The organism is Rheinheimera sp. KL1 (assembly GCF_001275035.1).
GTDB lineage: Bacteria > Pseudomonadota > Gammaproteobacteria > Enterobacterales > Alteromonadaceae > Pararheinheimera > Pararheinheimera tangshanensis.
Genome location: NZ_LAMX01000021.1, coordinates 1 through 56,979 on the forward strand (window position 1 = coordinate 1; position 56,979 = coordinate 56,979).

Genomic DNA, 56,979 nt, shown 5'->3' on the forward strand with positions numbered 1-56,979 from the left:
CCTGCTACATCTCTGTTGCAGGCCTTTATACATCAACCACTGGATCGGTCAACCGATCTGAAAAATGCTTATCTGATCGGCATTAGCCTACTTGGCCCTTTTTTTATTTGCAGCTACAGCACAGGGCAAGCTTTTGCCACGCTGCCTGACAGACTTTTCCCCCGCCTTATCATTTGAAGGTTGCTTATATCTCTCGAGTCAAAACTTGCTTTATTGTTTCTTTGGGCATCTGGATGTTTACATGTCCAGTTTCTGTAGTTATGCTAAAGCAAGTACAATGAGTTCATTGCATGATGCGTATGCAGATGACTCAAGTGAGGTATGAGGCATGATAGATTTAAAATTGCTGCGAACTTTACAGGCACTGCAACAGACCGGTACTTTGGTGGCCGCGGCTGAACAACTGTGTTTGACCCAGTCGGCGTTGTCGCATCAGCTCAAAGAAGCAGAGTCTTCGCTCGGGACGACGCTTTATCTGCGTAAAAGCCAGCCGGTGAGTTTTAGCGCACAAGGCCAGTTGTTGTTGGATTTAGCCGCACGAGTATTGCCTTTGGTCGCACAGACAGAAGCACAACTTAAAAGGAAGAGTTTAAGTGGTATTCGACTGGCTGTGGAGTGCCACGCTTGTTTTCACTGGTTAATGCCTGCTGTTAAAGCTTTTGGACTGATAGAACCGAACTGCCCAATAGAGTTTTCTGCAGAGATAGAGCACAACGCGCTGGATGCTTTATTAAGTGATGAACTGGATTTGGTGCTGACGACAGATCAACGTGATCTTCAGGGCGTTTTTTTCGAAGCTTTATTTGAAATGCAGCTTTGTCTGGGGGTGAGCACCGATCATCCGCTGGCACAGCAGGCTTTTGTAGTAGCGCAGCAGCTCAGACAAGAGACTTTATTAGGCTATCCTTTACCTCTGGAGCGACAGGATTTATATCGGTACGTGTTCGCTCCAGCAGGTTTGGAAGCCAAATTCAGAACCGTAGCTCAAAGTAGCCAGATCCTGCAGTTAATTGCCGCAGGGCAGGGGGTGGCCTTGTTGCCGCGGTGGCTGATGGAGCCTTATCGAGCTCAGGGCTTGCTGGCGGTTTTACCCATAGGTGAGCAGGGCTTGTTTCGAACTATGTATGCGGCGTGTCGACAGGGGCAGCAAGAGGCGACCCCATTACGACAGTTATTGGAACAAATCAGCCAGCATCAGCCTTCGTAGGCCAGCGGGTCTGTCGCTTGGTTTAGCTCAAAAGCTTCCAGACGTTCCTGACAAGAGCCACATTTGCCGCAGGCTTTTTCGCGGCCGTTGTAACAAGTCCAGGTTTTGCTGTAATCCAGCCCCATGGCTAAACCATCACGCAAAATCTCAATTTTGGTCTGGCTTAAATAAGGGCTGACAATGTCCACAGGTTCGTAGTTAGCCACCTGGCAGACATCGTTCATTTTGTGCACAAATTCAGGACGGCAATCCGGATAGATAAAATGATCGCCAGAGTGTGCGCCGTAATATACAGCGCGGGCATTCAGTGAGACGGCATAACCCACAGCGAGAGACAATAAAATCATATTGCGGTTGGGCACCACTGTTGATTTCATCGTATCTGCAGCGTAATGCCCCTCGGGAATTTGGATATCTTCATGTGTACTGTCTGGCGCCATCAGGCTGGAACCTGCCAGGAGCTGATTAATGGCAGAAATATCCACCACCTTATGAGGCACGCCTAATTCTTCACAGACGTTTTTAGCACAGAGCAGTTCTTTGACATGGCGCTGACCATAGTTAAAAGACAGGGCATAGACTTCATGTCCATCAGCTATGGCTTTGTGCAACACGGTAAATGAATCCATACCGCCGGAATAAATCACAACAACTTTTTGCGGCATCTGTTCGGCTCTCTCGCTATAATGGGCAAAATTTCGGGCGCGCATTGTACTGTATCTGAGCCCGTAGCTAAAGGAAAACCCCATAAAGTGTATAAAGTAAACGAGATTTTCGAGACCATTCAGGGTGAAGGTAGTTACACCGGTACTCCAGCTATTTTTCTGCGTTTACAAGGTTGTCCTGTAGGCTGCTCCTGGTGTGATACCAAACAGACCTGGGAAATCGATCCCGAGTTGCAATTAAGTCCTGCCGCAATTTTAGAGAAAAAAGCCGATTCTGATCATTGGTGCAGTTTAACCTCAGAGCAAATAGTGCAACTCTTTGCCGACAAAGGCTACCGTGCTAAACATGTGGTGATCACAGGTGGCGAGCCTTGTATGTATGATTTACGACCTTTGTGTGAGCTGTTGCATGCACGGGGGGTTTCAACACAGATTGAAACCAGTGGTACCTTTGAAATTCTGGCGCCTGTCAGTACCTGGGTGACTGTTTCACCTAAAGTAAATATGAAAGGCGGCTACGAAGTGCTACGCACGGCACTGGAGCGTGCCAACGAGATTAAGCACCCTGTAGCTATGGAAAAGCATATTGACGAGCTACTGGAGCTGATACAGGGGCTGGATTTAAGCACTACACTAGTGTATCTGCAGCCTATCAGTCAAAAAGCCAAAGCCACTCAGCTGGCTATTGAATTTTGTAAACAATACAACTGGCGCTTAAGTGTGCAGGTCCATAAGTATCTGGGTATTAACTGATTTCTTCCAGACTATCTTCCAGCCATATCTCAAGGTCTTTGGCTGTGGTAGTTAAATCCTGCTTTAACCACTGACGTTTTAAGTGGGGAGTCAGGGGAAGAAGTTCCATCCAGCGCGACACCAGCCAACATAAATTCTGATGCTCAGGCTCAGGATAAAGTCTGGCCAGTTCAGGGTATTGTTTAAATACCAGTTGCAGTTTATGCCAGAGTGGCTGGTGTTCTATTGTGGTGTTCTCTGCAGTCCAGAAGCGGATAGGTTCAAGCTCAGCGACATGCAGTTGATCCTGCTCTTGCCATCTTTTTATAATTTGATAACGGCCCAGCCCTTCGACAGTGATACCCAGCAAACCATCGGGTAATTGTTCAAAGTCAATAATAGAGACTAGGGTCACCTCAGGACAGATGCGATCAGCATGATGCTGACTAACAAGCGGATTGATGCTTGCCATCGCAAAAGGGCGTTGACCACTACTGGCTTCTTTCATCATGCGTAGATAGCGCGGTTCAAACAAACGCAGACGCATTTTGCCTTCAGGCAGTAATAAGGTATTTAGTGGAAATAAAGCTATTATAGGGTTCATAACCGCAAGTCGTTAACTACTCTGCGGTTATGTACGCTGTGGCTGGGCTTTCAGATTAGTCTTTTGCAGTTCTTATCGGATCGTCTTTCAATTTAGGGATTTTTAAGCCCAATTCTTTGCCTCTGTTGCGGGCGTAGTAAGTGCAGCCAACAAACATGAGGCCAGAAAACAGTAGCTCAAGCAGAGCCAGAAAAAACTCAGTACCTACGCTGACCCATAAATGTGTCAGGCTGTGGACCATGTACAGCATTACAATAAAGTTAGCCCAGGCAAAGGTATAAGCTTTACCTGTGATCATGCCCCAAAGTGGGAACCACAAAGGCGTCCACAGCAAGGCAAGCAGAACCTTAGCACTGCCCAGTTCTGGTGGTGCTAACCATAAAACCCAGACAGGGATCAGCATAAAAAGCCCGACAAAACCAATACGGCCAAGCCATAGATAAAGACGGGTGGAAGGAGCCATGGCCACAGATAGATCGTTCATAAGGTACTGAATCCGGATGTTTTTAACGCAATAGCGGCTAAAGCAAGCCGTTTGCCAAATTGAATAGCCAGTTGATGTTCATCTTTACTCAAATGGCTTGCACCTGATAAGCCACTGACATGGCTTGGGCCATAAGGTGTGCCGCCTGTTTGAGTATGATGCAGTTCTGGTTCCAGATAAGGCAGGCCTATCACCAGCATGCCGTGGTGCAACAACGGTAACATCATACTGAGTAAATTAGCTTCATTACCGCCATGCATACTGCCAGATGATGTAAATACTCCAGCTGGTTTATCCATCAAAGCGCCTTTAAGCCAGAGACTACTAGTGTTATCCCAAAAGGCTTTTAATGGGGCCGCCATATTGCCAAAACGCACAGGACTGCCAAAAGCAAAGCCATCGGCGTCGAGCAAGTCTTGTTCTGTAACTTGCGGATGTAGACCAACGGCTGAGCCATCCAGAGCGGGCACTGTACGCAACATGACTTCTGCACCCGCTTGCTGAACACCAATAGCAATTTTTTCCGCTAAGGCGGCAACAGAGCCATGGCGGGAATAATATAAAATTAATAGCTGAATACTCATGCAAGTAGCGCCAGCATTTTATCGGCAGGCCTTGCTATCACTGCGTTGTCACCCACCTGAAGCACTGGTCTTTCCATCAGCTTAGGGTGTTGTACCAAGGCAGAAATTAATTGCTGTTCGGACAGAGCAGGATCAGCCAGGCCTAACGTCTTGTATTCATCTTCCTTACTGCGTAATAAATCGCGTGCTGGCAGTTGCAGCGCTTTGAGTAAGGCGGTCAGTTCAGCAACAGACAAAGGCTGCTCGAGATAGTAACGTACAGAAAAAGTCTTGCCGCTTTGTTCTAATAAGGCCAAAGCTTCCCGACTTTTTGAACAGCGATTGTTATGGTAGAGCGTAATCATAAAAAAATTATACCTTGATGTTACAAACGTTTCAGACGATTGAGTTCGGTTTGCCATTGTTTTTTCTTAGCTTCAAGACGTCTGTTTTCTAAGGTGTTATTTTTGCCTACATGGTTTAATGCTTCGTTTAAATCGTCAATAGCTTTAGGGTAAACCGCCATTTGATAATATAAGTCGGCTCTTGCCTCGTAATAACGGGCATAATCTTCCATGGCTTTGTACGTGTCGGCCAACATTTCATAAGCCAAAAAAATGTCATTTTTGTAATAGAGTAAATTTCTTAGTAAATGGACCGCTAATCTGTACGCTTTCCCCTGAAGAGCGGCATTGGCATAGTTGAGCGTAATGACCTGATTATTAGGTTTGAGTAAGTAGTGCTGTTCTAGCATCGACATAGCCTGTTCAGCCTTACCTTGTGCCAGCAGAATATCGGTATAGGCGTCTATATAAAACAAGTTATCCGGCTCTTGCTGTCGTAATTTACTGATAATCTGGTCGGCTTTCTCTACTTGCTTGTCATCAAAATAAGTCAAAGCTAAACCATATTGGTTGGCTTTGGTATTGCCACCAGGCTCTGCCAGTTTACGTAAAAAGTAACTTTGTGCATCTTTTGTCTGGTAATGATAACGCGCCATGACTCTGGCTTTTATCAGGGTATAGTCCTGACTGTCTGCAACAAAACGCTTTGGAAATTGTTCAGCCCTTAAGCGTGAATCCGCGACCCGGGATTGTGACAAGGGGTGAGTGTACAAGAAGGCCAATTGAGTATTGGCAAAGCGGCTTTTTTCAGCCAGTTTATTAAAAAACTCCGGCACAGCATAAGGGTTATAGCCTGCATCCGCCATCAGTTGAATACCAATACGGTCGGCTTCCTGCTCGTTACTGCGGGTAAAGTTAATAGCGCTTTGTTGTGCCAGCCCCTGAGAGGCCATAATACCGGCCATACCCGCTTCCGGATTGACTGTAGCAAGCAAAATTGACCCTAATATTCCCGCCAGAGTGAGAGGGCCGTTTTCAGACCGAGCTTCTACAGACCGTGCAATATGGCGCTGTGTAACGTGGGAGATTTCGTGCGCTATGACAGAGGCAAATTCACTTTCACTGTCTGACACAGCCAGAGTACCAGTGTGGGAGACAATATTGCCGCCCAAGGTCGCGAATGCGTTAATATTTTTATCGTTCACCCAATAAAAGCGGAATGGAAATTTAACATCCTGAGCTTTGGCGACCATTTGATTGCCCATTGAGTTCAGGTATTCATCCATCAGCGGGTCATACACCATAGGCAACTGGCCCTTGGTTTGCCGCATCATTACGTCACCCAACTGCTTTTCTTTGTCTGGTGTTAAGGTTGAGAAAGCGTTCCCGCCAATATCAGGTAAGGCATTATTGGCTTGAACTGAGGTACTACTCAAAGCCAAACCAATACTGAACAAACTCATTTTGATGAGTTGTTTTTTTACTGCAAATCGCTTCATTTATTTTTTGAACTCAGTCATACCGGCTTTAAACACGGATAATTTTAATTCACTTGGTCCGCTTACCCCAGCTTTTTTTGACAAAGCTGCAACAGTCGCGACATCTTTAGATGTGCACTGTTGAGACTCTCAAAGCCAGAATAAGACAGAGTGTACAGTGGTTCAGTTGAAAGTTGTTAAACCACTGATTAATTTCACTGTATTTGGCAAAAAAAAAGCTGCGAAGTTCAACTTAATATAAGCTTTAGCTTCAGTCAGAGCTTATTGTTCAGGCAATAAGCTCAGTTCCGGCATTAAAAGCTAAGATTTAATCCCAAAGAAACAGACCGTGGCAATGCTGGTTCAAAAGCACGGCCATTGGCCTGATTGACCACTACAGCCCCGACATAATTTTTATCGGTCAGATTATCTACACCTAGCCAGTAGCGCAGCTGCAGATTGGATAATGCAGTTTCGGTCACTAGTTTCAGATGATAGACAGTAGCTGAAGGGGCAAATAACAGGTTTTGATCGCTGGTAGCTATTTTGCCGCGATACAAGGTATCAAACTGCAACATCCACTCGCTGCTTTGTAGCGGCATCCAACTGATTTGCCATTGAGCCTGTTGTTTGGCTACTCCAGGTAGTAACTTGCCATCCAGAGCTCCCTGGGTGAAACGTGCATTGAGCTGAGTGAGCGTCCATTGATGTTGCCAGGATGCAGAGGCAAACCATAAGGTCGACAGTTCAACACCGGTACGTTTAGTTTCACTGGCATTGCGATAACTGGTACGACCGCCACTGGACTGATCGACCACTAACTCATTTTCACTTTCAACCAAAAATACCGCCAGACTGGAGCGCCAGTTGCCCTGCTGCCATTTATTACCCAGTTCCCATTGCTGGTTGGTACTCTCTTTTAATCCTAAATTTAAACCTTCGCCACTGCTCTGGTACGCCATTTCGGTAAAGGTGGGGGTTTCAAAACCGCGGCCTGCGCTGATATACCAGGAGACATGCTCAGACTGAGCAAAGTTGAGCGCCAGTGCGGCTGAGGTTCTTGCAAAAGCAGTAGATCCGCTGTCATCAGGGTTTTGTGCTGTGATATAAAAATCAGTCACATCAAAATCCAGATCAGAGTGGCGAACACCACCACTTAATTGCCAGGCCGGGTCCAGATCCCAAACAAAGCGGCTGTATAAATCAGCAGATTGTACTTCGCCTTCCTCATTGCGGCGCAAATCACCCTGAGCACCCTGGTTATTGACATAACCGCGGCGTTCATCGGTACTTTGTTCAAGCGCACCACCTACACTCAGGCGCACCTTGTCAAATTGCCAGCTGTAGGATGCATCCAACCCTTGATAAGGCCGGCTCAAATCAACCACACCTCCGGCTGAGGTTGGCGCAGAACCATCAAAGCCCAAATACTGACCTACATCACGTTGACCAAACCAGGCCGCCACACGCCAGCTTTGATCTGCAAATTGCTGTGACAGGTTTATGCTCCATTGCTGTTGTTTGGTAAATTTACGGGTATCAAAAGTGAGGGCATTGGCCGCGGTTTGACGCGGATCCTCCTGCCATTCCTGTGCTGTTAAACCTAATGGGTCTTGCAGCAGTGGATCATAAGACCAGTCGTATCTTAGTTGGAGTGTTAGCTCGTTCTCAAAAGCGCTTTGCCACAACCATTGTGCTTGTTGTTTTTTGGCATCACTGTGTGCACGTTGACTTTGCAACTCTGCGTTTTTTAAGCTCAGGGAACTTGCATGCTTACCTTTTACCATAGCCGCTGAGAGCAGTTGCTGACGGGCGAACTGACTGTGACTGAGTTGCACTGAGGCTGAGTTTTCTGTCGGCCAGCGGCTTTGCAGTGCAACCACACCACCTGCGGCATTGCCATACAACACAGCAAGCGGGCCTGTCAGAACTTCAACAGAGGCCAGTTGGTCCAGTAATACTGAACTGAATTGGCCCTGGCCGTCCGGGCTCGACAACGGAATTCCGTCCTGTAATAAACGTATGCCGCGGATGCCAAAACTACTTCTGCTGCCAAAACCTCGGGCACTTAAACGGCTGTCCTGAGCATAATTGGCTCTGCTGTCGGCCTGAATGCCCGGAATATGCTGCAGTAAACTGGCTGCGTCTGTTTGTAAGGGTTGTCGTTCAAAGCTTTTACGAAAGCTGCTGGCTGCGCTGCCAATCCAAGGAGACTGCTGACCCTGAGCTGTCACTACAATGATTTCATCCGGTAGTTCATCTGGATTAGTATTCTCCACCGCGATAACAGCGGCAGAAAAAAAACTGAGCGCTAAAGCGCTCAGTTGAAAAGGTAAATAGTTCATGGAGACTGGTTACTCTTTATTGTGGGGATAAACGCAATAACTTACCGTCATCTTCGTCGGTTAGCAGATACACTGCACCGTCAGGGCCTGCCTGCACATCACGGATACGTGCGCCGATACGGATGCGCTCTTCGTGGCTGACTTTGTCGCCTGTCAGTTCCAAACGTACGAGCTGACCGAATTTTAAAGAACCCACTAACAGGTTATTTTGCCAGCCATTGATTTGAGTACCAGTGTAAAAACTCATGCCGCTTGGCGCAATAGAAGGTACCCAGTAGTGCAAGGGTTGCTCTAAACCAGCTTTGGTTTTTACGCCTATCACACCGCCACCGTACTCTTCACCATAAGTGATCACTGGCCAGCCATAGTTTTTACCTGCAGTGGCAATATTGATTTCATCGCCGCCCTGAGGACCGTGTTCGTGAGTCCATAAAGCACCGGTTTGCGGATGAATAGCAGCACCTTGCAAATTACGGTGACCATAAGACCAGATATCGGCTTTGGCATCGCTCTGATTTGCAAAAGGATTTCCAGCTGCTGGCGAACCATCCTTGTTTACTTTGACTATTTTACCAAAGTGACCAGATAGTTTCTGTGCGTCGTCACGACGAGAACCTCGATCGCCCATGGTGATAAAAAGTTCGCCTGCCGGAGTAAAAGCCAGACGACCACCATAGTGATAGTTGCTGTCTATAGCTTCTGCCTGCCGGAAAATCACTTTAACATTTTTTAATGTCTGACCATCCAGAGTGGCACTGGCCACTGCGGTGGCATTGACCCCACCTTCACGAGGTTCGCTGAAACTGAAATAAATAGTGCTGTTTTTTGCAAAGTCAGGGTCTAGAACCAAACCTAATAAACCACCCTGGCCCTTAGCATGCACCGCGGGCAATCCGGTAATGGCTTCACTTTTTTCGCCAGTTTTGCTGATGTAACGCATATAGCCTGCACGTTCGGTCACCAGCAAGGAGCCATCAGGTAAAAATTGCATAGCCCAAGGGTGATTGAGACCCGATGACAGTGTTTGCATGTCCAAGGTAGCTTTTTCGGTTTTCAGAGTTTCAGCCACCAGAGGCTGAGTCACCAGACTAAGGCCAGCGACCAGACTGAGCAGGGATAGTTTATGCATACAACAGATCCTTTTTTAAGCGTTTATAAATAAACCTGAGCATAATGGATAGCAGAAAAAAGTACTAAAAATGCGGCTGGTATCCATTCTCACAGGATTAATGGAAGTTAATCAGGGTTTTTCAGATAAGCCAGCACCACGTCATGGTGATTGCTGGTTTTAAAGTCATCAAAGACTTTACTGATCCTGCCATCCTGCTCAATCAGAAAACTAATCCGATGAATACCATCATACACTTTGCCCATAAACTTCTTTTCGCCCCAAACGCCAAAGGCTTCTGCTGCTTGATGGTCCTCATCACCTAACAAGGTGAAATTAAGCTGCTCTTTTTGTTCAAACTTTGCCAGCCTTGCAGGGGCGTCGATGCTGATCCCCACCACCTGTACATTAAAATCAGCCAGTTGTGTTTTGCTGTCGCGTAAACCACAGGCCTGCACTGTGCAGCCAGGAGTCATAGCTTTTGGGTAAAAATACACCAATACCCGACTTTTTTTCAATAAGTCATTTAACTGCACAAGCTGTCCGCTTTGATCGGGCAAACTAAAATTTGGTGCCTGTTGTCCTGCTGTTAATCTGTTCATCATTTTCCCTTTTATTTACAGCTGAGCTTCGAAACGCCCCGTTAACTGAAGCTGTTCAAGCAAAGCAAAAAGCTCTTGTTTGATTTGAGCCACCTGCGTGCCTTGCGGCAACTGGACAGTCATAGTGCAGTGGTTTAAGAGCTGCTGGGTTTGGGCGTCAATCAGAGTTTCAGTACGCAGAGCGCCAATGTAAATCTGATGATTCGCCAACAAGGTCGCTATAGCACCTAAGGTGCCTACTTTATCTGTTCCGGTATACTCCAGCACATAATGCGCACTGACCTCTGCAGTAGGCTGAGCAGATGTACGTTTGGTCATGGTCAGTAGATCAAGTTCATAACCTAAACCAGGCAATAAATGTTCAATTCGGCTAATAGCCACAGCATCGCCGGATAACAACATAATAAAAGTGAACTCGTTGCCAAAAATAGCCATGCGGCTATCCACTATATTGCAATTACAGTCGGTAACCAGACGCGCCAGACGGCTGACCAGCCCTGTTCTGTCTGCACCTATTGCAGTGACGACCAATTGTTGTGGCATGCTAAGTTGATGTCTCTGAATGAAAAACGGCTGCGAAGTTTAGCATATTTAGCGTAAATTTCACCTGTGTGACAGTCCCTTTGCTTGTGTTTGTTGTCGTGCGTCATTACCATAGGCAGCCTGAAAATTTTGGAGCCTTGAGCATGTTTAGCGGAAGTATTGTTGCTTTAATCACCCCTATGGATCCTGTCGGTGCTGTGGACTATGACAGCCTGAAGCGATTGGTGGATTTTCATTTAAGCAATCAGACCGACGCTTTGGTGATCATGGGAACGACGGGGGAGTCTGTTACCTTAAGTTTCGCTGAGCAACTGCAAGTACTCAAGGCTGTATTAGCGCAGGTGGACGGACGTATTCCCGTTATTGCTGGTAATGGCTCAAATTCAACTGCGGACGCAGTTGAAAAGACTAAAACGTTATCTGCTTTGCCTGTTGCAGGTTTTTTAACGGTAACGCCTTATTACAATAAGCCAATGCAAAAAGGCATGTTGGCGCATTACCAGGCCGTAGCCGCAGCCACAGACAAGCCCGTCATTTTGTACAATGTACCAGGGCGCACCGGTGTGGATTTGCAGCCTGAGACAGTAGCCGAACTGGCGAACGTTCCAAACATTATTGGAATCAAAGAGGCCACTGGTTCGATGGAGCGACTGGCACAATTGCAGGCGTTATGTCCGGCAGATTTTTTATTATTCAGCGGTGACGATGCCACTTGCTGTGAATTTATGTTAAAAGGTGGCCACGGCGTGATCTCTGTGACGACCAACGTTGCGCCTGCGTTGATGTCACAAATGTCAAAAGCAGCCTTAGAAAAAAATACAGAATTGGCAAAGCAGCTGGATCAGAAGTTACAAGGTTTGCATCATCAGTTGTTTATCGAAGCCAATCCTATTCCGAGTAAGTGGGCACTGCTGAAGATGGGGTTAATTGCTGATGATATGGCAAGATTACCTTTGACCCGGTTGGAACCAATTCATCAAAGCGTAATCGAACAAGCGCTGAAACAAGCCCAGATTAATGTGTAGGAGTTTTATAGTGCAGTATTGGATCCCGGCAAGCTTAGTTGCCTCGTTATTTATCTCTGGTTGTTCTTTGTTCCCTGAAGAAGTAACAGAACAAAGCGCGGTTGAGGCAAAGCCTGTCGCTGAACTAAAAGTGCCCGCCGGATTAACCGCAGCGAAAAAACCTGCACAGTATGATATTCCGCCAGCGCCTAATGCACCAGTGACTGAAGTTGAATTGAAGTCGCCAATGCAGGTGTTAGCTCTGGCCACCAATAGCAGGGTGGAAGAGGAAGAAAAAGAAGCCCGGATTTGGTTCGAGCGTTCAGAGTTCACAGGTGAATTGTTACCTTACCTGAAAAAAAATGTGCTGGATTTTGGTAAAGAAAAGCAAATAGAGATCACACAAAAAGATCAGGAAGGTTTGGTATTTGAAACCGGCTGGGTGAGTCGTTTTGAAGAAGAGGGCTTTTGGCTGTGGAAAGACATGGTCGAAAAGGAGCAAAGCCGTTTTCTGATCGTATTGGAACCTAAGCCTCATCGCCGTACTGTTGGGGTAAGAGTGCAGTTGCTTGAGCATCGTTTTATCGAAAACGATACCAAGCTATCAGCTATAGCGCAGAAGCGTGAAGAAGTGTATTTCCTGAACCGTTTGGTAGACAAAGTCGCTACTGTGGAATTGGTTCAGATTAATCTGAAAAAAGCTCAGTCCCGTCAAATTACTCTGACCACAGGTTTTGACGCACAAGGTGATGCTGCCATGATCACAGGACAGTCTTTAGATGCATCCTGGGCACAGCTGGAATTGTTGTTTGAGCAAAACGGCTTTGTGGTTAATGATCTGGATCGAACGAAATACAGTTTTTTCCTCACCTATACCAAGCCTGAAACAGGTTTTTGGGATTCATTGTGGAGTGATGAAGAGACTATCGATGTGCCTTTAACCGAGGGCGATTATCAGGTGGTGTTAACTAAAGCTGAAGTTGGAACCCTTATAAGCTGGCGTGACAGTGAAGGAAAAGTCTTGTCTGCGGAACAAGTCAGTGCCTTACACCAGGCTTTAGTGAAGATTATTAAGAAAGGCAACATAGAGCTGTAACAGCTTTTGTCTGACTCGGTGTCCCTTCATTGAAGTAGTGTTGTCTTATAGAAAAAACCACCTACGGGTGGTTTTTTGCATTTTTATAAAATCAGTTGTGTCATATGGCGCAGTGATGGAAAACGCTGCAGCAGAGTTGAAATAAGGCTATGATTAGCCTCACTTTAATAAGAGAATCAAGGACAGCAGATGCTGGATGTGCAGGATTATCTGAAGATTTTTATCGGTATCATTGCGATCTTAAATCCGTTGGGAGCTTTGCCTATGTACTTATCGCTCACTGCTGATCACAGCGAGCAGGACAAAAAGCAAGTGGCGATCACCTCAGCCAAAGCCGCCAGTGTGATCCTATTGGTAACATTATTTTTTGGTGAGTTTATTCTTAGTTTCTTTGGTATTTCAGTCAATTCGTTCCGGGTCGGTGGCGGTATTTTAATTTTGTTGATGGCCATTTCGATGTTAAATGCTCAAACCAGTGGCGCTAAAAGTACCGAAGCGGAGCGGTTAGAGGCCACTCAGAAATCTTCTATTGCGGTGGTACCGCTGGCTATGCCTATGCTGGCAGGACCTGGAGCCATTAGTTCTGTTATTTTGTATGCCAACAGAGCTGAAGGCTGGTTGCATTATTTAATTATTTCGGCAGAAATTGTACTTGTTGGCATTCTTCTGGCGATCCTGATGCGCTTATCAGGTAAAATAGCTAATAGATTAGGGCAAACCGGCATGAATATTATTACCCGGGTGATGGGACTTATTCTGGCGGCAATTGCCATTGAATTTATTAGTTTGGGCATAAAGGGAATTTTCCCTGTGTTGGCAGGTTAAGGGCTAAAGATGCGATTACTTATTGCGGCACTAAGTTTTTTCTTAGCTGCCAGTACTGCACAAGCAAAACAACTGACGGACTTGTATCAGGCGGTAGTTCCTGCAGGTCAAAGCCAAAGTCTTTGGCAACAACAGGCCTTGGCGCAGGTGTTGGTGAAAGTTGCAGTCAATCCGGCTGTGATTGAACAATCTGCCATCAAAGCTGAGCTGAAAAATGCCGGTAATTATATAAAGACCTTTGCTGCTGTTAGTTCAGAACAGGGGCCTGCATTAAAAGTAGGGCTGGATGAGCAAAAAGTGCAGCAGTTACTGAGTCAGCATCAGATTGCCATTTGGGGCGCCAGACGACCTGCGATAGTGCTGTGGCTTGTCGAACAAACTGCTGAAAGTCGAACCTTTATGCAAGGCGCGGCTCATCCTGTATTGACTCAGTTGCAACAGCAGGCGAAAGCTATAGGTCTGCCTCTGGAGCTACCCACTGCAAATGACAGTTATGTGCCAACCTTATCGCAGGATGACGTCTGGGCCGGTAATTGGTTGTTGATTGAACAAGCCAGTTTGCCCTTTAGTGCCGATCAAAGCTTAATTTTGCTTTTTGACCAGCCTGCCACTGGTCAATACCGACTCACCTGGCAGGGGTATGAACAAGATCAGTTAATCAGCAATGAATTGTTAGCCAATTCCCAACAGGAATTAGCTGCACAGTTTCTGACTAACCTGACCACGCAACTGGCCAGCAAATTTGCGGTGCAGCTTGGCAGCCAACAAGACCAGACTGAACTGGAATTGGATATTGAAGGACTGACGAATTTTGTGGATCAGGTCAAAGTACAACAAATGCTTAGTGCTATGTTGTCAGTCAAGCAAGTGACAGTAAAAGAGCGTAAAGCCGATTTACTCAAATTTAAAGTGCAACTGGCAGCTGACCGTGGCGCCTTTATTAATTCCCTGTCACTGGAACGCCGGTTGCAGTCGTTGCAAACAACAGAACAAACCGGCGCTGTCACTAATGGTATAGCAACGGCAGGTACCGAAACTACAGAAGTCACAGATGAACTTTTTGCAGAGATGGCGGCTGAAATGGCAACAGAGCCTTCCGCTGCGCCAACGGGGACAGAGTCTGCCGTACTGCGTTACAGGTATATTCCAAACTAATGACGCCGGTGCAATATACGCTGGCAGTCACACTGCCAGAAGACGAAACCCTTGATACCTTTTATGGGGCTGAGACCAGCCCTGTGGTGAGCTATATCAAACATTTTCTGACCAGGCCCTCTGAACATCGCCTGCCTTTGTATTTATTCGGCGCTAGTGGCAGTGGCAAATCGCATTTGTTGTACGCCGCTTGTGTTCAGGCGCAGGAACTGGGTTTAACCAGTCAACTCTTGAGTCTGGAAGATTTTAAAGCCTGGAGCCCACGAATATTGGACCAACTCGAAGAGTTGGATCTGGTGTGTCTGGATAATATTCAGGCCGTAGCTGGCGATGTCAGTTGGCAGGTGGCGGTGTTTGATTTGTACAATCGCATGACGGAGCAGGGCAAAGCGCTGATTATTGTTGCAGATCAGGCTCCAACCGAACTGGGTATTACCTTGCCGGATTTAGTTTCACGTTTGCAGGCCTGCACCAGTTTTCAACTGAGGTTATTGGCTGATGAAGACAAACAAAAACTGTTGCAACAAAAAGCCCGTTTACGTGGCATGGAACTGCCGGATGAAGTGGCGAGATTTTTGTTAAACCGTCAGCAACGTGACATCCGGGAGCTGGTGCAAATTCTCGATTTACTGGATAAAGCCTCGATAGTGCATCAGCGTAAGCTGACCATTCCTTTTGTCAAAGATATGCTGAGCTTATCTCACTGATTTTCAGCTGTTCTTTCCTGCTCAAACAGAAAAAAAGCCTTATTTTACGCAAGCTCTGAGCGTAAATCTGGTGTATTATTGCCACCTTTTTATACGACTTATCACCCCGAAGTCATTGATGCTACAGCTGACCAAGCTGCAGTGTTCGTTTCGATAGGGATTAACGCTGGTCTGAGGATAGCGATGAACTTAACCGCCATTTTAGAAGAAGCCTTACAGGCAGTCGCTGTAGCGAACGATATCAACGCACTGGAAGATGTGCGTGTGGCCTTTATGGGCAAAAAAGGCAGCATCACTGAGCTGCTGAAGTCTTTAGGTGCCATGGATCCAGAGACCCGCAAAACTGCAGGTCAACAGATCAATGAGTTAAAACAGCAAGTACAGGATGCGTTAAACACTAAACGTGATCAGATGCAGCAGGCTGAACTGGCAGAAAAACTGTCTAAAGAACAGATTGATGTGACTTTGCCTGGCCGTACTTTAGAAGCCGGTGGCCTGCACCCCGTCACCCGCACCATTCGCCGTATTGAAAGCTTTTTTGGTGAATTAGGGTTTGAAGTCAAACATGGCCCGGAAATCGAAGATGATTTCCATAATTTTGATGCATTGAATATTCCTGCGCATCACCCGGCCCGCGCTGACCACGATACGTTTTACTTTAATCCTAAGCTGATGCTGCGTACTCAGACCTCTGGTGTGCAAATTCGTACTATGGAAACAGAACAGCCACCGCTGCGCATCATTTCCCCTGGCCGTGTGTATCGTAACGATTACGATCAAACCCATACGCCGATGTTCCATCAGGTGGAAGGGTTGATGGTCGATAAAAATGTCAGCTTTACTGAGCTCAAAGGTATTTTGCACGATTTTTTGAATAACTATTTTGAAGAAGACTTGCAAATACGTTTCCGTCCGTCCTTTTTCCCTTTTACTGAGCCATCTGCTGAGGTGGACGTGATGGGTAAAAACGGTAAATGGCTGGAAGTATTAGGCTGCGGTATGGTGCATCCAAATGTGTTGCGTTCTGTTGGCATTGACCCTGAAATCTACAGCGGCTTTGCTTTTGGTATGGGCGTTGAGCGTCTGACCATGTTGCGTTATGGCGTAACAGACCTTCGTTCATTCTTCGAAAACGATCTGCGTTTTCTAAAGCAATTCAGATAAGCGGGAGCAGATAATGAAATTCAGTGAATCCTGGTTACGTGAGTGGGTCAACCCGCAGTTATCGACCAATGAGTTAGCAGAACAAATTTCGATGGCCGGTCTGGAAGTCGATGGCATCGAGCCTGTTGCTGGCGAGTTTAGCGGTGTGGTAGTCGGCCATGTGGTGGAATGTGGTCGTCATCCAGAAGCCGATAAATTACAAGTCACCAAAGTGGATATTGGCACAGGTGAGTTATTAGATATCGTTTGTGGTGCAGCCAACTGCCGTCAGGGCTTAAAAGTCGCAGTAGCCACAGTAGGCGCTGTATTACCGGGCGATTTTAAGATCAAGGCCGCCAAGTTACGTGGTCAGCCATCGAACGGTATGCTCTGTTCTTTATCTGAGCTTGGCATGGCCGAAAGTTCAGATGGTATTATTGAACTGCCTGCTGATGCGCCGCTGGGCCAGAATATTCGTCAGTACCTGACGTTAGATGACCAGGCGATTGAAGTAGATTTAACACCAAACCGTGCTGATTGTTTGGGCTTAAAAGGTTTAGCCCGTGAAGTGGGTGTGTTGAATAATCTGGATGTTTGTCAGCCAGAAATTGCAGCTGTTGCAGCAACGATCAGCGATGTAAAAGGTATTCAGTTATCTGCGCCACAGGCTTGTCCACGTTATTTGGGTCGTATTATTCGCAACATCAATACAGCTGCGGTAACGCCTTTGTGGATGGTAGAAAAGTTACGCCGCTCTGGTATCCGTTCTATTGATGCTGTGGTGGATGTAACCAACTTTGTCTTGTTGGAGCTGGGTCATCCGATGCACGCTTTTGATTTGGCAAAAATCGAGGGTGATATCGACGTACGTATGGCCAAAGAAGGCGAAAAGCTCACTCTGTTGGACAGCAACGAAGTGACGTTAAAAGCCAATACTCTGCTGATTGCCGATAGCCAAAAAGCCTTAGCAATGGCCGGTATCTTTGGTGGACTGCATAGTGGTGTCACCAAAGACAGCACCGACATTTTCCTTGAAAGTGCATTTTTCTCGCCTGTTGAAATGGCAGGTGTAGCCCGTCAATACGGTTTGCATACTGATGCATCACACCGCTATGAGCGTGGCGTCGACCCAGAATTACAACGCACTGCGATGGAAAGAGCGACGGCATTGCTGTTAGCTATTGTTGGCGGTGAAGCTGGCCCTGTGGTGGAAGCTGTGTCCGAACAGCACCTGCCAAAAGCGGCTCAAATTGTGTTAACCCGCACTAAGCTGGACCGTATTTTAGGTATTTCTATTGCGACAGAAACTGTCACTGAAATTTTCCAGCGTTTAGGGATGCAGGTCAAAGTGTCTGGTGACGAGTGGCAGGTGACAGTCCCCAGCTACCGTTTTGATATCTCTATTCCTGAAGATTTAATCGAAGAAGTAGCGCGGGTCTATGGCTATAACAATATTCCCAATATAGCGCCACAAGCTGCGCTTGCGATGAGCAAACATCAGGAAAGCCGTATTTCTGTTCACAGCTTACGTGATTTGCTGGTCGCCCGAGGTTATCAGGAAGCTATTACCTATAGTTTTGTTGACCCTAAAGTGCAGGAAACTTTATTCCCGGGTCAGCCTGCTTTGGTGCTGCCAAATCCAATTTCGGTGGATATGTCGGCGATGCGGTTAAACCTATGGCCTGGTTTGTTGCAGGCTGTGCAATACAACCAGAATCGTCAGCAAAATCGTATTCGTTTATTCGAATATGGCCTGAAGTTTATCCCTGATGCGAACGCTGAAGGTGGTGTACGTCAGGTGCCGGTGTTAGGTGGTGTCATTGTTGGAAGTTTCGGCAACGAACACTGGACTATCGCAGAGCGGGCTGTTGATTTTTATGATGTGAAAGGCGACGTGGAGGCGCTGTTAAGCTGCACTTCAGCTGCCGAATGTTTTACTTTCAGCACAGGTGAACACAGCGCCTTACATCCGGGTCAGACTGCCCAGTTAAACCGGGATGGCAAAGCTGTAGGTGTGCTTGGCGCCTTACATCCGGAAGCAGAGCGTAAATTGGGTATTAAAGGCAAAGCCTTTTTATTTGAAATCGAGCTGGAAGCATTTGGTGATAAGCATATTGTTTTAGCTCAGGAAACTTCAAAATATCCTGCAAACCGTCGTGATTTAGCTATTGTTGTGAAATCTGATGTGCGTTTTTCAGATATCCTTGCTACTATTAGAAAAGTTGGCGGAAATCAATTAGTTGACCTAAAATTGTTTGACGTCTACACAGGGCAGGGGGTTGCACAAGGCCATAAGTCATTGGCTATAGCTTTAACCTTGCAGGACAAGGCGCGGACGCTTGAAGATAAAGATATCCAACAGGTTATCTCTTCTGTGGTTGAGGTGCTAAGCAAAGAGTTCAACGCAACGTTGAGGGATTAAGAATGGCGCTTACCAAAGCCGATTTAGCAGAACGTTTATTTACCAAATTTGGCATCAGCAAGCGCGATGCAAAATTAATTGTCGAATCTTTTTTTGAAGAGATCCGCATTGCTTTGGAAGCAGGCGACCAGGTAAAACTGTCAGGTTTTGGTAATTTTGACCTGCGAGTAAAAAACCAACGGCCAGGCCGGAACCCAAAAACAGGTGAAGATATTCCTATCTCTGCCCGTTGTGTGGTGACCTTCAGACCAGGCCAGAAGTTGAAGAGCAGAGTCGAAGTCGGTACCGCCAAAAAGTAATACCTGCTCTTTATCGTTAAAAAAGGAGTGTTCCTCAAGGACACTCCTTTTTTATTTGCTTAAAAAGCTGTGGATTCAAAGTATGGATCCTCAATCAACGCTTTAAGGCACTCTTTTCTCTGCTGTTTTGGTGTTCTGTCCAGATGATTACATAAAATAACGAGTTTGAACTTAAGTGGTTAAATGTAAAGAAAATATAATAAAAATATAATTTTAATATAAAGAGTTATTTCGATGCCTTGCTAAGTTTTGAGCCGCAGGATGCAACTTCACATCATGGACTTCAAAATTCTTACCAAGGTACATATATGAAAAATAGAAATAAAGTACTGTTACTGGGAACTGCTGGTTGTTTTGCTTTATCCTTAACCTCAGTCGCTGTCGCTGCAGCAGTGGATCAACCCGTTTTGATCACTGCAGCAGATGTCGCGGTCATCGATCCTAGTGATGACAGTACTACCCGTTACATTGTGAAATACAAAAACGGCGGTGTAGGAAGTCTACAAAATGCGACTCAAGCTACTCCTGCATTCTCTGTGCAAAAAGCGGAAACCTTTGCTCGTAAATATAAAAGCAAAGTGATTAAACATTTAAGTTCAGTCAAATCGAGTGTGCTGGAATTAAATCCACGTCAGCTTAAAGCTATGGTGTCTGATCCTGAAGTGGAGTACATCGAGGTTGACCAGAAACGTTATCTGTTTGACGTGATCACACCTATGGCCCAAAGCACTCCTTATGGTATTCCTATGGTGCAGGCTAATCTGGTCAGCGATGCCAATGCTGCGAATACCAAAGTCTGTGTCATAGATACCGGCTACACTCTAAGCCATCCGGATTTACCGAATTCTGGCGTTAGCGGTTTTGCTTTTTCCGGCCACGGCAGTTGGTCATCGGACGGTAATGGTCATGGTACTCATGTTGCCGGTACCATGGTGGCTCTGAACAATAACGATGGTGTGATAGGGGTGCTGCCTTCAGCTCAGTCTGACGTGCATGTAGTTAAAATTTTTAATGATTCAGGAAACTGGACTTTTGCTTCTGATCTGATTGACGGGATCCAGTCTTGTCAGGATGCAGGGGCAAAAGTGGTGAATATGAGTTTAGGCGGCGGTAGCTCCAGTCAGACAGAACAAACCGCCATGACTAATTTTTACAACAGTGGAATGTTGTTAATTGCTGCGGCGGGTAACGCTGGCAATACCAGCTTGTCCTATCCTGCTTCTTACAACGCTGTGGTTTCGGTGGCTGCAGTAGATTCGAATCGTAATCTGGCAAGCTTTTCTCAGCGTAACGCTCAGGTAGAATTAGCAGGCCCTGGTGTTGCAGTGAATTCAACCTGGAATAACGGTGGCTACAACAGTATTAGCGGTACTTCTATGGCCTCACCTCATGTAGCTGGTGTTGCTGCGCTTGTATGGAGTAACCATCCTCAATGTACAGCTCCACAAATTCGCAGCGCCTTACAGGCGACAGCGCAGGACAGAGGCACAGCAGGGCGCGATAACTCTTTTGGTTTTGGTATAGTTCAAGCCAAAGCCGCAGTGGATTATCTGACGGCCAATGGTTGTAGCGGCGGTGGCGGTGGTGGTAATCCTCCACCAACAGGGGGGGAAACCTTTCCTAATCTTTCCGCCAGCACTGGGACCTGGTTACGTGGCTCTTACGTGATCCCCTCTGGCGTCAGTACTTTAACCTTTACCATTTCAGGTGGGACTGGTGATGCAGATCTGTACGTGCGTTACAACAGCCAGCCAACAGAAACGCTTTACAACTGCCGTCCTTATTTGAATGGCAATGCGGAACAGTGCACTATCAGCAACCCACAGGCGGGCACCTGGCACGTAGGCGTCAAAGCCTATACCACTTTTAGTGGTGTAACCATGAGTTACTCTTACTAAGTAACTAAGTATCGCCTTTACAAAAGCTGCGTCATCTGGCGCAGCTTTTACATTTTGCAAGGACAGCAAAATTTGGAACTCTAGTCAGGGGCTTTGGTTTGTTGAAAATATACCGTATCTGATATTCAAAAAATTTCTCTTGCAGTGATCCAATGAACCTGCTGATCTGTAAACAATTCTAGTCATCTCCGTGATTTTTTCTGTGAGTATAAATATGAGTATCCAAATCGGTGTCAGCGCTTGTGTGCTTGGTCAAAAAGTGCGGTTTGACGCCGGCCATAAAGCATCTGAATTCTGTAACAGTACCCTTGCTCCTTTTGTTTCTTATGTTCCTGTCTGTCCCGAACAGGCGATAGGATTAGGTGTGCCGCGTCCTGCCATTCGTTTGCAGCTTAATGCCGAGCAGCAAGTGCGATTGGTCAATAGCAAAGATAGCAGCATTGACCACACAGAAACTATGCTGCAATTTAGCCAAAAACTGTTACCAGAGCTGAAGCAGTTATCGGGCTATATCGTTTGCGCGAAATCACCCAGCTGTGGCATGGAGCGGGTAAGGTTAAATGATCAAAATGGTCATCAGTTGGGCAAAGTAGGAGTAGGGGTCTTTACCCAGCAATTGATGCATACCTACCCTTGGTTACCTGTAGAGGAGGATGGCCGTTTGCTTGACGCTAACCTGCGGGAAAATTTCGTCACCCGGATTTTTGCTTGCCATGACTATCAGCAGATGTTGCAATCCGGTTTTACTGTAGGCAAGTTGGTGGCTTTTCACAGCCGTTATAAGTTTTTGGTGATGGCGCATAGTCCAACAGCCTACCGGGAATTAGGCCGTTTAGTGGCTCAAGCCAAGTTGTTCGCTCCTGATGAATTGGCACAGCGTTATTTACTAGATTTAATGCAGGCCTTAAAACAACAGGCTACCCGAAAGCAGCAGGCGAATGTACTGATGCATTTGCAGGGCTTCTTTAAAAAGATGCTGACAAGCGCTGCCAAACAAGAGCTTTTGGCCCTTATTCATAAATACCGTCAGGGGCATTTGCCTTTATTGGCACCTTTAACTTTGCTACGCCACCATTTGGCTCAGCATCCACATCAGTATCTGGCGGCACAGCAGTACCTGCAGCCGTTCCCCGATGAGCTGGGGTTACGCGCCTGATGAGTAACAAAGCATTTTCTTTAGTCTGGCTGCGTAATGATTTGCGTGTTTATGACAACCAGGCTTTATTCGAGGCCTGTCAGTCAGGTTTGCCTGTAGTTGCACTTTTTATTGCTACGCCAGATAGCTGGCAGCAGCACTTTATGGCGCCGGTCAAACAAGATTTCATTCGCCGCCGTGTGGTACAGCTACAAACAGAGCTTGCTGCTTTGAATATTCCTTTAGTGGCGATTGAGGGCAGTGATTACTCCGCTGTGCCAGAGCTGATGCAGCAATTAATCAAGGCTGGAGCGGAAATCTTGTACGGCCACACCGAGTACGAACTGCGTGAGCGTGCACGTGATCGCAAGGTCAGCGATATTTTCGCTAAAGCAGGTAAAGCCTGTTTTTGGTTTGATCGCAAAGCGGTGATGCCACCAGGGTCTATCCTGAGCAAGACGGGCGGCATTTATCAGATTTTTACGCCTTTTAAGAAAACCTGGTTAGGGCGTTTGCGTGAAACGGGTGTGCGGTGTTTCCCTAAACCTAAAGCGCTGCCTGAAATAAAGTTGCAGCTGCCTGAGTTTTCTGTGATGCAACAGGGGGATGGAAGTTCAGCCGCTTATGCCGTGGATGAATTGCATGCTCTTGAACAGATGCGACAGTTTTGCCGGGATAAAGCCGCCTTTTATCAGACCGAACGTGACTTTCCCGCTTTAGCTGGCACGTCTTCCTTATCGGCGTATCTGGCGATAGGGGTGATTTCGGCACAGCAATGCATCAATCGTCTGCAACTTGAAGCCGCTCAAGACTGGGATAAAGAAAAATCTGGTGCAGCCGTCTGGCTTTCTGAGCTGGTATGGCGGGATTTTTATCACCATATTTTGATGGCTTTTCCAGAGCTGATTAAGCACAAGGCGTTTCAAAAAGACACTGATGGTATTGTCTGGCCAAACGACGCGGCGCTATTTCAGGCCTGGTGCGAGGGTAAAACTGGTTATCCTATAGTCGATGCGGCGATGCGCCAGTTGAATCAAACTGGTTGGATGCATAACAGGCTGCGTATGATAGTGGCCAGCTTTTTGGTGAAAGATTTGCATATTGATTGGCGTTGGGGTGAGCAGTATTTCATGTCGAAGCTGATTGATGGTGACTTTGCTGCCAATAACGGTGGGTGGCAATGGGCGGCCTCAACAGGCACAGATGCCGCCCCTTACTTCCGTATTTTTAATCCTGTGACTCAAAGTGAACGATTTGACCCGGACGGCGTATTTATAAAACGTATGTTGCCGGAGCTTGCTGATATACCAAAAAAACAAATCCATTGGCCACATCCTTTGCCGATGTGGAATGAGTACGTTAAACCTGTGGTGGATCACAGCAAAGCCCGATTGAAAACCTTAGAGTTATTCCATACTGTTAAAAAACCGCAGGATGAAGTGGATCATGAATGAGACAAACACGACAGAACGGCTCGAACGTTTCTTAAATTTTTACAATAACTTAAGTCAAAATAACTTAGACTCTCTTGCTGAACTCTATGCCACTAATGTGGAGTTTATCGACCCTGTGCACCACATGCTTGGGCTTGAACAGCTGCAGCAGTATTTCTCTCATGCTTATGCACGCTTAAGTAGTTGTCATTTTGTTGCGACCTCACAAATTGCTAATCAGGATCAGGGGTGCCTGAGTTGGTTGATGACGTTTACTCATGAAGCTATAGGCAATGGCAAACCTATCTCTGTGCACGGTTGTTCCATAGTGCACTGGAATAGTGAAGGCAAAATTGCGTATCACAGAGATTATTACGACTTAAATGAAATGGTATTGCAGCATATACCGCTGTTAGGCTGGGTCACGAACAAAATTAAACAAAAAATGGCAAAGGAAGCGTAGATGAAGATAGCAGTAATAGGCGGTGGTATTTCCGGCATGATCAGCTGGTATTTGTTGCAGCGCCAACATGAAGTCACTGTATTTGAAGCGGGTTCCTATCTGGGTGGCCACACTGCGACAGTAGATGTGAATGTTGAAGGTAAGGACTATGCCATCGACACAGGATTTATCGTATTCAACAACTGGACTTATCCATTGTTTAATAAGTTTTTAGCTGAGCTTCAGGTAGAATCTCAGCACACCCAAATGAGTTTTTCGGTGAAAAAAGCTGATACAGGTTTAGAATACAACGGCCATACCCTTTCAACTTTATTTGCGCAGCGTCGTAATCTGTTTCGGCCTTCGTTCTGGCGTATGCTGTTGGATATAGTCAAGTTTAATAAGTTGGGTAAGGAGTTGTTGGAGCAAAATCATCCGGATCTGGATTTATTGATTGACGAGTTCTTAGCCAAACATAACTTAGGCAAAGCACTTCGCAATGACTATTTATTGCCTATGGGCGCGGCGATTTGGTCCTCTGGTTTAGCGGATATGCCTTCTTTTCCACTGCGTTTTTTTCTGCAGTTTTTTAAAAACCATGGGTTGCTGAATGTGACTGAGCGTCCGCAATGGTCTGTGATCAAAGGCGGTTCACGGGAATATGTACGAGCTTTATTAAATACACTCAACCCTGCACAGCTCAAACTAAATAGCCCGGTAAAAGCGGTCAATAGGGATGCCGAAGGTGTTACGCTAGAGTTTATCGACGGGCGTATTGAGCGTTTTGATCAGGTCGTATTTGCCTGTCACAGCGATCAAGCTTTAGCTCTACTTAAGGATGCCAGCGACGCCGAACGGCAAGTTTTGGGCGGCATTGCTTATCAGAACAACGACGTGATTTTACACACGGATGATCGTATTTTGCCTCAACGTAAAGCCGCCTGGGCCGCATGGAACTACCATCTGACAGATGCTGCATCCAGCCATGCGACTTTGAGTTACAACATGAATATTCTGCAGGGCATCGAAGCGCCTGTTACTTTTGTGGTCACGCTGAATCACAGTAATGCTATTGATCAGAACAAGATTTTAAAACGTTTTCAATACGCTCATCCTGTGTTCAATCACTGCACTATTGCTGCGCAGCAACGCCGTGGTGAAATCAATGGTGTTAACCATAGTTGGTTCTGTGGTGCTTATTGGTATAACGGTTTCCATGAAGATGGTGTGCGAAGTGCGGTCGATATAGCCAGAGCCATGGGAGTGGAGTTTTGATCCCACCAGGCCATGCGTTATTAACAGGAGAAGTAGGGCATAAACGTTATCTGCCGAAAGTACACGGCTTTGACTATCAAGTGCATTATTTTTGGCTGGATCTGAATGAGCTCAACAGTATTCCGGCTAAAGGCTGGTTATGGTCAACTGCTCGTTTTGCTGCATGCAGCTATCGACGTTCTGATTATTTGTCCGGACCTGAGGATTTGGCTCAGGCGGTCCGGCTCAAAGTGCAGAGCTTAGGCTGTACTGATACTATCAGTAAAGTTTGTATGATGAGCCCGCTGGCGAATTGGGGCTATTACTTTAGTCCACTAACCTTGTATTACTGTTTTGATGATACACAGCAGTTAGTTGCGTTGTTAGCCGAGGTAAGCAACACACCATGGAATGAACGGCATTATTATCTGGTACCAGTGCAAAGCTCTGAAAAATCGCAGTATCAGCATGACAAGGCTTTTCATGTGTCGCCCTTTAATCCTATGGATATGCAATATCACTGGACAGTGCTCGCTAATTCAGAAAAACTAGAATTAGCTATCACTAATTATAAAGATGAGCAAAAGGTTTTCAGTGCCTGGTTTCATCTGTTGTCTCAGCCTTTTACTCAGACAGCACTTAAAGCTTTATTGATCCGTCGTCCATGGCAAAACGTACAAGTGATGACACGAATTTATTGGCATGCGTTAAAACTGCTACTCAAAGCAGTGCCTGTATATGGCCACCCTAAGTCAAAGGAAACAGCAAGATGACGGTTTCGATCACCGAACAATGTCCTTTTCAAAATCTGAGTTGGTTTGATAAAACCTGCCGTAAGTTGGTGCTAAATCATTTAAGCCAACTTTTGTACGGCGCAATCTTATTAGTTGAAGGCCAGGAAAAAACCCTGTTAGGCGATAGCAAGGGTGAAATGCAATGTACTCTTACCGTAGTGGATCCTGATTTTTATCAAAAAATGGTGTTTGCAGGCTCTGTTGGGGCAGGCGAGTCTTACATTTTAGGACAGTGGCGTTGTGATAACTTAACTTTATTAGTGCAGTTGTTAGCGCGTAACTCGGCTCTTTTGGATAAGCTGGAATCTGCCTGGGCCAGATTAAGTAAACCTGCATTAAAACTGTTGGATTGGCGTAATCGTAATACGAAGGAGCAGTCGCGGAAAAATATTGCGGCTCATTATGATCTGGGTAATTCCATGTATCAGCTGTTTTTAGATCCAAGCATGATGTACTCCAGTGCAGTGTATGAAACGGAAGACTGCACACTGGAACAAGCGCAGGTCAACAAACTGAAATCCATTTGTGACAAGCTACAGCTAAAACCGACCGATCATCTGATTGAAATAGGTACGGGCTGGGGCAGTATGGCTATTTTTGCCGCCCGCAATTATGGTTGTAAAGTCACCACTACTACTATTTCGCGCGAGCAACATGATTATGCAGCTGAAAAAATCCGTGAAGCTGGTCTGGAATCTCAAATTACTTTGTTGTTTCAGGATTACCGAGATTTAACAGGAACTTATGACAAGCTGGTTTCTATTGAAATGATTGAAGCCGTCGGTGATGACTTTCTCGATCAATACTTCGCGAAATGCTCAAGCTTACTCAAAGATGATGGTTTGATGGTATTGCAGGCTATTACCATAGCGGATCAACGTTATAGCCACTATGTCAAAGAAGTTGATTTTATCAAACGTTATATTTTCCCTGGCGGTTGCTTGCCCTCTATTCAGCGTATGAGTAACGCCGTCGCTAACTATACAGATTTAGTATTGCGCCAGGTGCAGGATATAGGCTTGGACTATGCCCGGACTTTACAGCATTGGTGTCAGAACTTTATGGCGTCACGGGATAAATTGCATCAGCTTGGCTATGATGATGAGTTTATCCGGCTTTGGCATTTTTATCTGTGTTACTGCGAAGGTGGTTTTTTGGAAAGAGCGACCAGTGCTGTGCATTTGGTCTTTACCAAACCATTGAACAGGAACAAAATCTAACTTTTCGTTGCTTAATAAAGCACGGTCGTTTATAACTTTCTACGGATTAATGTAGTAGAGTCTGTATGACGACCGTGATCACTTCACAGCCCCAAACTGATACCAGTGCGCTTCAAGCCCAGCTCCAGTTATTGCAACAAGAGAACGCCCGATTAAAGTTAATTAATCAGTTTGCAATTGATTTGCATGAGTTGACGGGCGCGGATGATATTCTTAATTATGCTGCAAAGCACGTGGTGGCAGGTTTAGGTTTTGTCGATTGTGCTATTTTTATACTGGCTGCTGATGGAGAAACATTGGTACGTAAGGCTGCATCCGGCACTCGTGACTTACCCTCACATTTAGGCATTGCTGAACTGAAAGTTGGGGACGGATTAGTTGGGCATGCTGCCAATATAAAACAATCAGTGCTGGTTTCTGATACCAGAAATGACCCACATTACATGGCTGATTTAGTGCCAAGTTTATCGGAACTGGTTGTGCCTATTCTGGATGGTAAAGAGCTGCTTGGTGTCATTGACTGCGAACACTCTCATGCAAACTATTTCAGCACAGAACATCAGCATATATTGGAAGTCGTGGCTTCTATTCTGGCCAGTAAACTTCGCAAATCGCAGATGCTGGACACTCTTGAATCCTCAGTCAGTAAACTTGAATATGCCGAGCGACTGCAAAAGGCTTTGTATGAAATTGCCTCTTTCTCCTATTTTGCCAACGATTTCTCCAGTTTCTACAAGCGACTCCATCAAATTGTTAATTCGCTGATTTATGCCCCTAATTTCTTTATTGCGCTGTTTGACGAGGAAACGCAGACCTTGCAGTTTCCGTACTTTGCCGATACTGAAGATGAAATGGATCCGAACCAGGTGTATGGCAGTGATTTATTAAAGCACAGCCTGACAGGTCATGTATTTCGCTCCAATGAACCTTTGTTGATTATGCGCAAAGATATAGCCGCATTTGAGCTGGCGTATGATGTGAATGCTTATGGTGCTGAGCCGGAGTCATGGTTGGGGGTGCCTTTTCAATCCAGCGACACAGTGCGTGGTGTGGTGGTGGTGCAAAGCTATATTGCCCATATCCAATACAGCGAACGAGATCTTGAATTGATGATTTTTGTCTCTCAGCATATTTCTAATGCACTGGAGCGGGTATTTTCCGAAAAACGTTTGCAGCATCAGGCTTTGCATGATGCTTTGACTGCTTTACCAAATCGCAGTTTATTAATGGACAGAATAGGTCAGGCTTTTAAGCGCATGCAGCGTTTCCCTGCGAATCATTTAGCTGTAATGTATCTGGATCTCGATCGTTTTAAAACAGTCAATGATACGCTGGGCCATCAGGTGGGGGACGCCTTTCTGGTGCAGGTCGGACGCGTGCTTAAACTCTGTATGCGACAGACGGATACGCTGGCTCGTTTAGGCGGTGATGAGTTTGCTGTAGTGCTGGAAGATGTTGCAGGTCTTACGGATGTGACTGATGTCGCTCAGCGCATTATTCAGGCGTTGCAACAGCCTGTGCTGGTCGGTGAGCATATGCTGTTGACTTCCTGCAGTATTGGCATAGCACTGGCAAGTTCGGTGGATCAGTTGCAATCAGCGGATGAGCTGATTCGTCGTGCTGATATAGCTATGTATCAGGCGAAACAAGATGGACGTGGAGTCTATCGTATTTACTCCTCTGATATGAAAGTACAGGAAAGTCATGAGTTCAGATTAGGTCTGGAAATTAAAGCTGCTCTGGCGAAACAACATTTTATGCTGTATTACCAGCCTATTATTAGTCTGGAGACTGACGACACCTTAGGTTTTGAAGCGCTTATTCGCTGGACGCATCAAAGCCGCGGAGTGATAAGACCCGACGAATTTATTCCTTACGCTGAAAAAAACGGCCTGATAGGTTTAATTGACCATTATGTGCTCAAACAGAGTATTGAGCAGATCCGTGTCTGGCGACATGATTACAGCATACCGTTTTATGTCAGTGTCAATGTATCAGGCCTGGCATTTTCTGAACCTGACTTTGCATCAGCCGTGATCCGAACATTGGCAGAAGCGCAGGTGCCAGCGGCTTATCTTGCGATAGAAATTACAGAGCGGGCACTGATTGAAAATATTGAGCAGGCTCGTTTGTGCTTAAAGCAGTTACGCCAACATGGTGTGAAGGTGCTACTGGATGACTTTGGTACCGGCTATTCCAGTTTAAGTTATCTGAATGAATTTAAACTGGATGTGCTGAAAATTGATCGTTCTTTTATCGCCAATATGAGACCGCGGATCCAAGATAATCCGGTGGTCAATACGGTGATAGCTCTGGCAAAGACATTGAATTTAAAGGTTGTGGCTGAGGGGATAGAGACCAGTTTACAACGACAATTGCTAAAAGAATTAGGCTGTGACGCCGGACAAGGCTATTGGTTTGCTAAGGCTTTGCCAGCCGCAGATGCCATCAAATGGCTACGTTAAACACTTCGTACTTAAAGCGGCAGCGTTGTTGGCTGCGCTACTCGCCCCAGTCACATAGGACAACTATGCTCCTGGGGTCTCGCTCACTTGCCGCCTAGCTGCAACTTCAATTACTTTGTGTTTGGTTTAGGCGGATTGCCTCTGCTTCGATGACGATTTTGCCTGCTTTATATAAAGCGCCGATGGCTTGTTTGAACATCTTTTTGCTGACACCAAACTCACCGTAAATTTGTTCCGGCGTGCTTTTATCTGATATCGGCAAGCTGCCACCTTTATGTTTTAAGCGCTCTAAAATCACATCGGTAAAAGCCTGAGTTTTTTGATAACCAGGTTTATCCAGCAGTAAATCTATACGTAAATCGTCCCGTACTTTCTGCACATAGGCTGTGCCTTTGTAACCGATACGCAGTGGTTTAAAGACCTGATTTTTATACAATAAGCCCCAGTGTTGATGATCGACCACTACTTTGTAGCCCAGATCGGTTTGTGAGGCGACATAAAACTGTACTTCATCGCCTGGTTGGTAGTCCGGCGTGTCTTTGCCTATGTATCTGTCCAGCTTAGCTGAGGCGACGATGCGGTTACTTTTATCGACATAACAGTACACCAGATAATATTTATCCAGCTGCATCGGGATTTGTTGTTCGCTAAAAGGAACCAGCAGATCTTTTTTCAGACCCCAGTTTAAAAAAGCCCCCACTTTAGTGACTGCCACAGCTTTAAGTTGTGCTACTTGTCCGACCATCACATAAGGTTTTTCTGTAGTGGCGATCAGCTGATCTTCAGAGTCCAGATACAAAAATACTTCGAGTACAGTGCCGACTTCTGCGCCTGAAGGAACATAACGTTTAGGCAATAAGATATCACCCCAGCTTAAGCCATCGAGGTACACACCAAATTCGACCTGTTTTTTTACCGCCAGTTTGTTTAGTTTGCCTAAAGCGAGTTGGGTCATGTGATTACTCCGTGGCCAGCAGAGCTGGGTTTGACTGTTGAATAAACTCTAGTTGGAGCTGTACGCTCTGGGCTGCGTTGCCAAACCAGATCTGGCCTTCATTAATAGTGCATTGTAATTGCATAGTGCGGTCGCATAATTTAGCCAGCTCTGCGGTGTCTGCCGGCGAAACCGCCACTATCGTCAGATTTTTTAACTGACTCAGCGCTTTTTGCTCCGAGCTGTACCATTTATCGACTGCAGTCCCACCATAAGCCAGTAGTAACAGCTGTTCTGTTTTATGGCTGGCACGACGTAAACGTTTTTCTTCTGGTAACCCCAGTTCAATCCAGAGCTGATAATCGCCTGTCAGATTTTGACGATATAAGGCCGCTTCATCGTCATCTGAAATACCTTTACCAAAGGTTAAATTCTCATCGGCACACAAAGCAAAAGCCAACAGACGTAACATCATACGCTCTGTGGTCTCAGAAGGATGCTGGGCAAGCGTCAGCTGATAGTCCTGATAATGATGGCGCGACATATCTGCCACAGCCAGGCTTGCTTTAAAAATGGTTGCCTTTAAGGCCATAACAAATCCGCAGTACAAATCAAAAGGGCGCTAGTGTACCTTGTTCGATGGAATAATGCAGCTTGTGTGAATGCACTCAAGCCTGCAGTTGATGATGCTGTTTCTGACGCAATGCGATACGGCTCCAGGCTTTCTCATGAAAAAAGTAAGCGATGGTATTGATTGCTGGTTCTATGGTTGCCACTAAACCACCCACCAGCAAATCACCAGTGAGTAGATAAGTGACGCTAAAAGCGACGGTAAAATGTAATAGGGCAAACGTCATAGTTTTTAGCATGGTAAAGCTCCGGGGGCAGAATTTTTAGTGAGCTTAGCCGGTCATGCTCTGGGTCGAAAACGAATTAATCCAATCGTTGCTATCGTTTTTTATGCACAACCGATCCTGAAGTTCTATGCAACCGTATTATGTGAGCGAACAGGAGCATAAAATGAATTCACTAGAAGTTTTTTATGATGGTGGTTGCCCTTTGTGCCGGCGCGAGATTAACTACTTTCGTGCACTCAAAAGTAGGGTTCCTATTATCTGGCTGGATCTCACGGATTTAAATGCAGCTCTGCCAGCGGAGCTGGACAGATGCAGCGCACTTGCGCGTATGCACGTGCGGGTCAACGGTCAAATCTATTACAAAGGCGCTGCCGCTTTTGCTATGCTTTGGTCACAATTTGCCTATTGGCGTATGCTTGGACTCTTACTTAAAGTACCGCCCGTCACCTGGTGTGCTGACAGGCTGTATAGCTTCTTTTTGAAAATACGACCGCGTTTGCAGCAGTGGGCTCAACCAAAGGAGAAACCCTGATGGGGTTAGATTGTCGGGAACTCTTGGATGTCAAAGAGTATGAGTTTTTGTTGAACTGGTTTATGCGTCAACAAAAGCAGCATCAGTTGGCACAACTGGAAGAACCCTATAGTTACGATGGTTATTCTGTGTATGATCAGAAAGTTAATCAATTGATTGCCGAAGCTGCAATTGCTTTTGTGGAAACCTTTCAGCGTGAAGCTCCGCCGTTGGTTTTTACTAACTTGTTTCATCTGGCGGAGCTGGAATTGCAGGGTAAGCGAGACCGGTTAATCAAAGCGCCAAAAAGTGTGCAATAGCGACAATAAAAAAACCACCTTGCGGTGGTTTTTTTTAACAAGATCAGCTTACTGCTGTTGCACCCGTTTTAATGCGTCGGTCAGTTGCGGAATATCCAGCTTCTCATTCAGCGGTACTAAGGTACCAGCTGACCAGACTCCATAACTGCCATCATCACGAACCAGGATCATCTTATCTTTTTTAAAACTCACCATCTGGTGAGGTAATAAATTCAGCTTTGGATAAACCGAAGGCTTAAACCAGTTATCACCAGGCCAGTTACTATGACAGCCAAGTTGAGCCAACAGCGTGGGGATCAGATCCAGATGTTGGGTGACTGTATTGGATATTATTCTATTTAACTCAGGCCAGTTACTATAGAGCTGAGCTGGAGCCAAATCAAACTGAGATTCTGCTGCTTGTGTGGTCAGCACAACTGTATTTTGTTGTGCATCTAACAGGGCTAATTCTGCTGCAAGATCACGACTGAATTTTACTTTTACCCTCGCCGCCGAGTTTTCCGTTAAAGATAACCAGGGCAGTAATTTTTGAAACTCAGCATCACTGGCACTGATACTAAAGTTGCCAGCAGGGAGCTGATCCATCCAGGCCGGGGCCTGTTGCAAGACACTGATCATGTCTTTATTGAGCTGCATACTGCCATAGACTAAGTTCAGTAATGCACTTTGAGTCTCTACCGGGGCAAAGTGTTGCTGGTGCGCTTTAAATTGTTTCTGCTCCAAAAGTGCGACATCAGCCGCAGATAAAGCCGATAAAATCAATACAGTGACAGGTTGTGATTGTTGACTGACACATTGCAGAGCTTCAGGTTCACGCCAGTTGGTGGGGCGTTGTAACTGTTCAGCTTTGCTTTCTTTTAAGCGGGATAAATCCAGTACATTGTACTTGGCCAAAAAGGTATTGGCTGTTGCAGGATAAGTAAAAGGTAATACATTGTCTTGTTTGAGCACATCCAGCTCCAGCTGTGCATCGGCCCAGATATGCAGAGTATGGCTGGCGACAAAGCAGCCTAAAAACAAATAAAGTGCGGGCTGGCCGACGCCTGAAGCCTGAAGTCGTGGCACTTTCTTCCAGCAAAAGTTACTCAATACCAACTCGATGACCAGCAGTAAGGCCGCCACTACAGAGGTGATCAAAATAAAATTGCGCAGGTTGGTTACTACTTGTTGGCGCAGTAAATCAATAGTCTGCTCACTGGATGCACTGCCAATATGGTAACCAAGCGCCTGGTAAACGTAGGCATCAAAGATCAGCACAACCAGACCAAAGGTAGCTAAAACGGCGGCTATCCCCCGCACATGACGTTGGTATGGAAAAATCAGTGTGACAGGAAATATAGTCAGAATAAAAAATAAAAAACATAAAAAGGCGGTATGACCCAGCCAATTGGTCAACAGATACACCCAGCCTGCAAAGCTTTGTGGCGCGGGTTCAGCCCACCAGTAGGCTGCTGTGATCACCAGCGCCAGCAGGATATTAAAAAAAGTAAACCAATGACCCCAATTCAGCAGGCGGTTTACTTTGTTGACCAATGACAGGTTTTGTTCCAGCACCATAAAGTTATTGTTTCTTGCTGTTAACGGCGTCTTTTAACGCCTGACCAAACTGGGTCGCAACATCCAGACGTTGTGCAGCGGGCACACTGGTATTAATGATATGACTGATGGTATTGCCTAAACACATCAGGCTCAGTTCTGTGGTCGCGTTTTCGTCGCGTAACTGCTCCAGCAGAGTGTTGACGATCTTTTCAATTTGGTCGGTCGAATACTTTGATACAATAGGCATGAAGGTCTCTGCTCGAAATAAAATGGAACGGCGGGGAATACTAGCAGAATTAGCTCAGAACAGGAAAATATATGTCCGTTGATGTGTTGCATCTGGCAATAAATTTTATCGAAAGTACGGAAAGTGAGCAGTTGCAGGCGCAGTTTCGTCAGGAATTAGTACCGGTATCTCAATCGGTAGCGCATTTAATTGAACAATTGCACCTGGCCTACAACGGCAAACCTGCCAAAGGTTATGCCACTTTTTCTGATGATTTACAGGACAGAATGGCATTACCTTTAGCGCAGTGGCAAGCACAGGAACGTAGTTTTTTGCAACTGGCGGAACAAGCCACCAGTCAGCTGGTGGTGCAACTGGTGCAGCATCAAATTCAGGAAACCGGTTATTTTATGCTCTGTCATTACCGTTATCTGGCAACAGAGTACGTGCTGGTGACTTTATTGGGTAGCAAAGATCACTTTAGTGTGACACCAGACTTATTACTTTCTACCGATCAGCATCTGGACATTGCCCGAATGCAACTGGCCGCTCGTATCGATTTAACGGAATACCAAACCAGCCCGGAGCAGAACAAATATATTTCTTTTATTCGTGGCCGGGCGGGGCGCAAAGTCGCCGATTTTTTCCTCGATTTCTTAGGCTGTGCCGAAGGAGTGGTTGCGAAAGAACAAAGCAAAGTGGTACTGGCTTCTGTTGAAGAGTATTTGTCAGCCTCTGATTATGATGCCAGCGAAAAGTCTGCAGTGCGCAAGCAAGTCTATGAGTACTGCGAAGAGCAAAGCAAACAAGGCTTGGATGTACACCTACAGGAACTTTCAGCCACTATCGACAGCAGCGACGCCCGGGCTTTCACTGACTACTGTGCAGAGCAGAATATTGAAGTTCCGGAGCAGTTCCCTGTGGATGTCAAAGAGTTAAAAACTTTGGTGAAGTTTTCAGGCACCGGTGGTGGGGTCAGTATCAGCTTTGAACAAAAGCATTTGGGCGAACGTATCCGCTACGATATGGACAAAGATCTGCTGATTATTCAGGGCGTACCACCGAACTTAAAGGATCAGTTGCAACGTTTCTTAAAAGGCTTTTCCAGCTTTGATCACAAAAGTTAAGCCTTAGTCGCCGCCACTGCCACCGCTATCAGAGCTACCCTCCGATGAACTGTGGTGGTGGTCGGTGTCCACTTGTTTTATCCGGCTGCCATCCGTGCCGCTGCCTGCCACTATAGTTCCGGTCACACCACCTTCAGCGGTTTTTTTCTGTCGGATTTCTCTTTTAGGTTTTTCCTGCTGAAGTTTTTTATTGCGGCGTATCAGCCACAAATTTGCCAGTACAAGGCCGAAAATAATAAGAAGAGTCCACCAAAGCGTCGTCGTCATTTTTTACTCCTTACAAATATTGCACACATAACGCTGATAAATCAGTGGTATATACTCAAGCAGCAGCGCTTTATCCGGTAATTCACTTTGAGCTATCGCATCAGTCAGCATGGTCTGATCAAAGTTGTTTAAGTAGTGTTCTGCCAAAGGACGGTAACTTAAATGCCAGGCTTCTTTGCCACCCCACCTTGATCTCGTTGATAAGGCCGAAAGAAGCCAAAGCGTGCAGCACGTTGCTGTAACCACTGGTCCAACGCATAAAAAGGCCCGCCTTGTTGATACTCTGCATCCAGTAACTGCACCTGATAATCGGTTGTCACAGCGGCTTTGTCAAAAACATCCAGATCGGTGCCCCAATGATGGCGGCTGGCACCGGGCAAAGCAGAATAGAGTAAAATCGCCTCAATTTTTGCGAAACCATCTAACGGACTGATATCGATTTGCTGTTGCGCTTTGTTGTAGACAGGGCGCTGGCCTGTGTATTTTGCTGTCCAAATCCGGGCCTGCTGGGCAAAAGAGCGATACGACGAGACTAAAGCTAATTCGATTCCATCGTCTGTAGCGGCCTGTTGCATCCGCTGATAAGCGGCTTTGACCTCTGGCAATAAGCGATGGCGCTGCTCCAGCTCCACCAGTGCCGAATCATCAAAACCTGTCAGTAGCTTCGCTAAGCTCATTTGGCGACCAGTTGCTGCAAAATATGTTGGTACATATCAGCTAAGGGCTCTAAATCCGCCACGGCTACGCATTCGTTGATTTTATGAATGGTGCCATTGCAAGGTCCTAACTCCAGCACCTGAGCGCCTGTCGGAGCAATAAAACGGCCATCTGATGTACCGCCCGTGGTTTCCAGTGAGGGCGCATAACCTTTAACCTGTTGTACCGCACTTACAGCCGCCGCCACCAGTTCTCCACTGTCAGTCAGAAACGGCAGACCGTTGAGGATCCAGTCGATGCTGTAGTTCAATCCATGTTTTTCTAAAATAGCCAGTACCCGCTGTTGCAGTTGCTCTGCTGTCACTTCGGTGCTGTAACGGAAGTTGAACGTCAGCTGCACATCTCCTGGTACTACGTTAGTAGCGCCAGTGCCTGCATGAATATTAGAGATCTGAAAGCTGGTAGCAGGGAAAAATGCGTTGCCTTGATCCCAGACGGTGTTGGCTAATTCGGCTAGCGCAGGCGCAGCCTTGTGAATTGGATTGTCCACCAGATGTGGGTAAGCCACATGACCCTGAACCCCTTTGACGGTCAGATAACCTGTTAAAGAACCACGGCGGCCATTTTTAATCACATCACCTAAACTCTGGGTACTGGAGGCTCGCCCACTAAACACCACTTGATTTTTTCCTGACGGCTTTCCAGCACTTCAATCACACGTTTGGTGCCATTAATAAAAGGACCTTCCTCGTCGCTGGTAATCAAAAAAGCAATATCACCAGTAAGCTCAGGATTGGTCGCTAAAAAACGCTCTGTGGCGACGACCATAGCGGCCAGACTGCCTTTCATATCGGCAGTACCACGGCCATAGAGCATGCCATCGCGAATTTCTGGTTCAAAAGGTGGGCTGGTCCATTGCTCCAGTGGACCTGTCGGCACCACATCGGTATGACCGGCAAAACAAAACAAAGGTTTACCCTGACCCCGACGGGCCCATAAATTTAATGTATCTTCAAAAAACATCGACTCAATAGTAAAACCCAAAGCTTCCAGACGCTTAGCCATCAACTGCTGGCAGCCAGCATCTTCAGGGGTAACCGACTGGCGGCTGATTAAATCTTTAGTCAGGTCGAGTACTGCTGTGCTCATGCGGAAATTCCAAATAATGTCTGATACTGTTGTTCTGAAAAACCAAGGTGATAACTGCCATTGTGTTCCAGCACTGGCCGTTTAATAAGTGCAGGTTGCGCCAGCATCAGTTGCATGGCTTTTTCTGCCGTCATGTCTTGTTTGTCTGCATCTGGCAAGGCTCTGTAGGTAGTGCCTTTGGTATTTAGCAATTGTTGCCACTGAAGCTGCTGCATAAAATCTGCTAAGAGTTCAGCGCTGATACCGTCCTGACGATAGTCAATATACTGATGGGGCAGTTGCTGCTGTTCAAGCCACTTACGGGCTTTTTTAATAGTGTCACAATTTTTGATGCCATAAATGCGGGTCATATAGCTATAGATCCTAAGCGCTTACCAATTGAATAGCCAACAAGTCATCTTGTAGCGCCTGATGATAACCTGTTCGGCAGTGAATACTCTGAATTTTTGGGTGAGGGACTACACGTAAAAATAAGCCAAAGCTCTGGCGTGGTTGACTTAGTAACGCCTTATCGTAATGCAATAGCGCTTGCCCTGCCTGCACATTGGCCTGTTCGCTGACCAGCCAATGAAAACCTACACCATGTTTATGCTGGCAATACAGCGGAAAATCCAGCGCCAGTTTAAGTCCACTTGAATGCGTAAATAGCAGATGCTGGCCTGTCTGGTTTTTCCGATGAAACTGACCGCTAAAAGGGCTGTATAAGGTAGTGCCTCTTAATTCAAGCCAAAGTCCATCGCCCTGCAGTCCTGATGCTATCAACGCGTCGCTGCTGGCTATACGGTTATGACTAAATGCGTCAACTGGACTTCTGATCCGTAGTTTTAACTGCGGATCCAGACTGGTATGCCAGTGCAACAGACTAAAAGGACTGAACATGAGCGAAATACATTAAAAAGGATGTAGTCGGATAGTAGCGAAAAAAATACAATTTGGCGAAGATTTCCTGCTAAAGGTAAATCCTCTGTCTTTCCCGATTCTTTCGGCGATCGCAGAACTTATCCAACGTCGTACAATCCAATGAAATAGTATTTTTTCGTGAGTTGACCATAAAAGTGTCATGAAAAGCTGATAAGTCGTGGTCAGTTTTGATGACAAAACGATGAGAGCCTTATGTTTTCTTTGGTGTGGTTGTCCACAGATTCTGTGGATAACTTTGTGCGTTGTTCTGTTTAAGTTGCTTAAGTTTTTGATATTTAAATCAAAAAACTAATGGCACAAAATTTGTTTAGTTTGCTCATTCGTAAATAGTTGTGCAAAGACGGGAAACTGATAGTTTTCATCTTCAATCTGAACGTTTCACCGTAAAACTTTTGAGCTCACTTGGTTTGAAACAGGCGGGCTATTGTAGGATTTTTAGTCTGTGTTTAAGAATATTTTCTACGCTCTGAGATTTTCGCTTTAGTTTCTGCCAAAGCTGGACGATAGTTGATGCAGGGGGTAGACTCCGACAGAACGACTTTGTCGTTAATGCACTAAAAATGAAGAGGAGTGCCTACGATGTCAGCTATGTTTTCGACACTCAAAGCTGGGCTGCAGTACAGCCGTGACTGGCCTGTAGTACCTCAATTAAATGCAGTTTTTCCAGAAAATAAAATCATCAGGATGACGGTTTTTGCACAAAAGACTCTGCCTGTGGTGGCGGTAGTCGGTGCTTTGGTGCAGTTCAATCAACTGGGTACAGACCAGTTGCCACTTATTTTGACCATGATGTTGTTTATTTTGTCTATGCCGTTTCAAGGCTGGTATTGGCTGGGAAAACGAGCCCAGACTGAATTGCCTCCGGGTCTGAGTAGCTGGTATGGCGAAATTAGACAGAAAATGCAGGCTCAGGGGCTACAAACCCAAAACCCTCAGCACAAACTGCGTTATGCAGATTTAGCCTTGTTGCTCAAACAAGCCTTTGGCCAACTCGATAAGACTTTTCTGCGCGACTGGCTCTGAGTCAGTCGTCAGCTGTTTCCCCTTACTATTTCAAGTTACTGCTTGATTGGCTCAGAGCAGTTTACTCTTTTTGACTCCAGCCAACTCCAATGACTTTGGGCATGTTATTTATCGGATAAGTAAATCCGTTGATAAAAGGTATACACCCACTGGGGTTTATAAATCACCAGCAAGGTCATCGCCATGCCATTGAGCAAGGCCTCCGGCAAAGCGGCCAGTGGGATAAAAATCAGATACCCCTGATACAACTGCTCTGTGCTGTAATGATCCGCATGGATCCATGCTTGTAACAGCATATAGACCATCAAACCTAAGGCGCTGTTTAAAAACGCACAGACAAATAAATACACAAATAAATGCCGTTGCAGATAATGAAAACAAAGCAGGTATATCAGGTAGTTCAGTGCAAGCACCAACCAGCCACAAGCCAGAGTCCATAGCCACTGTTCAAGAGGTCGATCACTCATCAGCCATTGCAGCGCTATCACTAATACAAAAAGCAAAGCGCTTATACGCAGACCAAAAACCAGCACTAAGCTGGTAAGTGCCAAAAAATGGATAGACAGTGCATCCAGCACTGTTGCATTGGTTTGCCAAAGCAAAGCCAACGCACAGACACTGGCCCCAGCCACAGGCCAGGGGACAGCTTTTTGCTGCAGTTCTTGCCAGAAGCTGCGGTTGAGCACCAACGCAGCTATCAGTAGCAGACAAAACGCTGCCAGCATCAGCTTAACTTAAATCAAAAGTCGACCAGACAGGGGCATGGTCTGAAGGGCGTTCCAAAGCACGCAGCTCATAATCCACATCACTTTCTGTACATAAAGCGGCTAGCGGTGCGGTTGCCATCACAACATCAATCCGCAGTCCTCTGTTGTCATCAAAACCTTTGGAACGGTAGTCAAACCAGCTGTATTTCTCTGTCGCGTCCGGGTGCAAAGCCCGAAACGTATCGATGAGGCCCCAGCCTTTTAATGTCGCCAGCATAGCGCGCTCTTCAGGTAAAAATGAACATTTACCCTCTTTCAACCAACGTTTAGCATTGGCTTCCCCTATGCCGATATCCAGATCTTCTGGGGATATGTTGATATCACCAATCACTGCCACGTAATCCTCAGGGCTATGGTGATTCACTAAATACTGCTGTAAGTCAGCGTAAAACTTTTGTTTGGCCGGGAATTTAGTGTCGTGACTACGGTTTTCACCTTGCGGAAAATAGCCATTTAATAAGGTCAGGGTTTTACCATTTTCAAGGGCAAAAGTACCAATCAGCATACGGCGCTGTGCATCAGGGGCGTCTGTTGGAAAACCATACAACATCGACAACGCCGGTTTTTTACTCAGAATAGCTACACCGTAATGACCTTTTTGACCAAAGTAATACAAGTGATAGCCAAACTTCTGCATTTCCTCCAGCGGGAATTCATCATCATGAACTTTAATTTCCTGCAAACCGACAAAATCGGGAGAATGTTTAGCCAATAAAGCTTCGATTTGGTGTGGTCTGGCACGTAAGCCATTTATATTAAAAGAGATAATTTTCATGATGATTCTTTGGTCCAACTAAGAGTTAAAGCGTTTGAGCCGTATACTAGCATTTTGTCAGCCTTGGCGTGAACAGCTGCTTGCTCAGTCCACTGACAAACTTTAAGCTAGAGCTTTATCTTGACGAGTCTGATGTTGTGAGTTCTGAGTTACCTGCCTATCAATTAAAGTTTTCTGCTAAAAGGCGCAGCATTCAACTGAAAATTCAAGCTGGACAGCTATGGGTCAGTGCGCCTACAGGCTGTGATCTGCAGTTTATTCAGCAGCTTATCCGACAGAAAAAAACGTGGATAGAGAAGCACTTGGAACAACAGCAGCAACCGCTTGCTGCAGGCTGGTTGGAGCAATTAAAAATTCCTTTATTTGAAGATACCTTAGAGCTGAAAATAGTACAGGATTCGGTCAACCAGTTCAGTCTGGATGGAGACTGTTTATGGCTGCAGCTCTCCAGCCGTAACAAAGCGCAAAGTCAGTCAAAGTGGATAGAAAAGCTGGTGACAGAGTTTTATCTGCAGCAGGCTCAGTCCTGGTTTGAACAGCAAGTCCGGTTCGAACAACAACGTATGGTACTTCAAAGCAGTGCAGTGCGTGTTTGTAATTTTAAAGCCAAGTGGGGCAGTTGTGACTCTGCTGGGGTACTGAGCTTCAACTGGCGCTTATTGATGGCACCTCAGTGGGTTGCTCGTTACGTCGTTGTGCACGAGCTGGCGCATCTGGTGCATATGAACCACAGTAAAAACTTCTGGACTTTAGTCGCCAGATTTAACAGTGATGCGGCCAAAGCCCGGCTCTGGTTAAAACAAAACCAGCACTGGATGAAGCTATAAATTCTTGGGGTTTTGTTGTTTTTTCAGGGGTAAAAAAAAGAAAGCCGGTCACAGGACCGGCAAAGTTTACTTCTTGGGAGAATGGAAACATGATTCATGGTGTAAGACTGCTCGTTGCTGAAAAAATTCCATTTTATTGCTGTTTTTTTTGATCTGTGCACTTTGCTTTGCATTTTGTCCCTAGCAAAGTCTTGTGTGCTCTTCCCAGTACAGCCTGTTTTCTGTTTTAATTCGCCGCAACTCACTTTTCCTGTGAGCCGGATCAACAATAAATTGGCCACTCAGAGCCACTATTCTTTTTTCAGGACAACAGCATGACGAACCCTCTGCGTATACAACAGCTGATGAAGCTGGTGGATTTAACCCGTTTAAATGATCAGGATGATGCTGCGGCTATGCAGCAATGGCTGGAACAGGATCTGGCGGGGGCTGCCGTCTTACCTGCTGCTGTATGTGTGTACCCACAGTATCTGACTCAGGTCAAAGATTTCTGCAGAAAACCAGTACGCGATAAAGCTGGCGACAGTGGTGAATTTTCCCTCTGGAGCTTTACCTTTATCACAGGTTTTGGACCAAATTAAAGCGGCTTTGATAGCGGGAGCAGATGAAATTGACTGTGTATTGCCTTATCAGGCGTTATTGTCCGGACAAACACAGCTGGTCCGTGAGTTTTTAGCCGCAGTGCGTCAGGCGACGACTGGTGTGTGTCTGAAAATTATTATTGAATCAGGTGAGTTGGTGACCTGTCAGCAAATCAGTAAAGCAACAGAGTTGGTGGTCGGATCCGGTGCTGACTTTGTCAAAACCTCTACTGGTAAAGTCAAAGTGGGTGTAACAGAAGAAGCTGCACGTATTATGCTTGCAGTGATTGCGGCCTCTGAGCGACCTGTGGGTTTTAAAGCTTCAGGTGGTGTACGTTCAGTGGAATTCGCGTTAAAGCTGATCAGTCTGTTTGAGGAATTGACGGGTGAAGTGGCCACAGCCCAGTTGATGCGTTTGGGAGCCAGTGCTTTGCTCAATGATTTAAGTCAGCAACTGGACTACTAAAGAGCTGCCCATTTGCAGCCGCCAAAATGCGTTTTAGCGGCTGTAGCGTTTTTCTTCTTTGAGTTTATTAAACTGTTGCAATAATTCCTGATGCCGCACTTTATGGTGTTCGGGCAGCGGCATATTGTCGACCACCCGGAAGGTCTTGCGGCATTTCTCAACCAACTCTAAAGGTTTTTTTCGTTTCGGATCGGCCATCATTTGTATCGCTGTTTGTATGAAGTTCAATGCACTACCTGTATTCATTGGAGCGACTTCAAGTGCTTGCTCAAAACAGAGCAACGCTTGCTCGTAATTGCTTTCCTTGTAGAACTGAATACCTTGCTTATTTAATTCATTAAAGCTCGCTTGACGGCTCAAAGAGCGGTTTTGCTGCTCACTAAATAGCTTTTGTAGTATTGGGTCTATGGCTCCATTCACTTTATTCAGATTTTGAGTCAGTGCAGATGCCTGTTCAAACTCACCGATTTGGTTTAGCAACAACACTGCGTCTGCTGCACAATGAGGAATAGGTGGTATTTCGTCTGGATTATCTGGATCGATTTGAGGGGCCATTTGCGCAGCTACCCGATCCGACACTGTGGCGTAGGTTTTTTTAGCTAAATACTGCTGGCCACTTAAAGATTCCAAACGTGCCTGGCATAAGGTTTCAAACAATTCAAAGTCAAAGTCACGAATCACAGTATCTTCCCGCTTGGCCCTGTGAATCGCCAACAAGGCTTCCTGTTGGTATTTATTACGCTGATTCAAGTCTTCGGAGCGTGAGGCTGCATCTATCACTGTACGAATGTAATTCAGTAAATGCACCACTTCCTGACGAGCCGCACGACGGGTAATTTCGTAGATTTGTTTACTGGCTTGCACCAGACTGGCCACATCATCCATATCCCGGGCTATGTCCATTAGCAAGTTTTGCCTGCTGATAGAAAATGGAGAAATAACAATGGCTTGTGATATCACTTCCATAGCTTCAGCCATCAAGCCCTGAGCGAGCAGATTACGTGCTTTGAGGTCAAAAGCTTCAGCAAAATACCTGTTGGTGTCTATAGCTTCATTACACAGCTCAAGACTTTCCTCAAAACGCCCTTGTTCAAAACATAAACGCGCCTGAAGTAATAAAGCCCAGTTGGTACGACTGAATGATAAGGTCTCAGAGAGCAAGACTTCGGCTTCATCGTATTGTTTGAGTTTTAAATGAGTTTCAGCCTGAATACGACCACATAATGAATGATAACGACCAGCTTGTTCACGTTCTTGTTTACAGGCTTCGATCACCAGTTCAGGTTGATCATCAAACATGGCCTGATAAATCGGCGCCAGCTGTTTCTTTCGGTTTTGAATTTTAACCAGACGGGTGCGTAAGACACTCTGTGAAAAAGGTTTGATTATGTAGTCATCAGGTTCTGCTTCTATTGCACCTACAACCATAGGGACCTGATTTTCACCTGTCACTATCATATAAACAGCAGCTGGATGAAGCAGTTTTTTCTCGCGTAAATCTTCCAGTAACTGACGACCGTTTTTTCCTGAACCTAAGTTGTAATCGACGAACAACACGTCGTAAGAGCCATGCATACATTTCCACAAGGCCTGCTCACCTGTCATTACAAAGGCGATATTAGTGGCACCCATCGAATACAGTATGCCTTTGAGCAATAACTGGAAGGGACGTTGGTCATCAACAATAAGGACTCGAAGATTTTCGAGAGTTTTGTACGACATTCAGCAAACCTATCGATTCAATTATCGCAAGTGTTGATAATATGTTGGATTTTAGCAAGGAAAATTTAGCGACTTGTTCTGGAACTTTAAAGCAGGAAGAGAATGGTGGAGGGGGAAGGATTCGAACCTTCGAAGGCAGTGCCGGCAGATTTACAGTCTGATCCCTTTGGCCACTCGGGAACCCCTCCACAAGTGTGGTGCGCATCTTATCAAAAAACATTTTTATGTAAAGGAAATTACTCAACTTTTTTGTCTGACTGCCGATAAAGCAAGCAATGGGATGTTTTTGTGCAGATTTTATGCTGATTAATGAGTGGCAAACCGGAGTCCGGTTAAACGAGGCGATACAACAACACAGACTGAGTGATTTTTCACTCTGGCTGGCATTTCTATCGCCTGCAGTGGAAGAGTTTGCGCAGTTTTATACGCCTGATACACAAAGCGCCAGATTTCAACCTGATCTTTATCAGCAACTGGGCATACAACAAGCGCGGCCTTTTGCATTTTTACCTGAAGATGAAGTGCATTTAAAACAACAAGCCATAGCTTTTCAGCAAGGTGGTGCTGTCGCTTTGCATTTAATGCAGTGCTTACAAGGGGCGCCTTTGGTGATGGAAGACAATAAACAGAAACTGCCGGATGAGGTGAAATCTGGTTTAAGTTTGCATGCAAGACGTCACTTGGTTCAGCAAAAACCAGAGATGATGGTATCTGATCCTACCGCTTTGTATGAGATTTTAAATCAGCTGCATGCCTGATAAGGTTTGGTTACCTTTAATGCTGACATTTTTTAAATTTAAGGCCACTGCCGCAAGGGCAGGTGTCATTACGGGATATCCGAGTGGCAGGATGTTCTGTTAATACACCACTGCTGTACATCCAATGGCCTTGCTCCAGCTCAAAATCGGACACTTCATCCAATAATTCCAGCTTATCGCCGACCAGATAAGAGGCTATAAAGTGAACCTGGCTTGCACTGAGCCTGGTATCGTCGATGATCTTCAAACCGACAAAATGCACAGCTTGAGCGAAGCTGGCAATATCAGCCAGATTGTGTTCAGAGCGAGCCTTTGAATGATAAGTCTGCAGAATGTAGTGGTAACACTGCGGATTTTTATCATGATGGCAATAGGCGCTGTAACGAGACCGCATCAGTTGTTGTGGGTTTTGTGCAAAGGTCTGACCACAGATCAGTGGCTCACAACAGGTTGCAAAGGTTTTACCTGAACCGCAATAACATAAAGATGACAATACGCCTGCCAATTGAATACTCACTCTGCTTTTCATGCTTCAATGAAAACTTCATTACAAAGCTTCCAAAAAACCATCAACAAAAACCTTAATCAGGCCCTAGTGTAAGCAAAATGACAGTCAGGGCCAAGCCAGTTGTATCTTTAGCTGGCTTTAGGCCTGAATTAGTGACTTACCGCAATACGTGTATTGGTGGTCTGGGCTTGCACTGCATCGCTGCTTAACTGATAAAAGCTAGTTTGATGTTGCTCGGCCAGTTGCTGATAATGCTGCAGTGAGCTTTCACTGAACTGATCCTGCCAGACAACCACAGCGCTACAGGTGCTGCTGCTTAACGCATCGCTTAGTACTGTATGGATATTGCTGATTTGTTTTTGCTGGATCACCAGTACTTTGGACATGTCTACATCAAAGCCTGTGAAGGTAGATTTGTCCGGTAGCTGGTTAGGTGCCAATAACAGCACCCAGCCTGATTGTTGTTGGTGCTGCTGAATAATAAATAGCAATTCAGGCAATGCCAATTGGCCTGCTGTGATCTGCAATTTTTGATAAAACGCGGTTTGACCGCTTTTATGCTGTAATTGGTTTTGGCCCAGTGAAGGTAGGTATGAACTGCTTTATTTAAATTCAACATGGCGATGCTCCAATACTGTTTGCATGTACAGTGTATGGATATACAGTAGTTTTCTGTTGTTTAAAAAGCAAGCTCTTTTTTCAAAGTTTTTGGCTGTTTTTTACTCTTTATTCAAAGGCGATTTTTTACTTACTGTTTTGTAAGGTTATTTTTTCAAAACGTTCAGCAGCTAATTGTTGAGCTTGCTGTTGATCCAGAACTGTTAAGTGTTTACGCAGTACTGTACATGCCTGTTGTGCTGTACTGTCCTGCTGCAACTCAGCCAGAATAAACCAGCTGTACGCGAACACGGCCGACTTTGGAACTCCTGCTCCTTTTAAGTAGCAGTGAGCCAACTGCACCTGAGAGGGCAAATGACCCAGATAAGCCGCGCGGCAGAACAATGTGGCGCTTTGGTGCAAATCTTGTTGTTCGGCAGATGTCAGAGCTCTCTGATACAGGTGTTCAGCATCGGTGGGAAGCTGTGTTTTGTTTGGTAACGCTGTCGTATCATTTTGTGGCAAATAGGATAAAACACTACCAGGAGACTGCAACAAAACCTGTAATAACTGCTGATGTTCTTTTAGTTTGGTGTCCACTTCAGCCAAAGTTAAGTCATCCATACCGGTAAACTCTGGATTTATAAGTTGTGTTGTCGTCATAAATAAAACATCCGATCCCAAAAAAGCGCGCTATTAGACCCAAGCTGTCACTCAGGGTCAAGTGAATGAAGCTGCTTTGTATTGTCATCTGTCAGATTTCTGACAATAACCACAAGCAGGTGCCCTATTGTTGATTACCCCTGCGAAAACTGCGCCATGTTATTCGTGAGGTGATATCGTCAGCGTATATCGTCATATCAATGTCACACAGCTTTCTTACACTTCGCCTATAAACAAGGGGTGGGTGAGCGCAGTACCATGTGGACAGATGAAAGTTACAGGCAAGAACTGGTCAGTATTTTACAGCAGCGCAAGTTGCAGCCGCTGTTTCAGCCTGTACTGGATTTTAACAGCGGTCTTATACAAGGTTACGAAGCGCTGATCCGTGGCCCATCCGACAGTCCGCTGCACTCTCCTTTGGTGTTATTTAAAGTGGCGCATCAGTGTCAGTTATTAGCTGAACTGGAAATGTTATGCCGCGAACTGAGTATCGCTGCTTTTGCCGCCGCTGGTGTGCAGGGCGATTTGTATCTCAATGTTAATCCTTTGCTGTTGTTGTCCAATGATCACCCCTCTGGTTTAACTCTGGCTTTGTTAGAGAAGTACCAGTTAAACCCAAGCCGGGTCGTGATTGAGTTATCAGAGCAGTATCAGGTGGATGATTCCACCGTATTAATTAACGCGGTGCATCATTACCGCGAACTGGGTTTTCGTATTGCCATTGATGATTTAGGCAGTGGTTTTTCTGGTTTAAAGCTTTGGTCTGAACTCAAACCCGACCTGATTAAAATTGATCGCTACTTTATTAGCCAGGTGCATGCCGACCCGACCAAAAAAGAGTTTGTCCGCAGTATTATTGCCTTAGCAAAAAGTACAGGCTCAGCTGTGGTGGCTGAGGGGATTGAAACTCGTGAAGAATTGCTGCTTTGTCAGGAGCTGGGCGCCGATTATGGCCAGGGTTATTTATTGGGTCGTCCCAATGCGGTGATGAGCTCTGTAGTCACTGGCAGTTACCAGCTCAATCCTAATCAGGGCAGTACACCGCTTAACTCAACAGAGCAGGTAGGGGCCTTATTATTATCAGTGCCTGCGGTGTCCAGTATCACTACTGTGGCGCAGCTGTTTGATGTATTTAGCAAAAATCCACAGTGGTCAAGCCTTGCAATAGTAGAAGACGACCAGCCTGTGGGGATAGTGCAAAAGTCGGTGTTGTTTGAACTATTCTCCAGTCCTTATGGCCGGGCTTTGTATGAAAAGAAACCTGTGAAAGCGCTGATGGATCAGGAGGTGGTGATCGTAGATGAACACTGCAGTTTAGATCAGCTCAGTCAGCAGGTTACGGATCAGGACGATGAGGGCAGTTGGTATTTTATTGTCACCCGTGAGCAAAAGTATCTGGGGTTAGGCTCAGTGCGGGCTTTATTGAAACGTATCACCGAAAGCAAATTACAAAATGCGCGTTACGCCAACCCCCTGACTTTATTGCCCGGCAACGTGCCTATCTATCGCGAAATTGACGGTTTATTACAACGGCGCAAAAGCTTTCATATCGCTTATTTTGATTTAAATGACTTTAAACCCTACAACGATACCTACGGCTACAGCAAAGGTGATTTAGTTATTCAGTTGGTGGCAGAGTTACTCACCAGCATTGCGGGCGCTGACGGACATTTTGTTGGTCATGTCGGTGGTGATGATTTTGTCGTGATTTTCACCAACGAAAACTGGCAAGAGTTATGTCAGCAGGTGCTGAATGAGTTTGCCGAGCGGGTGCTGTTTTATTACGAGAGCGTTCATGTGCGTTCTGGAGGGATCAGCAGTCAAAATCGCAGCGGCGAGCAGGTGTTTTATCCTTTACTCAGTCTGGCGGTTGGGGTAGTGTCACCGGATCCAAGGTTATGTGTCTGTCACCATGATGTGGCCGCTTTAGCCAGTGATGCCAAAACTCAGGCGAAAAAACCGCAGGGCAACTTTTTGTTTGTCTCACGTCGGCGTGGGCCTGGTCAGAACCAGATCATCAACGAGATGACTGGCTAGACCAATTCAACCCGCCTGCTGAGGTACACTGCACCACTTTGATAGTCGTCAGGATGGGGATCCATGTTTTTACAGCAGTTTATTAGTGAACAGAACAACCAAGTCAGTTTTAGCCGCCAGCAGGCCTGCCGTTTTGCCAAGGAAGTGGCTACAGATTTTAACCCTATCCACGACGCCGACAGCAAAAGATTCTGTGTGCCAGGTGATTTGTTGTTTGCGCATATGGTCAGCAAACACGGCTTAGCGCAGAAGTTACATTGTACCTTCGCCGGTATGGTCAGTTCAGACGTGCTGTTGCACTCAGAGCAGCAGGGGGATGAATGGCGCTTGTGTGATCAGCAGAACAAAAATTATCTGATCTTGCGCCAGCAGGGTGAGATCTATCACAATTTGGCCTATATCGAGTCGTTAGTGAAAGATTATGTCCGTTTTTCTGGCCAAAATTTCCCACATATTCTGCAGCCGTTAATGAAGCAGCATCAGGTGATGATTAATGCGCAGCGTCCTTTGGTCATTTACGAGAGTATGACGCTGGAGTTCGACCGTTTTTCTGCGACCTCACCTCAATTGCGTTTAGCTCATAATGACTTAACTGTCGAAGGTAAACGTGGTTTAGCTCGTTTAGGTTTTGAATTGGTTGAAAACGGTGAAGTGATAGGCCGTGGCGAAAAACGTATGATTTTAAGCAGTCTGCAGCCTTACGAAGAAACTGTGATGCAGCAAATGATCGATTTTTACAACGAGCGTAAAACTCAGTTTCAGCACGCAGTTTAAGCCCGTGTTCTGGCGCAGCGCTCTTGGATTGCAGCTGCGCTTCTGCTAAGGTGCCGCCAATTAAACTCTAGTTGTTGAGGTTGCTAATGTATTACATGATTTGTTCGGAAGATGTGCCAAACAGCCTGGCGCTGCGTAAGCAGGTACGTGAACAGCATTTAGCCCGTTTGCAGGAATTAAAGGCTCAGGATCGGTTGTTAATTGCAGGCCCTCTGCCTGCTGTTGATTTGGAAGACCCGGCTGAAGCAGGTTTTACCGGCTCTTTAGTCGTCGCGCTGTTTGATTCGTTAGAACAGGCCAAAGCCTGGCTGCAGCAGACCCTTACATTGCTGCGGGTGTGTACGCCAATTCTGTGGTGAAGCCGTTTAAAAAGGTGTTGCCGTAATTTTTTTAGCCGGATAACTCCTGAAAAATCCCCGACTTGGTTCGGGGATTTTTTATCTTTGTTTTATAGGGGACTACTCACCAGAGGGGAGACGTGATGCTGGTGCTGGCAAACTAAACTGAAAGTCTGTCAATTGATACTTCTGAACGATCAGGCTCAGTTCGCCATTATCGTATAACCGCTGCCAGGCTTGTGCCAGTTGCTCCAGCCGCTCTGGACTTAGTGTGAGGCGGTTAAAACCAAAATACACCGGGCTTTGATACACCTCAAACAAAGGTTCTAAGCCGACAGTTGGCAAACCAGCCTGCTTTTTCCAATAGTGATACGCCACTATATCTTCCAGCACACCATGCACACGGCCATTAAGTAACAGCGCCTGTTTATCTTCATTGCCCCGGATAAAAACAAAACCTGTACGGTTTTTCGCATCGTTTAAAATGCTGTCCAGCTCATCGCCATAATAAGCACCATTGAGTAAGGCAATAATGCCCGATGTGCCGCTGCTTTTAAGCTGTGCCAGGCTGGTTAATCCGGGAAAAGACTCTGTTTTACCCACCAGATAAATCACTTCCTGCTGGTGTGGGCCAATAAAAGCAAAGTGTTGACTGCGCTCGGCGTTGTAACTCAAGTGGCTCAATACATCCAGTTCGCCCTGCTCGATTAATTTGAGTGATCTTAACCAGGGGCTATGAATAAACTCCAGAGTACAACCCACTTCTTTTGCCAGCCGGGCGAGTAGCTCCACGTTCAAACCACTCCAGCTGTCTGTGTTTTGTTGATGCTTTGTTGTCTGAATACTCTCCGTTTTCTGAAGGATATAAGGGGCAAAACTCGTTTCAATACCCATACGCAAGATGCAGCTTTGTGAGCTGAAGCTCAGCAGTAAGCAGGTGATGGCAACAAGAAAAAGCTTCATAAAAAACCTCATTAACACATCGGAGCTATAACCTGACTATATACGCAACAGAGGCGGCTTGCTTTTAGTTGATAACATTATTGCGAAGGATGGACAGAACAGTGCGATTAAACCAGGTTGCAAAGCCTGAGCCTACGGATGTCGAACTTATACTCCGAGCTGAACTTTAGCTGTTTCATTATTAGAAAAGTCATATAAATGAATTGGTTATATACCATCACTATTTTTCTTCTGTAACCAACTTGTAAGCCAAATGTAGTTAGCCTGTCATTTAGAGTCATTACTTTAATCCGCTGTTCCTTTCACTCAGATGGATTTTAGTAATGACGTATTCCACCCAAAAACAATTTAAAAAGAAGATGTTAAGCTCATTGGTGCTGGCAAGTTTAGCCAGTGGTGCGTTCACTGTTATAGCGGCAGAAGGTGAAGAGGCCGCCATAGAACGTATGACAGTGACTACACAAAAGCGGGTTCAGGCCATTCAGGATGTACCCGTGACTGTATCGGCTTTTAGCGGCGAGATGCTGGAGCACTTAGGTATTGCTGATCTGGATGTGCTGTCCGACATCACGCCGGGTTTAGTGATCCAGGAGCAAAGCCCAAACAACCCGGGTTTTGTCATTCGTGGTATTACCTCAGACAGTGGCTCTGCTCAGGCTTCCCCGCGGGTTTCTGTCTATTACAACGGCACAGATATCTCTCGTTCACGCGGTTCTTACTTTGAACTCTTTGATATTGAACGAGTTGAAGTAGTCAAAGGGCCACAAGCCACTTTATTTGGTACAGCGGCATCTGTGGGGGCTTTAAGCGTCACCACCCGTAAACCTCAGGAAGAATTTGAAGCTGCCGTGACTTTAGGTGCTGGCAATTTTTCTGCGAAAAATGTAAATGGTTTTATCACTGGCGGAGAAGAAAAAGTTCAGGGGCGTTTAGCGTTTACTTATAAAGAGCGTGATGGTTATGTTGACAATATTGCACAAAACCAGCCGGACCTGCATGGCATTGAACGTACTGGCATTCGCCCGTCCTTACGTTTTACGCCAAATGAAGATTTAACTGTCGATCTGGTATACAACTACGAGAAAAATAACGACACAGGCACAGCTTTTAAAAGCCGTCGTTTTGCGCCTACAGGCGGTGATACCAGCCCATATAGCTTTGTCGAAGCCAGTGGTAGCCCTTTAGCCCAGCAAGTATTTGGCAAGTCTGATTTAGGCGTAGAGCGCACAGTGAAAGATTTAAACTTAACGGCCAACTGGGATTTAAGCGAGCAGTGGCAGCTCACCAGCATCAGCGCCAAACGTAGTTTTGATTCACTGGAAGTGTTTGATGCAGACGGCACCCAGGCCTGGTTTTTAGAATTTGCCGAAGATGCGGTAGGCGATCAATTCAGCCAGGAATTACGCCTGAACTACAGCGGCGACAAACTCAATAGCTTCTTTGGCGTTAGTTACTTTGACGAAGATGGCTCTCAATTGGTGCCATTCAGCACTGAAGAATCTGTGTTCCTGAACTGTATCGGCCGTTTAGCGGCGTTAAACCAGCCTTGTATTAACCCCAATGGCACAGTAAATATCTTGACTCCAGTGCTGACTGAAGGATTGGCGCAGGTATTGCCTTATCAGGGCAGCTATCAGAACTTTGGTGAAAACACGGCTTTTTCTATTTTTGCTGATATGAGTTATGCCGTGACGGAGCAATTAGAGCTGACCGCAGGTTTACGTTATGTCGAGGAAGATAAAACCAGCCGTTATGCGTCGAACTTTGCCAATTCTGTGTTAGCTAAAGCACCGCTATTGCCGGTGGTATCCACTAATGGTCAGATTTTTAGTGCCGAAGGCAGCTTTGACGCCTGGTTACCACGTTTTAATGCCTTGTATCGCCTGAACGAGCAGCTGAATGTTTATGCCACGATCTCAAAAGGCCGTCGTTCAGAAGTGATGGATGTAGGTTCTACCAATAGTGCTGCTGGCGTAGTACCACGAGTGACCGAAATTCCGGCCGAGTATATCTGGAACTACGAAGCCGGTATCAAAGGCAGCACGGCGAACAACGAGCTGCGTTATGCGGTATCGATGTTTTATCAGGATTATCAGAACTTCCAGGTCAGCCTGCGTGATGATGCCGGTAACACCTACACAGCCAACGCCGGTAATGCGAAAAATATCGGTATAGAAACCGAGTTGAGTGTCACCTTAACAGACCATCTGGATTGGTTTGCCAACCTGGCCTGGATTGACGCCAAAATTGATGATGACAGCAGCAACGGTAACTTAGCAGGCAACAGATTCCGCCTGCAGCCGGAATACACGGCTGGCACTGGCCTGATGCATAGCTACGAACTGGGCGGCGAATATCAGCTGAATAGCTCGTTGATCTGCAGTTTTCGCAGCGATATTTTCTTTGAAGAAGCCAATGCTCCTGTTGCAGGTTTTGATATCAGCCAGGGCGCTGTGCAGCTCACCAGCCTGCGTGTGGGGCTCGAGAACACCCAGCAACATTGGTCTGTGACTTTGTATTCCAGCAACTTGTTTGACAAAGAATATCTGGTGGATGCGGGCAACACAGGCGGTGCTTTTGGCTTCCCTAGCTTTATACCGGGTGCGCCAGCATTTTTTGGTATTGAGTTCACCAAAAGCTTTATGTAACGGCTGTTAAAAACCAAGGCTGCGGTGGGAGAGGGTCATCATATTCAGGCTCTCCCTGCTGCAGCTTTTATTCTTTCTGACTCAGACTCTCTGTGATTTTTTAAGGAGCCTTGAATGCGCCTCTTCTCACTATGTTTTTTAACTTCAGCTGCAGTTATGGCTGGGTGCAGTTTATTTTCTGCTGATGCCAAGGCTGCAGCAATGCCAACAGCCGCAGAGCAGTTGTATCAGCCACAACCAGCTGAAATGCAACCGCAACTGGCTGCGACAGGCAAACAGCAAGTAGGCGTGACTAGTTTACGCATTACCAACCCGGCGCAATTAAACCTGCTGACCCAACAAAAACAAGACCGTGAACTACTGCTGGAGCTCTGGTATCCGGCAGAAAAAACTCTGCCAACTGGTGCTTTAGCGCAGCCAGCGACTTATGACAATGTGACCAAAAGCCATCAACCTTTTAGGATTCAGGCTAATGCACTGCGTGATGCCAAAGCCAAAACTGGACAAAACTACCCGCTGGTAGTGCTGTCCCATGGTTATGTGGGCTACAGAACTTTGATGTTTTACTTGGCTGAACATTTAGCGTCGCACGGTTATGTGGTGGCCGCTATTGATCACCCGCAATCGACCAATGCCGAAGTGGATGCTATCAAGGCGCCTTATGCTGGTTTTCCGGATACTTTGTACCATCGCTCCCGTGATCAGCAGTTTGTATTGTCTTACTTTCGCGAGCATCCAAAGGCGTTAGAAGGCGTGATCAACACTGATGCAGCCGCCGTGATTGGTTATTCCATGGGCGGTTATGGCGCTATCAATACAGTCGGGGGCTGCTTTAACTTTACCGAGCAAAGTGTGCAGGCTTTTACTGGCAGTAAAGATCAGGCGACCAATGCAGCATTAAAGCAATTGCTGAATAGTTGCGCGGGTGGGCAATACCCGAAAACAGCGGCAGAGTTAAAAGTAGACCCGGCCTGGAAAGCGGCTATCGCCATAGCGCCCTGGGGAGGCCAGCATAAGTTGTTTTCAGCAGAAGCGCTGGCAGCTATCAAAGTGCCACTGCTGTATTTTGCTGGTGATCAGGATGATGTGTCAGGTTATGAAGGTATGCAGTGGCTGTATAACCAAACAGGCCGTCAAGACAGCAACAGTAAATACATGCTGACCTATCACAACGCCCGTCACAATATTGCCCCTCATCCGGCGCCTGCTATAGCACGACAAAACAAACTGGATTTTGGTCATTACCACGACGCCAGTTGGTCGGCGCAAAGCATCAACGACATCAATAAACATTTTGCGTTGGCGATGCTGGACTGCCATGTTAAAGCCATCAGCAAGCAATGTGAGTATCTGAAATTAGCTCCAACTCCCACGGACGCTGCCGCAGCTCAAGCAACTGAAAATAGCAGCGGTTGGTTAGGTTTTCCTGCACGTTATGACACAGGTTTATCCTGGCAGTATCAGTTACAAAAGTAGCTTGCACTGGTCGCAAAGCGGCAGTACAACAGGACGCTCAAATCTGTCGGGGCACAGGGCTATGCTGCTGTGCCCCGACAGATTAATGCTGAGCTTTGTTATGCTTTTGCAGTTAAATAGCTTTCAAAAACAATGAAATACCTTTACCTTTTATTCAGAGCTCGTTGACAAAAATAGAAAGTAAAAGGAATTGGATATGCTAGCTAAAGTATTAGGTTTGACTGTGTTTCTGCTGTTAAGTCAAAGCAGTTTAGCCGCCACTGCGGATGCTGGTATCAGTATTAGTAAGGCTTTGCAACATGAAGCACGTACTGCAGAAAATAAAAAACGCGATGCAGCACGTAAGCCAGAACAAACACTGGCATTTTTTGAAGTGACACCACAAAGCACAGTAGTCGAAGTCTGGCCGGGTTCTGGTTGGTATACCGAAATTTTAGCGCCACTACTGGCCGAAAAAGGCAAACTCTACGCCGCCCATTATTCCGATAAGTTCACCTTTCTAAGCGCTGACTATATGCAAAAAGGCCGCGCAGAATTCAAAGCCAAACTTGCATCGCACCCCATCTACAAAAATGTCACAGTCACAGACTTTGCGCCTTTGGCGGATATCGATATAGCGCCAGCAGGCAGCGTGGATGTAGTGCTGTCTATCCGCAATCAGCTCTATCTGTTTGATGGCGAAACCTCGTTAAAACATGCCTTGGCTAACCTTTACAAAGCGCTAAAACCTGGTGGAGTCTTGGGAGTTGTAGCGCCACGCCTGCCAGACAATATGCTCAATACAGACTGGAAAAAAACCGGTTATGTGCCAGAGCAGTTATGGTTAACACTGGCCAAAGAAGCCGGATTTAGCTTTGAAGCCAGCAACGATATGCTACTGAACCCAAAAGACACCGCCGATCACCCATCAGGCATCTGGTCTTTACCGCCCACTATGGCTGGCACTGAAGAAGAAAAAGCCAAACACAAGGCGATTGGTGAGGTGAACCAAATGGTGTTGAAGTTTAGAAAGCCAAGGGAGTAGGGAGGTTGTGGTTGCTTATGTGACTTGGGGTCGATGATTTGTAGGTTGTGCTCGATGTAGTTTGCACTCGCCGCAAAGCGGCAGTGCGAGATGGTGTTGGCAATTTAACGAGCTGGCGAAAGTTTTTTCAGGAAGTAAGCCTTCAGCAGAAAGGGCATAGTCCATTCAGATACGCTGTAAACCCATGCATAAGGAAGGCAGCGAAGCTTATCCTTAGCCCTCCTTCGAAACAAGGTCTGACTCGAACTATGCTCTTCTGTACTTTTGTTGATTTTGGGGTTGCAGATATAAGAAACTGTTAAAGTATAGGTTGAATTTTGCCCCCTTAAATGTGAAGGTTTCTTATTTCCTACCCAAAGAGATAACTATCCTCGTTCCCAATACCTAGAGTGATCACTATCAATAAAGGCGTCCGTTTAAACTCGCATGTAAGGCATTGTGCACTCCATGTAGACTCATCAAAATACCTCCTATGTTTTTCATGGTATTTGCATTATCGGAAATGTGATTTGCAAAATGCAAAAAATGGTGGTCAATTCCTCCTCACGAAAAATTCA

General features: G+C 46.0%; 58 protein-coding genes, 1 tRNA gene and 2 pseudogenes. 32 read left to right on the top strand and 29 right to left on the bottom strand.

Going from position 1 to position 56,979, the window contains the following annotated elements; genetic code table 11:
* Positions 1–328 precede the first annotated feature (328 nt).
* The gene (locus WH43_RS11635; RefSeq protein WP_053424779.1) at positions 329–1,207 is read left to right on the top strand and encodes a LysR substrate-binding domain-containing protein; all 879 of its coding nucleotides are present in this window, start codon (positions 329–331) and stop codon (positions 1,205–1,207) included.
* On the opposite strand, the gene queC is transcribed toward WH43_RS11635, so the two are convergent.
* Positions 1,195–1,872: a 7-cyano-7-deazaguanine synthase QueC gene (queC, locus tag WH43_RS11640; RefSeq protein ID WP_053424780.1), complete on the bottom strand. Its 678-nt coding sequence runs from the start codon at positions 1,870–1,872 to the stop codon at positions 1,195–1,197. The two genes, WH43_RS11635 and queC, sit on opposite strands and share 13 nt — an antisense overlap.
* An 87-nt stretch (positions 1,873–1,959) precedes the next feature.
* On the opposite strand from queC, the gene queE reads away from it, so the two are divergent.
* Positions 1,960–2,625 carry a 7-carboxy-7-deazaguanine synthase QueE gene (queE, locus tag WH43_RS11645; protein ID WP_053424781.1) on the top strand — a complete coding sequence of 222 codons (666 nt, stop codon included), beginning with the start codon at positions 1,960–1,962 and terminating at the stop codon, positions 2,623–2,625.
* Here queE and WH43_RS11650 read toward each other — a convergent pair.
* The 9 genes from WH43_RS11650 to WH43_RS11690 all read right to left on the bottom strand — a co-directional run bounded on the left by WH43_RS11650 (position 2,618) and on the right by WH43_RS11690 (position 10,675).
* Positions 2,618–3,208, bottom strand: coding sequence for an LON peptidase substrate-binding domain-containing protein (locus tag WH43_RS11650; RefSeq protein ID WP_053424782.1), 591 nt, complete (start codon positions 3,206–3,208; stop codon positions 2,618–2,620). The genes queE and WH43_RS11650 overlap by 8 nt on opposite strands.
* 55 nt (positions 3,209–3,263) lie before the next feature.
* Positions 3,264–3,692 carry a DUF2069 domain-containing protein gene (locus WH43_RS11655; RefSeq protein WP_053424783.1) on the bottom strand — a complete coding sequence of 143 codons (429 nt, stop codon included), beginning with the start codon at positions 3,690–3,692 and terminating at the stop codon, positions 3,264–3,266.
* A complete protein-coding gene (wrbA, locus tag WH43_RS11660; protein WP_053424784.1) occupies positions 3,689–4,276 on the bottom strand; it encodes an NAD(P)H:quinone oxidoreductase in 588 nt (195 codons plus the stop codon). The genes WH43_RS11655 and wrbA overlap by 4 nt, the downstream gene beginning before the upstream one ends.
* Positions 4,273–4,620, bottom strand: coding sequence for an arsenate reductase (glutaredoxin) (arsC, locus tag WH43_RS11665; RefSeq protein ID WP_053424785.1), 348 nt, complete (start codon positions 4,618–4,620; stop codon positions 4,273–4,275). The genes wrbA and arsC overlap by 4 nt, the downstream gene beginning before the upstream one ends.
* Before the next feature lie 20 nt (positions 4,621–4,640).
* The gene (bepA, locus tag WH43_RS11670; RefSeq protein WP_286049693.1) at positions 4,641–6,062 is read right to left on the bottom strand and encodes a beta-barrel assembly-enhancing protease; all 1,422 of its coding nucleotides are present in this window, start codon (positions 6,060–6,062) and stop codon (positions 4,641–4,643) included.
* A gap of 329 nt (positions 6,063–6,391) precedes the next feature.
* Positions 6,392–8,422 (bottom strand): TonB-dependent receptor family protein, encoded by a 2,031-nt coding sequence (locus tag WH43_RS11675; protein WP_053424787.1) that lies wholly within the window; start codon positions 8,420–8,422, stop codon positions 6,392–6,394.
* Positions 8,423–8,438: 16 nt separating this feature from the next.
* Positions 8,439–9,551, bottom strand: coding sequence for a PQQ-dependent sugar dehydrogenase (locus WH43_RS11680; RefSeq protein ID WP_053424788.1), 1,113 nt, complete (start codon positions 9,549–9,551; stop codon positions 8,439–8,441).
* Between the two features lie 107 nt (positions 9,552–9,658).
* The gene (bcp, locus tag WH43_RS11685; RefSeq protein WP_053424789.1) at positions 9,659–10,132 is read right to left on the bottom strand and encodes a thioredoxin-dependent thiol peroxidase; all 474 of its coding nucleotides are present in this window, start codon (positions 10,130–10,132) and stop codon (positions 9,659–9,661) included.
* Positions 10,133–10,147: 15 nt separating this feature from the next.
* Positions 10,148–10,675, bottom strand: a complete 528-nt coding sequence (locus tag WH43_RS11690; protein WP_053424790.1) for a glycine cleavage system transcriptional repressor — start codon at positions 10,673–10,675, stop codon at positions 10,148–10,150.
* 143 nt (positions 10,676–10,818) lie between these two features.
* On the opposite strand from WH43_RS11690, the gene dapA reads away from it, so the two are divergent.
* The 16 genes from dapA to WH43_RS11770 all read left to right on the top strand — a co-directional run bounded on the left by dapA (position 10,819) and on the right by WH43_RS11770 (position 29,967).
* Positions 10,819–11,700: a 4-hydroxy-tetrahydrodipicolinate synthase gene (dapA, locus tag WH43_RS11695; RefSeq protein WP_053424791.1), complete on the top strand. Its 882-nt coding sequence runs from the start codon at positions 10,819–10,821 to the stop codon at positions 11,698–11,700.
* 10 nt (positions 11,701–11,710) lie between these two features.
* Positions 11,711–12,775: an NlpB/DapX family lipoprotein gene (bamC, locus tag WH43_RS11700; protein ID WP_053424792.1), complete on the top strand. Its 1,065-nt coding sequence runs from the start codon at positions 11,711–11,713 to the stop codon at positions 12,773–12,775.
* A gap of 189 nt (positions 12,776–12,964) precedes the next feature.
* Positions 12,965–13,600, top strand: coding sequence for a YchE family NAAT transporter (locus WH43_RS11705; protein WP_053424793.1), 636 nt, complete (start codon positions 12,965–12,967; stop codon positions 13,598–13,600).
* A 9-nt stretch (positions 13,601–13,609) separates the two neighbouring features.
* Positions 13,610–14,755 carry a DUF2066 domain-containing protein gene (locus tag WH43_RS11710; RefSeq protein ID WP_053424794.1) on the top strand — a complete coding sequence of 382 codons (1,146 nt, stop codon included), beginning with the start codon at positions 13,610–13,612 and terminating at the stop codon, positions 14,753–14,755.
* On the top strand, positions 14,755–15,462 hold the full coding sequence (gene hda, locus WH43_RS11715; protein WP_053424795.1) for a DnaA regulatory inactivator Hda: 708 nt from the start codon (positions 14,755–14,757) through the stop codon (positions 15,460–15,462). The genes WH43_RS11710 and hda overlap by 1 nt, the downstream gene beginning before the upstream one ends.
* Positions 15,463–15,645: 183 nt before the next feature.
* Positions 15,646–16,626, top strand: coding sequence for a phenylalanine--tRNA ligase subunit alpha (gene pheS, locus WH43_RS11720; protein WP_053424796.1), 981 nt, complete (start codon positions 15,646–15,648; stop codon positions 16,624–16,626).
* Positions 16,627–16,639: 13 nt separating this feature from the next.
* Positions 16,640–19,027, top strand: coding sequence for a phenylalanine--tRNA ligase subunit beta (pheT, locus tag WH43_RS11725; RefSeq protein ID WP_053424797.1), 2,388 nt, complete (start codon positions 16,640–16,642; stop codon positions 19,025–19,027).
* Between the two features lie 2 nt (positions 19,028–19,029).
* Entirely contained in the window at positions 19,030–19,326 is a 297-nt protein-coding gene (ihfA, locus tag WH43_RS11730; protein ID WP_008898181.1) for an integration host factor subunit alpha, read from the top strand.
* 308 nt (positions 19,327–19,634) lie between these two features.
* The gene (locus WH43_RS11735) at positions 19,635–21,224 is read left to right on the top strand and encodes a S8 family serine peptidase (protein ID WP_053424798.1); all 1,590 of its coding nucleotides are present in this window, start codon (positions 19,635–19,637) and stop codon (positions 21,222–21,224) included.
* Positions 21,225–21,438: 214 nt separating this feature from the next.
* Positions 21,439–22,380 (top strand): YbgA family protein, encoded by a 942-nt coding sequence (locus tag WH43_RS11740; protein ID WP_053425019.1) that lies wholly within the window; start codon positions 21,439–21,441, stop codon positions 22,378–22,380.
* A complete protein-coding gene (phrB, locus tag WH43_RS11745; RefSeq protein WP_053424799.1) occupies positions 22,380–23,813 on the top strand; it encodes a deoxyribodipyrimidine photo-lyase in 1,434 nt (477 codons plus the stop codon). Before WH43_RS11740 ends, phrB begins: the two co-directional genes overlap by 1 nt.
* Positions 23,806–24,255: a nuclear transport factor 2 family protein gene (locus tag WH43_RS11750; RefSeq protein WP_053424800.1), complete on the top strand. Its 450-nt coding sequence runs from the start codon at positions 23,806–23,808 to the stop codon at positions 24,253–24,255. Before phrB ends, WH43_RS11750 begins: the two co-directional genes overlap by 8 nt.
* The gene (locus WH43_RS11755; RefSeq protein WP_053424801.1) at positions 24,256–25,509 is read left to right on the top strand and encodes an NAD(P)/FAD-dependent oxidoreductase; all 1,254 of its coding nucleotides are present in this window, start codon (positions 24,256–24,258) and stop codon (positions 25,507–25,509) included. It abuts the gene before it with no gap.
* The gene (locus tag WH43_RS11760; RefSeq protein ID WP_286049695.1) at positions 25,506–26,261 is read left to right on the top strand and encodes a DUF1365 domain-containing protein; all 756 of its coding nucleotides are present in this window, start codon (positions 25,506–25,508) and stop codon (positions 26,259–26,261) included. The genes WH43_RS11755 and WH43_RS11760 overlap by 4 nt, the downstream gene beginning before the upstream one ends.
* Positions 26,258–27,502, top strand: a complete 1,245-nt coding sequence (locus WH43_RS11765) for an SAM-dependent methyltransferase (RefSeq protein WP_053424802.1) — start codon at positions 26,258–26,260, stop codon at positions 27,500–27,502. Before WH43_RS11760 ends, WH43_RS11765 begins: the two co-directional genes overlap by 4 nt.
* Before the next feature lie 65 nt (positions 27,503–27,567).
* A complete protein-coding gene (locus WH43_RS11770) occupies positions 27,568–29,967 on the top strand; it encodes an EAL domain-containing protein (protein ID WP_053424803.1) in 2,400 nt (799 codons plus the stop codon).
* A 106-nt stretch (positions 29,968–30,073) separates the two neighbouring features.
* Here the strand turns inward: WH43_RS11770 and WH43_RS11775 are convergent, their stop codons facing one another.
* The 3 genes from WH43_RS11775 to WH43_RS11785 form a co-directional block, all read right to left on the bottom strand.
* On the bottom strand, positions 30,074–30,922 hold the full coding sequence (locus WH43_RS11775; RefSeq protein WP_053424804.1) for a CvfB family protein: 849 nt from the start codon (positions 30,920–30,922) through the stop codon (positions 30,074–30,076).
* A gap of 4 nt (positions 30,923–30,926) precedes the next feature.
* On the bottom strand, positions 30,927–31,493 hold the full coding sequence (locus tag WH43_RS11780) for a YaeQ family protein (protein WP_053424805.1): 567 nt from the start codon (positions 31,491–31,493) through the stop codon (positions 30,927–30,929).
* A gap of 76 nt (positions 31,494–31,569) precedes the next feature.
* Entirely contained in the window at positions 31,570–31,770 is a 201-nt protein-coding gene (locus WH43_RS11785) for a DUF2061 domain-containing protein (RefSeq protein ID WP_053424806.1), read from the bottom strand.
* Positions 31,771–31,921: 151 nt separating this feature from the next.
* Here WH43_RS11785 and WH43_RS11790 point away from each other — a divergent pair, with 151 nt between their 5' ends.
* Together WH43_RS11790 and WH43_RS11795 are read left to right on the top strand one after the other, a co-directional pair.
* The gene (locus WH43_RS11790) at positions 31,922–32,290 is read left to right on the top strand and encodes a thiol-disulfide oxidoreductase DCC family protein (protein WP_053424807.1); all 369 of its coding nucleotides are present in this window, start codon (positions 31,922–31,924) and stop codon (positions 32,288–32,290) included.
* On the top strand, positions 32,290–32,589 hold the full coding sequence (locus WH43_RS11795) for a hypothetical protein (protein ID WP_053424808.1): 300 nt from the start codon (positions 32,290–32,292) through the stop codon (positions 32,587–32,589). Before WH43_RS11790 ends, WH43_RS11795 begins: the two co-directional genes overlap by 1 nt.
* Positions 32,590–32,637: 48 nt before the next feature.
* On the opposite strand, the gene WH43_RS11800 is transcribed toward WH43_RS11795, so the two are convergent.
* Positions 32,638–34,146: a DUF3413 domain-containing protein gene (locus WH43_RS11800; RefSeq protein WP_053424809.1), complete on the bottom strand. Its 1,509-nt coding sequence runs from the start codon at positions 34,144–34,146 to the stop codon at positions 32,638–32,640.
* A gap of 4 nt (positions 34,147–34,150) precedes the next feature.
* On the bottom strand, positions 34,151–34,375 hold the full coding sequence (locus tag WH43_RS11805) for a YejL family protein (protein WP_053424810.1): 225 nt from the start codon (positions 34,373–34,375) through the stop codon (positions 34,151–34,153).
* Positions 34,376–34,446: 71 nt separating this feature from the next.
* On the opposite strand from WH43_RS11805, the gene yejK reads away from it, so the two are divergent.
* On the top strand, positions 34,447–35,481 hold the full coding sequence (yejK, locus tag WH43_RS11810; RefSeq protein ID WP_053424811.1) for a nucleoid-associated protein YejK: 1,035 nt from the start codon (positions 34,447–34,449) through the stop codon (positions 35,479–35,481).
* A 3-nt stretch (positions 35,482–35,484) separates the two neighbouring features.
* Here the strand turns inward: yejK and WH43_RS11815 are convergent, their stop codons facing one another.
* From WH43_RS11815 to WH43_RS11835, 6 genes and pseudogenes are all read right to left on the bottom strand, one after another.
* On the bottom strand, positions 35,485–35,748 hold the full coding sequence (locus WH43_RS11815) for a hypothetical protein (RefSeq protein ID WP_053424812.1): 264 nt from the start codon (positions 35,746–35,748) through the stop codon (positions 35,485–35,487).
* Between the two features lie 3 nt (positions 35,749–35,751).
* Positions 35,752–35,895, bottom strand: a complete 144-nt coding sequence (locus WH43_RS20690; RefSeq protein WP_286049698.1) for a hypothetical protein — start codon at positions 35,893–35,895, stop codon at positions 35,752–35,754.
* Positions 35,896–35,906: 11 nt separating this feature from the next.
* Positions 35,907–36,425, bottom strand: coding sequence for a M15 family metallopeptidase (locus tag WH43_RS11820; RefSeq protein ID WP_286049699.1), 519 nt, complete (start codon positions 36,423–36,425; stop codon positions 35,907–35,909).
* Positions 36,422–37,554: pseudogene (gene dapE, locus WH43_RS11825) on the bottom strand (succinyl-diaminopimelate desuccinylase). The gene WH43_RS11820 and the pseudogene dapE overlap by 4 nt, the downstream one beginning before the upstream one ends.
* Positions 37,551–37,904 (bottom strand): ArsC family reductase, encoded by a 354-nt coding sequence (locus WH43_RS11830; protein ID WP_053424813.1) that lies wholly within the window; start codon positions 37,902–37,904, stop codon positions 37,551–37,553. The pseudogene dapE and the gene WH43_RS11830 overlap by 4 nt, the downstream one beginning before the upstream one ends.
* Before the next feature lie 13 nt (positions 37,905–37,917).
* A complete protein-coding gene (locus tag WH43_RS11835) occupies positions 37,918–38,433 on the bottom strand; it encodes a PTS glucose transporter subunit IIA (RefSeq protein WP_053424814.1) in 516 nt (171 codons plus the stop codon).
* A gap of 621 nt (positions 38,434–39,054) precedes the next feature.
* On the opposite strand from WH43_RS11835, the gene yfbV reads away from it, so the two are divergent.
* Positions 39,055–39,498 carry a terminus macrodomain insulation protein YfbV gene (yfbV, locus tag WH43_RS11840; protein ID WP_053424815.1) on the top strand — a complete coding sequence of 148 codons (444 nt, stop codon included), beginning with the start codon at positions 39,055–39,057 and terminating at the stop codon, positions 39,496–39,498.
* 104 nt (positions 39,499–39,602) lie between these two features.
* On the opposite strand, the gene WH43_RS11845 is transcribed toward yfbV, so the two are convergent.
* Together WH43_RS11845 and xthA are read right to left on the bottom strand one after the other, a co-directional pair.
* Positions 39,603–40,223, bottom strand: coding sequence for an energy-coupling factor ABC transporter permease (locus WH43_RS11845; protein WP_053424816.1), 621 nt, complete (start codon positions 40,221–40,223; stop codon positions 39,603–39,605).
* A 4-nt stretch (positions 40,224–40,227) separates the two neighbouring features.
* Positions 40,228–41,040, bottom strand: a complete 813-nt coding sequence (gene xthA, locus WH43_RS11850; protein WP_053424817.1) for an exodeoxyribonuclease III — start codon at positions 41,038–41,040, stop codon at positions 40,228–40,230.
* A 137-nt stretch (positions 41,041–41,177) separates the two neighbouring features.
* Here xthA and WH43_RS11855 point away from each other — a divergent pair, with 137 nt between their 5' ends.
* From WH43_RS11855 to deoC, 3 genes are all read left to right on the top strand, one after another.
* The gene (locus WH43_RS11855) at positions 41,178–41,867 is read left to right on the top strand and encodes a M48 family metallopeptidase (protein ID WP_286049700.1); all 690 of its coding nucleotides are present in this window, start codon (positions 41,178–41,180) and stop codon (positions 41,865–41,867) included.
* A 314-nt stretch (positions 41,868–42,181) separates the two neighbouring features.
* Positions 42,182–42,448, top strand: coding sequence for a hypothetical protein (locus WH43_RS20695; RefSeq protein ID WP_286049701.1), 267 nt, complete (start codon positions 42,182–42,184; stop codon positions 42,446–42,448).
* On the top strand, positions 42,396–42,914 hold the full coding sequence (gene deoC / locus WH43_RS11860; protein ID WP_286049702.1) for a deoxyribose-phosphate aldolase: 519 nt from the start codon (positions 42,396–42,398) through the stop codon (positions 42,912–42,914). Before WH43_RS20695 ends, deoC begins: the two co-directional genes overlap by 53 nt.
* A gap of 33 nt (positions 42,915–42,947) precedes the next feature.
* Here the strand turns inward: deoC and WH43_RS11865 are convergent, their stop codons facing one another.
* Together WH43_RS11865 and WH43_RS11870 are read right to left on the bottom strand one after the other, a co-directional pair.
* Positions 42,948–44,636, bottom strand: a complete 1,689-nt coding sequence (locus tag WH43_RS11865; protein ID WP_053424819.1) for a tetratricopeptide repeat-containing response regulator — start codon at positions 44,634–44,636, stop codon at positions 42,948–42,950.
* 103 nt (positions 44,637–44,739) lie between these two features.
* Positions 44,740–44,824 (bottom strand) — tRNA-Tyr (locus WH43_RS11870).
* Positions 44,825–44,935: 111 nt separating this feature from the next.
* Here WH43_RS11870 and WH43_RS11875 point away from each other — a divergent pair.
* Positions 44,936–45,394, top strand: coding sequence for a VC2046/SO_2500 family protein (locus WH43_RS11875; RefSeq protein ID WP_082335763.1), 459 nt, complete (start codon positions 44,936–44,938; stop codon positions 45,392–45,394).
* Between the two features lie 16 nt (positions 45,395–45,410).
* On the opposite strand, the gene WH43_RS11880 is transcribed toward WH43_RS11875, so the two are convergent.
* The 3 genes from WH43_RS11880 to WH43_RS11890 form a co-directional block, all read right to left on the bottom strand.
* Positions 45,411–45,911 carry a YchJ family protein gene (locus WH43_RS11880; protein ID WP_286049704.1) on the bottom strand — a complete coding sequence of 167 codons (501 nt, stop codon included), beginning with the start codon at positions 45,909–45,911 and terminating at the stop codon, positions 45,411–45,413.
* A gap of 140 nt (positions 45,912–46,051) precedes the next feature.
* The gene (locus WH43_RS11885; RefSeq protein WP_286049705.1) at positions 46,052–46,408 is read right to left on the bottom strand and encodes a SulA-like leucine-rich domain-containing protein; all 357 of its coding nucleotides are present in this window, start codon (positions 46,406–46,408) and stop codon (positions 46,052–46,054) included.
* A gap of 238 nt (positions 46,409–46,646) precedes the next feature.
* Positions 46,647–47,162: a tetratricopeptide repeat protein gene (locus WH43_RS11890; protein ID WP_152342840.1), complete on the bottom strand. Its 516-nt coding sequence runs from the start codon at positions 47,160–47,162 to the stop codon at positions 46,647–46,649.
* A 258-nt stretch (positions 47,163–47,420) separates the two neighbouring features.
* Here WH43_RS11890 and WH43_RS11895 point away from each other — a divergent pair, with 258 nt between their 5' ends.
* The 3 genes and pseudogenes from WH43_RS11895 (at position 47,421) to WH43_RS11905 (ending at position 50,358) form a co-directional block, all read left to right on the top strand.
* Positions 47,421–49,199, top strand: a complete 1,779-nt coding sequence (locus WH43_RS11895; RefSeq protein WP_053424824.1) for a GGDEF domain-containing protein — start codon at positions 47,421–47,423, stop codon at positions 49,197–49,199.
* A 63-nt stretch (positions 49,200–49,262) separates the two neighbouring features.
* Positions 49,263–49,973, top strand: coding sequence for a DUF3581 family protein (locus WH43_RS11900; protein ID WP_053424825.1), 711 nt, complete (start codon positions 49,263–49,265; stop codon positions 49,971–49,973).
* Positions 49,974–50,059: 86 nt separating this feature from the next.
* Positions 50,060–50,358 (top strand): annotated as a pseudogene (locus tag WH43_RS11905) (YciI family protein).
* Positions 50,359–50,431: 73 nt separating this feature from the next.
* Here WH43_RS11905 and WH43_RS11910 read toward each other — a convergent pair.
* Positions 50,432–51,274, bottom strand: a complete 843-nt coding sequence (locus WH43_RS11910; protein ID WP_053424826.1) for a substrate-binding periplasmic protein — start codon at positions 51,272–51,274, stop codon at positions 50,432–50,434.
* 323 nt (positions 51,275–51,597) lie between these two features.
* Between WH43_RS11910 and WH43_RS11915 the strand changes: the two genes are divergently transcribed.
* From WH43_RS11915 to WH43_RS11925, 3 genes are all read left to right on the top strand, one after another.
* Positions 51,598–53,922, top strand: a complete 2,325-nt coding sequence (locus WH43_RS11915; RefSeq protein WP_053424827.1) for a TonB-dependent receptor — start codon at positions 51,598–51,600, stop codon at positions 53,920–53,922.
* 156 nt (positions 53,923–54,078) lie between these two features.
* Positions 54,079–55,398, top strand: a complete 1,320-nt coding sequence (locus WH43_RS11920; protein WP_082335773.1) for an alpha/beta hydrolase family protein — start codon at positions 54,079–54,081, stop codon at positions 55,396–55,398.
* A 196-nt stretch (positions 55,399–55,594) separates the two neighbouring features.
* Positions 55,595–56,422, top strand: a complete 828-nt coding sequence (locus WH43_RS11925) for a class I SAM-dependent methyltransferase (protein WP_053424829.1) — start codon at positions 55,595–55,597, stop codon at positions 56,420–56,422.
* Positions 56,423–56,979: the final 557 nt, after the last annotated feature.

Bases quoted from the DNA above. Each gene is read 5' to 3' on its own strand.
- WH43_RS11780 (WP_053424805.1), bottom strand. From the start codon at position 31,493: ATGGCCTTAAAGGCAACCATTTTTAAAGCAAGCCTGGCTGTGGCAGAT.
- WH43_RS11805 (WP_053424810.1), bottom strand. From the start codon at position 34,375: ATGCCTATTGTATCAAAGTATTCGACCGACCAAATTGAAAAGATCGTC.
- WH43_RS11815 (WP_053424812.1), bottom strand. From the start codon at position 35,748: ATGACGACGACGCTTTGGTGGACTCTTCTTATTATTTTCGGCCTTGTA.
- phrB (WP_053424799.1), top strand. From the start codon at position 22,380: ATGAGTAACAAAGCATTTTCTTTAGTCTGGCTGCGTAATGATTTGCGT.
- wrbA (WP_053424784.1), bottom strand. From the start codon at position 4,276: ATGAGTATTCAGCTATTAATTTTATATTATTCCCGCCATGGCTCTGTT.
- WH43_RS20695 (WP_286049701.1), top strand. From the start codon at position 42,182: ATGACGAACCCTCTGCGTATACAACAGCTGATGAAGCTGGTGGATTTA.
- WH43_RS11790 (WP_053424807.1), top strand. From the start codon at position 31,922: ATGAATTCACTAGAAGTTTTTTATGATGGTGGTTGCCCTTTGTGCCGG.
- WH43_RS11775 (WP_053424804.1), bottom strand. From the start codon at position 30,922: ATGACCCAACTCGCTTTAGGCAAACTAAACAAACTGGCGGTAAAAAAA.
- WH43_RS11890 (WP_152342840.1), bottom strand. From the start codon at position 47,162: ATGACGACAACACAACTTATAAATCCAGAGTTTACCGGTATGGATGAC.
- WH43_RS11650 (WP_053424782.1), bottom strand. From the start codon at position 3,208: ATGAACCCTATAATAGCTTTATTTCCACTAAATACCTTATTACTGCCT.
- pheS (WP_053424796.1), top strand. From the start codon at position 15,646: ATGAACTTAACCGCCATTTTAGAAGAAGCCTTACAGGCAGTCGCTGTA.
- WH43_RS11910 (WP_053424826.1), bottom strand. From the start codon at position 51,274: ATGAAGCTTTTTCTTGTTGCCATCACCTGCTTACTGCTGAGCTTCAGC.
- WH43_RS11705 (WP_053424793.1), top strand. From the start codon at position 12,965: ATGCTGGATGTGCAGGATTATCTGAAGATTTTTATCGGTATCATTGCG.
- hda (WP_053424795.1), top strand. From the start codon at position 14,755: ATGACGCCGGTGCAATATACGCTGGCAGTCACACTGCCAGAAGACGAA.
- WH43_RS11795 (WP_053424808.1), top strand. From the start codon at position 32,290: ATGGGGTTAGATTGTCGGGAACTCTTGGATGTCAAAGAGTATGAGTTT.
- pheT (WP_053424797.1), top strand. From the start codon at position 16,640: ATGAAATTCAGTGAATCCTGGTTACGTGAGTGGGTCAACCCGCAGTTA.
- WH43_RS11710 (WP_053424794.1), top strand. From the start codon at position 13,610: ATGCGATTACTTATTGCGGCACTAAGTTTTTTCTTAGCTGCCAGTACT.
- WH43_RS11900 (WP_053424825.1), top strand. From the start codon at position 49,263: ATGTTTTTACAGCAGTTTATTAGTGAACAGAACAACCAAGTCAGTTTT.
- arsC (WP_053424785.1), bottom strand. From the start codon at position 4,620: ATGATTACGCTCTACCATAACAATCGCTGTTCAAAAAGTCGGGAAGCT.
- WH43_RS11755 (WP_053424801.1), top strand. From the start codon at position 24,256: ATGAAGATAGCAGTAATAGGCGGTGGTATTTCCGGCATGATCAGCTGG.
- WH43_RS11675 (WP_053424787.1), bottom strand. From the start codon at position 8,422: ATGAACTATTTACCTTTTCAACTGAGCGCTTTAGCGCTCAGTTTTTTT.
- WH43_RS11920 (WP_082335773.1), top strand. From the start codon at position 54,079: ATGGCTGGGTGCAGTTTATTTTCTGCTGATGCCAAGGCTGCAGCAATG.
- WH43_RS11750 (WP_053424800.1), top strand. From the start codon at position 23,806: ATGAATGAGACAAACACGACAGAACGGCTCGAACGTTTCTTAAATTTT.
- WH43_RS11925 (WP_053424829.1), top strand. From the start codon at position 55,595: ATGCTAGCTAAAGTATTAGGTTTGACTGTGTTTCTGCTGTTAAGTCAA.
- WH43_RS11785 (WP_053424806.1), bottom strand. From the start codon at position 31,770: ATGCTAAAAACTATGACGTTTGCCCTATTACATTTTACCGTCGCTTTT.
- xthA (WP_053424817.1), bottom strand. From the start codon at position 41,040: ATGAAAATTATCTCTTTTAATATAAATGGCTTACGTGCCAGACCACAC.
- WH43_RS11845 (WP_053424816.1), bottom strand. From the start codon at position 40,223: ATGCTGGCAGCGTTTTGTCTGCTACTGATAGCTGCGTTGGTGCTCAAC.
- ihfA (WP_008898181.1), top strand. From the start codon at position 19,030: ATGGCGCTTACCAAAGCCGATTTAGCAGAACGTTTATTTACCAAATTT.
- bepA (WP_286049693.1), bottom strand. From the start codon at position 6,062: ATGAGTTTGTTCAGTATTGGTTTGGCTTTGAGTAGTACCTCAGTTCAA.
- yfbV (WP_053424815.1), top strand. From the start codon at position 39,055: ATGTCAGCTATGTTTTCGACACTCAAAGCTGGGCTGCAGTACAGCCGT.
- WH43_RS11655 (WP_053424783.1), bottom strand. From the start codon at position 3,692: ATGAACGATCTATCTGTGGCCATGGCTCCTTCCACCCGTCTTTATCTA.
- yejK (WP_053424811.1), top strand. From the start codon at position 34,447: ATGTCCGTTGATGTGTTGCATCTGGCAATAAATTTTATCGAAAGTACG.
- bcp (WP_053424789.1), bottom strand. From the start codon at position 10,132: ATGAACAGATTAACAGCAGGACAACAGGCACCAAATTTTAGTTTGCCC.
- WH43_RS11835 (WP_053424814.1), bottom strand. From the start codon at position 38,433: ATGTTCAGTCCTTTTAGTCTGTTGCACTGGCATACCAGTCTGGATCCG.
- WH43_RS11680 (WP_053424788.1), bottom strand. From the start codon at position 9,551: ATGCATAAACTATCCCTGCTCAGTCTGGTCGCTGGCCTTAGTCTGGTG.
- WH43_RS11915 (WP_053424827.1), top strand. From the start codon at position 51,598: ATGACGTATTCCACCCAAAAACAATTTAAAAAGAAGATGTTAAGCTCA.
- WH43_RS11875 (WP_082335763.1), top strand. From the start codon at position 44,936: ATGCTGATTAATGAGTGGCAAACCGGAGTCCGGTTAAACGAGGCGATA.
- dapA (WP_053424791.1), top strand. From the start codon at position 10,819: ATGTTTAGCGGAAGTATTGTTGCTTTAATCACCCCTATGGATCCTGTC.
- WH43_RS11820 (WP_286049699.1), bottom strand. From the start codon at position 36,425: ATGAGCTTAGCGAAGCTACTGACAGGTTTTGATGATTCGGCACTGGTG.
- WH43_RS11865 (WP_053424819.1), bottom strand. From the start codon at position 44,636: ATGTCGTACAAAACTCTCGAAAATCTTCGAGTCCTTATTGTTGATGAC.
- queC (WP_053424780.1), bottom strand. From the start codon at position 1,872: ATGCCGCAAAAAGTTGTTGTGATTTATTCCGGCGGTATGGATTCATTT.
- WH43_RS11830 (WP_053424813.1), bottom strand. From the start codon at position 37,904: ATGACCCGCATTTATGGCATCAAAAATTGTGACACTATTAAAAAAGCC.
- WH43_RS11895 (WP_053424824.1), top strand. From the start codon at position 47,421: ATGTGGACAGATGAAAGTTACAGGCAAGAACTGGTCAGTATTTTACAG.
- WH43_RS11740 (WP_053425019.1), top strand. From the start codon at position 21,439: ATGAGTATCCAAATCGGTGTCAGCGCTTGTGTGCTTGGTCAAAAAGTG.
- WH43_RS11690 (WP_053424790.1), bottom strand. From the start codon at position 10,675: ATGCCACAACAATTGGTCGTCACTGCAATAGGTGCAGACAGAACAGGG.
- WH43_RS11635 (WP_053424779.1), top strand. From the start codon at position 329: ATGATAGATTTAAAATTGCTGCGAACTTTACAGGCACTGCAACAGACC.
- WH43_RS11770 (WP_053424803.1), top strand. From the start codon at position 27,568: ATGACGACCGTGATCACTTCACAGCCCCAAACTGATACCAGTGCGCTT.
- WH43_RS11800 (WP_053424809.1), bottom strand. From the start codon at position 34,146: ATGGTGCTGGAACAAAACCTGTCATTGGTCAACAAAGTAAACCGCCTG.
- WH43_RS11735 (WP_053424798.1), top strand. From the start codon at position 19,635: ATGAAAAATAGAAATAAAGTACTGTTACTGGGAACTGCTGGTTGTTTT.
- WH43_RS11765 (WP_053424802.1), top strand. From the start codon at position 26,258: ATGACGGTTTCGATCACCGAACAATGTCCTTTTCAAAATCTGAGTTGG.